This window comes from Shinella sp. WSC3-e (assembly GCF_945994535.1).
GTDB lineage: Bacteria > Pseudomonadota > Alphaproteobacteria > Rhizobiales > Rhizobiaceae > Shinella > Shinella yambaruensis.
This window is the reverse complement of sequence record NZ_OZ000534.1, coordinates 279,044-334,606: the sequence shown is the minus strand read 5'-3', so window position 1 is coordinate 334,606 and position 55,563 is coordinate 279,044. Positions and strand designations below refer to the sequence as shown.

At 65.0% G+C, this 55,563-nt stretch carries 54 protein-coding genes and 1 pseudogene (2 of these 55 only partly in view); 35 read left to right on the top strand and 20 right to left on the bottom strand.

The annotated features are described in order from the left end of the window. Positions 1 to 948: the 3' portion of an acetoin dehydrogenase dihydrolipoyllysine-residue acetyltransferase subunit gene (locus AABF56_RS32255; RefSeq protein WP_272809552.1), read on the top strand. Its footprint begins 351 nt before the window's first position; only the last 948 of its 1,299 coding nucleotides appear in the window; its start codon lies off the left edge, out of view; its stop codon occupies positions 946 to 948. A gap of 3 nt (positions 949 to 951) precedes the next feature. Here AABF56_RS32255 and AABF56_RS32250 read toward each other — a convergent pair whose 3' ends face one another. The 3 genes from AABF56_RS32250 to AABF56_RS32240 are packed head-to-tail and all read right to left on the bottom strand — an operon-like array spanning position 952 to position 4,017. Next, on the bottom strand, positions 952 to 1,596 hold the full coding sequence (locus AABF56_RS32250) for a class II aldolase/adducin family protein (protein WP_336314420.1): 645 nt from the start codon (positions 1,594 to 1,596) through the stop codon (positions 952 to 954). Continuing rightward, entirely contained in the window at positions 1,596 to 2,819 is a 1,224-nt protein-coding gene (locus tag AABF56_RS32245; protein ID WP_338341940.1) for a four-carbon acid sugar kinase family protein, read from the bottom strand. The genes AABF56_RS32250 and AABF56_RS32245 overlap by 1 nt, the downstream gene beginning before the upstream one ends. A gap of 58 nt (positions 2,820 to 2,877) precedes the next feature. Next, entirely contained in the window at positions 2,878 to 4,017 is a 1,140-nt protein-coding gene (locus AABF56_RS32240; protein WP_272809555.1) for an acyl-CoA dehydrogenase family protein, read from the bottom strand. 147 nt (positions 4,018 to 4,164) lie between these two features. On the opposite strand from AABF56_RS32240, the gene AABF56_RS32235 reads away from it, so the two are divergent. From AABF56_RS32235 to repC, 8 genes are all read left to right on the top strand, one after another. After that, complete coding sequence (locus AABF56_RS32235) at positions 4,165 to 6,339, top strand: dehydrogenase E1 component subunit alpha/beta (RefSeq protein WP_272809556.1); 2,175 nt, start codon at positions 4,165 to 4,167, stop codon at positions 6,337 to 6,339. A 45-nt stretch (positions 6,340 to 6,384) separates the two neighbouring features. Beyond that, positions 6,385 to 7,983, top strand: a complete 1,599-nt coding sequence (locus AABF56_RS32230; RefSeq protein ID WP_272809557.1) for an ABC transporter substrate-binding protein — start codon at positions 6,385 to 6,387, stop codon at positions 7,981 to 7,983. A gap of 52 nt (positions 7,984 to 8,035) precedes the next feature. Continuing rightward, on the top strand, positions 8,036 to 9,280 hold the full coding sequence (locus tag AABF56_RS32225) for an aminotransferase class III-fold pyridoxal phosphate-dependent enzyme (RefSeq protein ID WP_272809558.1): 1,245 nt from the start codon (positions 8,036 to 8,038) through the stop codon (positions 9,278 to 9,280). 84 nt (positions 9,281 to 9,364) lie between these two features. Next, positions 9,365 to 10,342 (top strand): aminotransferase class IV, encoded by a 978-nt coding sequence (locus AABF56_RS32220; RefSeq protein WP_272809559.1) that lies wholly within the window; start codon positions 9,365 to 9,367, stop codon positions 10,340 to 10,342. Between the two features lie 219 nt (positions 10,343 to 10,561). Beyond that, a complete protein-coding gene (locus tag AABF56_RS32215) occupies positions 10,562 to 11,815 on the top strand; it encodes an ATP-binding protein (protein WP_272809560.1) in 1,254 nt (417 codons plus the stop codon). Positions 11,816 to 11,997: 182 nt separating this feature from the next. Next, positions 11,998 to 13,260 carry a plasmid partitioning protein RepA gene (gene repA / locus AABF56_RS32210; protein WP_263194979.1) on the top strand — a complete coding sequence of 421 codons (1,263 nt, stop codon included), beginning with the start codon at positions 11,998 to 12,000 and terminating at the stop codon, positions 13,258 to 13,260. After that, a complete protein-coding gene (gene repB / locus AABF56_RS32205; RefSeq protein ID WP_272809452.1) occupies positions 13,257 to 14,276 on the top strand; it encodes a plasmid partitioning protein RepB in 1,020 nt (339 codons plus the stop codon). Before repA ends, repB begins: the two co-directional genes overlap by 4 nt. A gap of 200 nt (positions 14,277 to 14,476) precedes the next feature. Next, positions 14,477 to 15,691, top strand: a complete 1,215-nt coding sequence (gene repC, locus AABF56_RS32200) for a plasmid replication protein RepC (protein ID WP_272809453.1) — start codon at positions 14,477 to 14,479, stop codon at positions 15,689 to 15,691. A 155-nt stretch (positions 15,692 to 15,846) separates the two neighbouring features. On the opposite strand, the gene AABF56_RS32195 is transcribed toward repC, so the two are convergent. The 4 genes from AABF56_RS32195 to AABF56_RS32180 form a co-directional block, all read right to left on the bottom strand. Next, the gene (locus tag AABF56_RS32195; RefSeq protein ID WP_272809454.1) at positions 15,847 to 16,164 is read right to left on the bottom strand and encodes a hypothetical protein; all 318 of its coding nucleotides are present in this window, start codon (positions 16,162 to 16,164) and stop codon (positions 15,847 to 15,849) included. A gap of 326 nt (positions 16,165 to 16,490) precedes the next feature. Then, on the bottom strand, positions 16,491 to 17,603 hold the full coding sequence (locus AABF56_RS32190; RefSeq protein WP_272809455.1) for a tyrosine-type recombinase/integrase: 1,113 nt from the start codon (positions 17,601 to 17,603) through the stop codon (positions 16,491 to 16,493). 169 nt (positions 17,604 to 17,772) lie between these two features. Then, entirely contained in the window at positions 17,773 to 18,555 is a 783-nt protein-coding gene (locus AABF56_RS32185; protein WP_272809456.1) for a pyrroline-5-carboxylate reductase, read from the bottom strand. Between the two features lie 2 nt (positions 18,556 to 18,557). Further along, positions 18,558 to 19,277, bottom strand: a complete 720-nt coding sequence (locus tag AABF56_RS32180; protein ID WP_272809457.1) for a GntR family transcriptional regulator — start codon at positions 19,275 to 19,277, stop codon at positions 18,558 to 18,560. A 234-nt stretch (positions 19,278 to 19,511) separates the two neighbouring features. Here AABF56_RS32180 and AABF56_RS32175 point away from each other — a divergent pair. The 16 genes and pseudogenes from AABF56_RS32175 to AABF56_RS32100 all read left to right on the top strand — a co-directional run. Further along, positions 19,512 to 19,786: pseudogene (locus AABF56_RS32175) on the top strand (amino acid ABC transporter permease); the annotation flags it as partial. A gap of 33 nt (positions 19,787 to 19,819) precedes the next feature. Beyond that, positions 19,820 to 20,698, top strand: a complete 879-nt coding sequence (dapA, locus tag AABF56_RS32170) for a 4-hydroxy-tetrahydrodipicolinate synthase (protein WP_272809459.1) — start codon at positions 19,820 to 19,822, stop codon at positions 20,696 to 20,698. Positions 20,699 to 20,761: 63 nt separating this feature from the next. Continuing rightward, positions 20,762 to 21,994: an NAD(P)/FAD-dependent oxidoreductase gene (locus AABF56_RS32165; RefSeq protein WP_272809460.1), complete on the top strand. Its 1,233-nt coding sequence runs from the start codon at positions 20,762 to 20,764 to the stop codon at positions 21,992 to 21,994. 36 nt (positions 21,995 to 22,030) lie between these two features. Further along, the gene (locus AABF56_RS32160) at positions 22,031 to 23,500 is read left to right on the top strand and encodes an aldehyde dehydrogenase family protein (protein WP_272809461.1); all 1,470 of its coding nucleotides are present in this window, start codon (positions 22,031 to 22,033) and stop codon (positions 23,498 to 23,500) included. Continuing rightward, positions 23,485 to 24,528: a proline racemase family protein gene (locus tag AABF56_RS32155; RefSeq protein ID WP_443021332.1), complete on the top strand. Its 1,044-nt coding sequence runs from the start codon at positions 23,485 to 23,487 to the stop codon at positions 24,526 to 24,528. The genes AABF56_RS32160 and AABF56_RS32155 overlap by 16 nt, the downstream gene beginning before the upstream one ends. Next, complete coding sequence (locus AABF56_RS32150) at positions 24,525 to 25,277, top strand: SDR family NAD(P)-dependent oxidoreductase (protein ID WP_272809462.1); 753 nt, start codon at positions 24,525 to 24,527, stop codon at positions 25,275 to 25,277. Before AABF56_RS32155 ends, AABF56_RS32150 begins: the two co-directional genes overlap by 4 nt. A gap of 5 nt (positions 25,278 to 25,282) precedes the next feature. Further along, entirely contained in the window at positions 25,283 to 26,035 is a 753-nt protein-coding gene (locus tag AABF56_RS32145) for an SDR family NAD(P)-dependent oxidoreductase (protein WP_272809463.1), read from the top strand. Positions 26,036 to 26,309: 274 nt separating this feature from the next. Then, on the top strand, positions 26,310 to 27,269 hold the full coding sequence (locus tag AABF56_RS32140) for an ABC transporter substrate-binding protein (protein ID WP_272809464.1): 960 nt from the start codon (positions 26,310 to 26,312) through the stop codon (positions 27,267 to 27,269). A 46-nt stretch (positions 27,270 to 27,315) separates the two neighbouring features. After that, complete coding sequence (locus AABF56_RS32135) at positions 27,316 to 28,299, top strand: ABC transporter permease (RefSeq protein WP_272809465.1); 984 nt, start codon at positions 27,316 to 27,318, stop codon at positions 28,297 to 28,299. Beyond that, on the top strand, positions 28,299 to 29,057 hold the full coding sequence (locus AABF56_RS32130) for an ATP-binding cassette domain-containing protein (protein ID WP_272809466.1): 759 nt from the start codon (positions 28,299 to 28,301) through the stop codon (positions 29,055 to 29,057). Before AABF56_RS32135 ends, AABF56_RS32130 begins: the two co-directional genes overlap by 1 nt. 13 nt (positions 29,058 to 29,070) lie before the next feature. Further along, a complete protein-coding gene (locus AABF56_RS32125) occupies positions 29,071 to 29,730 on the top strand; it encodes an orotidine 5'-phosphate decarboxylase / HUMPS family protein (protein WP_272809467.1) in 660 nt (219 codons plus the stop codon). Continuing rightward, the gene (locus tag AABF56_RS32120) at positions 29,715 to 30,221 is read left to right on the top strand and encodes an SIS domain-containing protein (protein WP_244770470.1); all 507 of its coding nucleotides are present in this window, start codon (positions 29,715 to 29,717) and stop codon (positions 30,219 to 30,221) included. Before AABF56_RS32125 ends, AABF56_RS32120 begins: the two co-directional genes overlap by 16 nt. Before the next feature lie 7 nt (positions 30,222 to 30,228). Beyond that, positions 30,229 to 31,110 (top strand): PfkB family carbohydrate kinase, encoded by an 882-nt coding sequence (locus AABF56_RS32115; protein ID WP_272809468.1) that lies wholly within the window; start codon positions 30,229 to 30,231, stop codon positions 31,108 to 31,110. A 121-nt stretch (positions 31,111 to 31,231) separates the two neighbouring features. Beyond that, positions 31,232 to 32,266, top strand: a complete 1,035-nt coding sequence (locus tag AABF56_RS32110) for a LacI family DNA-binding transcriptional regulator (protein ID WP_272809469.1) — start codon at positions 31,232 to 31,234, stop codon at positions 32,264 to 32,266. 214 nt (positions 32,267 to 32,480) lie between these two features. Further along, positions 32,481 to 32,681: a hypothetical protein gene (locus AABF56_RS32105; RefSeq protein WP_272809470.1), complete on the top strand. Its 201-nt coding sequence runs from the start codon at positions 32,481 to 32,483 to the stop codon at positions 32,679 to 32,681. Positions 32,682 to 32,739: 58 nt separating this feature from the next. Further along, entirely contained in the window at positions 32,740 to 33,033 is a 294-nt protein-coding gene (locus AABF56_RS32100; protein WP_272809471.1) for a hypothetical protein, read from the top strand. 72 nt (positions 33,034 to 33,105) lie between these two features. Here AABF56_RS32100 and AABF56_RS32095 read toward each other — a convergent pair whose 3' ends face one another. The 9 genes from AABF56_RS32095 to bglB form a co-directional block, all read right to left on the bottom strand. Then, positions 33,106 to 33,996 carry an alpha/beta hydrolase family protein gene (locus AABF56_RS32095; RefSeq protein ID WP_272809472.1) on the bottom strand — a complete coding sequence of 297 codons (891 nt, stop codon included), beginning with the start codon at positions 33,994 to 33,996 and terminating at the stop codon, positions 33,106 to 33,108. Positions 33,997 to 34,008: 12 nt separating this feature from the next. Then, positions 34,009 to 34,767 (bottom strand): 2-dehydro-3-deoxy-D-gluconate 5-dehydrogenase KduD, encoded by a 759-nt coding sequence (gene kduD, locus AABF56_RS32090; protein WP_272809473.1) that lies wholly within the window; start codon positions 34,765 to 34,767, stop codon positions 34,009 to 34,011. Further along, positions 34,751 to 35,827, bottom strand: coding sequence for an ABC transporter ATP-binding protein (locus AABF56_RS32085; RefSeq protein WP_272809474.1), 1,077 nt, complete (start codon positions 35,825 to 35,827; stop codon positions 34,751 to 34,753). Before AABF56_RS32085 ends, kduD begins: the two co-directional genes overlap by 17 nt. A gap of 9 nt (positions 35,828 to 35,836) precedes the next feature. Then, positions 35,837 to 36,889 carry a carbohydrate ABC transporter permease gene (locus AABF56_RS32080; protein ID WP_272809475.1) on the bottom strand — a complete coding sequence of 351 codons (1,053 nt, stop codon included), beginning with the start codon at positions 36,887 to 36,889 and terminating at the stop codon, positions 35,837 to 35,839. Then, positions 36,886 to 37,839: a carbohydrate ABC transporter permease gene (locus tag AABF56_RS32075; RefSeq protein WP_443021351.1), complete on the bottom strand. Its 954-nt coding sequence runs from the start codon at positions 37,837 to 37,839 to the stop codon at positions 36,886 to 36,888. Before AABF56_RS32075 ends, AABF56_RS32080 begins: the two co-directional genes overlap by 4 nt. A 274-nt stretch (positions 37,840 to 38,113) precedes the next feature. Next, positions 38,114 to 39,382, bottom strand: a complete 1,269-nt coding sequence (locus tag AABF56_RS32070) for an ABC transporter substrate-binding protein (protein WP_272809477.1) — start codon at positions 39,380 to 39,382, stop codon at positions 38,114 to 38,116. A gap of 77 nt (positions 39,383 to 39,459) precedes the next feature. Further along, a complete protein-coding gene (locus tag AABF56_RS32065) occupies positions 39,460 to 41,943 on the bottom strand; it encodes a hypothetical protein (protein WP_272809478.1) in 2,484 nt (827 codons plus the stop codon). Beyond that, positions 41,940 to 42,776, bottom strand: coding sequence for a 5-dehydro-4-deoxy-D-glucuronate isomerase (gene kduI, locus AABF56_RS32060; RefSeq protein WP_272809479.1), 837 nt, complete (start codon positions 42,774 to 42,776; stop codon positions 41,940 to 41,942). The genes AABF56_RS32065 and kduI overlap by 4 nt, the downstream gene beginning before the upstream one ends. After that, positions 42,773 to 43,873 carry a beta-galactosidase BglB gene (bglB, locus tag AABF56_RS32055; protein WP_272809480.1) on the bottom strand — a complete coding sequence of 367 codons (1,101 nt, stop codon included), beginning with the start codon at positions 43,871 to 43,873 and terminating at the stop codon, positions 42,773 to 42,775. The genes kduI and bglB overlap by 4 nt, the downstream gene beginning before the upstream one ends. 110 nt (positions 43,874 to 43,983) lie before the next feature. Here bglB and AABF56_RS32050 point away from each other — a divergent pair, with 110 nt between their 5' ends. The 3 genes from AABF56_RS32050 to AABF56_RS32040 all read left to right on the top strand — a co-directional run bounded on the left by AABF56_RS32050 (position 43,984) and on the right by AABF56_RS32040 (position 47,265). Beyond that, positions 43,984 to 45,030: a LacI family DNA-binding transcriptional regulator gene (locus tag AABF56_RS32050; RefSeq protein ID WP_272809481.1), complete on the top strand. Its 1,047-nt coding sequence runs from the start codon at positions 43,984 to 43,986 to the stop codon at positions 45,028 to 45,030. 117 nt (positions 45,031 to 45,147) lie between these two features. After that, positions 45,148 to 46,383 carry a cysteine desulfurase-like protein gene (locus AABF56_RS32045; RefSeq protein ID WP_272809482.1) on the top strand — a complete coding sequence of 412 codons (1,236 nt, stop codon included), beginning with the start codon at positions 45,148 to 45,150 and terminating at the stop codon, positions 46,381 to 46,383. A gap of 60 nt (positions 46,384 to 46,443) precedes the next feature. After that, entirely contained in the window at positions 46,444 to 47,265 is an 822-nt protein-coding gene (locus AABF56_RS32040; RefSeq protein ID WP_244770485.1) for a helix-turn-helix transcriptional regulator, read from the top strand. Between the two features lie 36 nt (positions 47,266 to 47,301). Here AABF56_RS32040 and AABF56_RS32035 read toward each other — a convergent pair whose 3' ends face one another. Then, positions 47,302 to 48,414, bottom strand: coding sequence for an aminotransferase class I/II-fold pyridoxal phosphate-dependent enzyme (locus AABF56_RS32035; protein ID WP_272809483.1), 1,113 nt, complete (start codon positions 48,412 to 48,414; stop codon positions 47,302 to 47,304). Positions 48,415 to 48,600: 186 nt separating this feature from the next. Here AABF56_RS32035 and AABF56_RS32030 point away from each other — a divergent pair, with 186 nt between their 5' ends. From AABF56_RS32030 to AABF56_RS32010, 5 genes are all read left to right on the top strand, one after another. Continuing rightward, on the top strand, positions 48,601 to 49,413 hold the full coding sequence (locus AABF56_RS32030) for a transporter substrate-binding domain-containing protein (protein WP_272809484.1): 813 nt from the start codon (positions 48,601 to 48,603) through the stop codon (positions 49,411 to 49,413). A gap of 66 nt (positions 49,414 to 49,479) precedes the next feature. Then, positions 49,480 to 50,175 carry an ABC transporter permease gene (locus AABF56_RS32025; protein WP_244770488.1) on the top strand — a complete coding sequence of 232 codons (696 nt, stop codon included), beginning with the start codon at positions 49,480 to 49,482 and terminating at the stop codon, positions 50,173 to 50,175. Continuing rightward, positions 50,172 to 50,864, top strand: coding sequence for an ABC transporter permease (locus tag AABF56_RS32020; RefSeq protein ID WP_133035080.1), 693 nt, complete (start codon positions 50,172 to 50,174; stop codon positions 50,862 to 50,864). The genes AABF56_RS32025 and AABF56_RS32020 overlap by 4 nt, the downstream gene beginning before the upstream one ends. Further along, on the top strand, positions 50,864 to 51,601 hold the full coding sequence (locus tag AABF56_RS32015; protein WP_272809485.1) for an amino acid ABC transporter ATP-binding protein: 738 nt from the start codon (positions 50,864 to 50,866) through the stop codon (positions 51,599 to 51,601). Before AABF56_RS32020 ends, AABF56_RS32015 begins: the two co-directional genes overlap by 1 nt. Positions 51,602 to 51,609: 8 nt before the next feature. Beyond that, positions 51,610 to 52,392 (top strand): inositol monophosphatase family protein, encoded by a 783-nt coding sequence (locus AABF56_RS32010; protein WP_272809486.1) that lies wholly within the window; start codon positions 51,610 to 51,612, stop codon positions 52,390 to 52,392. A gap of 143 nt (positions 52,393 to 52,535) precedes the next feature. Here the strand turns inward: AABF56_RS32010 and AABF56_RS32005 are convergent, their stop codons facing one another. Then, on the bottom strand, positions 52,536 to 52,841 hold the full coding sequence (locus AABF56_RS32005; protein WP_244770491.1) for a hypothetical protein: 306 nt from the start codon (positions 52,839 to 52,841) through the stop codon (positions 52,536 to 52,538). A gap of 146 nt (positions 52,842 to 52,987) precedes the next feature. Here AABF56_RS32005 and AABF56_RS32000 point away from each other — a divergent pair, with 146 nt between their 5' ends. Next, positions 52,988 to 53,518 (top strand): dihydrofolate reductase family protein, encoded by a 531-nt coding sequence (locus AABF56_RS32000; protein WP_272809487.1) that lies wholly within the window; start codon positions 52,988 to 52,990, stop codon positions 53,516 to 53,518. A gap of 59 nt (positions 53,519 to 53,577) precedes the next feature. Here the strand turns inward: AABF56_RS32000 and AABF56_RS31995 are convergent, their stop codons facing one another. Continuing rightward, the gene (locus AABF56_RS31995; RefSeq protein WP_272809488.1) at positions 53,578 to 54,645 is read right to left on the bottom strand and encodes a linear amide C-N hydrolase; all 1,068 of its coding nucleotides are present in this window, start codon (positions 54,643 to 54,645) and stop codon (positions 53,578 to 53,580) included. Positions 54,646 to 54,721: 76 nt separating this feature from the next. Then, the gene (locus AABF56_RS31990; protein ID WP_272809489.1) at positions 54,722 to 55,162 is read right to left on the bottom strand and encodes a hypothetical protein; all 441 of its coding nucleotides are present in this window, start codon (positions 55,160 to 55,162) and stop codon (positions 54,722 to 54,724) included. Between AABF56_RS31990 and AABF56_RS31985 the strand changes: the two genes are divergently transcribed. After that, positions 55,148 to 55,563: the 5' portion of a metal-dependent hydrolase family protein gene (locus tag AABF56_RS31985; RefSeq protein ID WP_272809490.1), read on the top strand. The gene runs 673 nt beyond the window's last position; only the first 416 of its 1,089 coding nucleotides appear in the window; it begins with the start codon at positions 55,148 to 55,150; the stop codon falls past the right edge of the window. The genes AABF56_RS31990 and AABF56_RS31985 overlap by 15 nt on opposite strands.

Genomic DNA, 55,563 nt, shown 5'->3' with positions numbered 1-55,563 from the left:
ACTCCCCTCGCCCGCCGCATCGCTCGCGAGCATGGCATCGCGCTGGACGGCCTCACCGGCACCGGCCCGGGCGGGCGGATCCAGAAGACCGACGTCGTTGCGAGGATCGGCGACGCCGGCCAGGCCCGCCGGCCCGCAACAGTCGAAAACCCTGCCGTGCTGCCTGCGGCGCGAAAGGAAAGCAGCCCCGCAACGCTGAATGCGGTCTGGCTGCGCAAGGGCGAAGGCCTGCCCGTCGTGCTCCTCCATGGTTTCAGCGCGGACCTCAACAACTGGCGCGGCATGCTCGCTGCCACGCGCGCGGACTGGCCGGCGCTGGCCATCGACCTTCCCGCGCACGGGCGCTCGTCGCATGCGGTTCCCGAAGACCTCGACCGGATGGCCGGAAGCATCGAGGCGACCGTTGCCGCGGAACATGATGGTCCGCTCGTTCTGGCCGGCCATTCCTTCGGCGGTGCGCTGGCGGCGCGGCTGGCAAGCCGCAGGCAGCTGGATATCCGCGGCCTCTGCCTCGTCTCCCCTGCGGGCCTCGGGCCCCAGATCAACGGTGCCTTTGTCGAGGGCGTGCTGCGCGCACGGCAGCGGGAGAGCCTGAAACCCTGGCTCGATCTCCTGATCCATGATGCCGCTGTCATCTCGCCGGCTTTCCTGCAGGCGGTGGTGCAGCAGCGCGACGATACGGGCCTGACGGCGGCGATGCGTGCCTTTGCCGAGCGGTTCTTCCCGGATGGAACGCAGGCGATCTCCATCCGTGACGACCTTGCCCGCCTGTCCCAGCCGGTGCGGATCGTCTTCGGCCGGCAGGATCGCATCCTGCCGTTCAGTGCCACGGCCGGCCTGCCCGGCAATGTCGGGCTGCATGCCCTCGACGCTTGCGGGCACATGCCGCATCTCGAATATCCGGCGCTGGTGATGAGGATCCTCGGCGAGGTGTGTCGCAGCGGCTGACGGTCAGCGTTTCGCCTGCTGGCCGTAGGTGCCGTAGCGGGCGCGCACATCGGCAAGTTCCGCTTGCGTCAGAAGAACGGGCTCGCCGATCGAACGGGCGAGCACGTATTGCCGCGCCAGCGTTTCCAGCTTCTCCGCGCCCGCCAGCGCTGTCCCGATATCAGGCCCGATGGTGACCGCGCCGTGATTGGCCATCAGGCAGGCGGAATGGGTCGTGCCCATGGCGGCGACCACCGTTTCCGCAAGCGCGATACTCCCGAAACAGGCATAGTCCGCGCAAGGGATCTCGCTGCCGCCGAAGCCGGCGACCATGTAGTGGAACAGCGGGATCGGCCAGCGCAGCGCGGCAAGGGCGACGCAGTGGTCGGGGTGGGTATGGACGACGGCGCCGGCATTCGTCGTGGCGTAGAGCCGGGCGTGAATGGCCCATTCCGAGGACGGCCGCCAGCCGCCGATCCAGGCGCCGTCGAGATCCATCGCGACGATCTGCTCGGGCGCGAGGGCGTCGGGGGCGATGCCCGTCGGCGTGATCAGCATGCCCTCGCCGTGCCGCAGGCTGAAATTGCCGACCGTTCCGCTGTTGAGGCCGAGCGCCACCGATCGCCGGCTCGCCTCGACCAGGGCCATCCTCGCCGCCGTTTCATCCATCATCGTCCACTACTCCATTGGTTCATCGCTTCGACGGCGCTCAGCAGGATGTCGTCGGCGCCCAGCTTGCCGGGTTTGAGATATAGCGAAAGGGGTGTTGGCCCGCAGGATATGCAGAAGCCGGTTCCGAGCGGGCCTTCCGGCAGGGCCCGAGCGGCCGCGATGCCGAGCGCATCGACAACCGCGCCCGACGTCTCGCCGCCCGCAACGATAAATCGTCGAACCCCGCGATCGCGCAATCCCTTCGCGATGGCCCCGAGGATGCGCTCCGCGCGGCGGGCCGCCTCCACCCGGCCGAAGGCGGCCTGCACGGCGGCGACACCTTCCGGTCCGGTCGCCGTCGAAATGGCGAGGGGGGCTGCGCCGATCCGCCCGGAGGCCCAGCCGAGCGCGGCGGAAACCAGCCCCTCCTCCCCGGCCGGATCGAGCAAATCCAGCGTCAATAAGGGATAATTGGCCGAAAAAGCCGCGAGCTGAGCCAGGACGACCGGCCCGACGCTTCCGGCAATGACGGCCGTGGGGCCGTCGACCTGCTGCGGTGAGGGCACCGGATCCGGTTGCATGGCGTGGCCGAGGCGGGTCGCGTAGGCGATGATCAGGGGATCGCTGGCGACGACGACGCGGTTCATCGCCGCCGCGACCTCGGCGGCGGTCTCGACGTCGCCGTCGTCGGTGGTGTCCAGGAAGACGTGGCCTGCTCCTTCGGCCGCAAAGGCCTCGATGGCGACGCGTGCCGCATCGGCACCGCTGCGAAGGGCGGCGTGATTCAGGAGCGCGATCCGGTGCGGCGTCTGCCGCCCCACGAAACGGACGAGATCGGGATCGGACATCGGGGTCAGCGGGTCGAAACGCTTGATCGATTCGGAAACGAGGCGGCCGCGATAGAACATGTAGCCCTGGTGGACCGTGGTGCCGAAGCGGGGAAAGCCGGCGCTCATCAGCACCGGCCGCACCCCAGCGCGATCGGCGAGGTAGTCGGCGGCCGGGCCGATATTGCCGTCTTCGGTGGAATCGAACGTGGCGCAGGCCTTGTAGGCGATCCGTCTGCAGCCGGCCTGCAGGAAGGCGTCGGTGAAACGGCCGAGCTCGGCAAGCGCCTCTGCGACCGGCACCGTGCGTGTCCGGGTGCCGGCCATCACCACGGCCGCGGGCGGGATCTCCGCCTCGGGGCGGAAGAGCACGGGACAGTGGATACCGACGCCCTCCAGATAGCCGGCGACCATGAGGGCGCCGGTAAAGTCATCCGCGACGATTCCAAGGGCTCGCTGCATCGGTCCGGCCTCAGGCGTTCAGCATTTCGCGGGCGATGATGAGCTGCTGGATCTGCGATGTGCCCTCGTAGAGCCGGAACAGCCGGACATCGCGGTAGAAATGCTCCACCGGATAGTCCTGCATGTAGCCGGCGCCGCCATGGATCTGCACCGCGCGGTCGGCGACACGGCCGACCATCTCCGAGCAGAACAGTTTCGCGCTCGCCGCCTGCTGGATGACACGATCGCCCGCATCGAACCGCCGCGCGGCCTCCAGAACCATGGCGCGTCCGGCAAAGGCCTCGGTCGAGCTGTCGGCGAGCATGGCCTGGATGAGCTGGTGCTCCGCGATCGGCTTGCCGAACTGCACTCGCTCGCGCGCGAAGCGCACGGCCTCGTCGCACAGCCGCTCCGCGGCGCCGACGCAGACCGCCGAAATATGCAGGCGGCCGCGGTTGAGCACCTTCATCGCGGTCTTGAAGCCGACGCCCTCCACGCCGCCGATGACGCTGTCGGCCGGGATGCAGCAATCGTCGAAGATGACGTCCGAGGTGCGGGTGCCGCGCTGCCCCATCTTCCTGTCGATCGGACCAAGGCTGAGGCCGGGGCTGTCCTTCGGCACCAGGAAGGCGGTCACGCCCGCAGGCCCCGGACCGCCGGTGCGCGCCATGACGGTGAAGACGTCGGCCACCGGGGCATTGGTGATGTAGCGTTTCGTGCCGTTGAGGATGTAGTGGTCGCCGTCTCTCCGCGCCGTGGTCTTCACGGCGCCCGCATCCGAGCCGACGTCCGGCTCGGTCAGGGCGAAGGAGCCGATGATTTCGCCCGTCGCCATGCGTGGCAGCCAGTATTGCTTCTGCGCCTCGGTGCCATCGGCGATGATGCCCTGCGAGCCGATGCCGTTGTTCGTGCCGATGACGGAGCGAAAGGCGGGAGAGGCATAACCGAGCTCGAAGGCGACGCGCACCTCCTCCTCCATTGTCAGGCCAAGCCCGCCATGCTCTTCCGGAATGGACATGCCGAAGAGGCCGAGCGCGCGCATTTCCGCAATGATTTCCGGAGGAATGGCGTTGTCTTCCTCTACGCGTGCCTCCGCAGGCAGAAGGCGCTCGCGCACGAACCGGTGCACCATCTCAACCAGGGCGTTCAACACTTCGGCGTCCCGGATCATCGCTTTTCTTCCTCTTTGGCAACTCACGAAAATTTCTGTTGCATCCAAAGGCTGGCACAGCTTAGTGTGCCATTCAACAGAAATCGGAATTTATTTCCATAAACGAGAACTGAGCCCGGTGCGGCTCCCTGCGAACCGAGGATACGAATGGCACGCCAGATACCGCTCGCCCCTTCCGCCCCCTGGTTCCGGCTGGAGCTGGACGAAGCGGACTGGAGCGAGGAACAGGCACGAGACCTCGTCCACTGGTACGGCCAGATGCTGCTCATCCGCCGGTTCGAGGAAAAGCTGCTGGATCTCGAGAAGGCGGGCCTGATCCACGGCCCGGCCCATGCCAGCATCGGCCAGGAGGCGGGCGCGGTCGGCGCCATGGCGGCGCTCGGCACCGGGGACAAGATCAACGGCACGCACCGCGCGCACCACCAGGTGCTGCTGAAGCTGCTCAATCCCTCGATTCCAGAAGGCTTCGACATCCGCAAGGATGCCTTCACGCCCGGCATGGACGAGGCGATCTACCGTTTCATGGCCGAGATCATGGGCCTGACCCCCGGCTATTGCGGCGGCCGGGGCGGCTCCATGCACATGCGTTTTGCCGGCGCCGGCGTCGTCGGCACCTCGGCGATCGTCGGCGGCAACCCGCCCCATGCGGCGGGTTATGCGCTCGCCGACAAGATGCTCGGCCGCGACCACATCTCCGTCGCCTTCTTCGGCGACGGCGCGGCCCAGAACGGCGCGAGCTACGAGGCGATGAACATCGCCGCCGCGCAAGGCCTGCCGGTGATCTTCTTCATCGAGAACAACCTCTACGGCGTCTCCACGCATATTGCCGACGTGACGCGCGAGACGCGGCTGTCGTCCCGCGGCGCGATGCTCGGCATCGCCGCGATCGAATGCGACGGCATGGATGTCGTCGCCGTGCATCGGGCCATGGTGGAGGCTCGCCGCATCATCCGCGAGACGGGCGGTCCCGTCGTGATCGAGGCCCTCTGCTACCGCCATTTCCATCAATCCGGATCCCGCAGCGGCAGCGATTTCGGCTATCGCACGAAAGAAGAGGAAGCCGCATGGCGTGAGCGCGACCCCATCGCGCTCGCCGAGGCGCGCCTGGCGGCGCTCGGCCTGCTCTCCCCGGAAGAGTTCGCGCAGATCGATGCACTGGTGACGGACCGGGTCGCGGCAGCGGCCGGAAAGCTGACCGAACCGGTCCCCGGCGGCAACACATTGCGTATTCCCGACAGCCTCTGGCCGGATCCGACGACGCGCGACCATGGCATTCTGGGCGACCTTTCCGAGCTCGCCGACAAGCGCTTCCTCGACCACGACGACATGCGCCCCGATGCCGTCGAGAAGGTGAAGTTCGTCACCGCGGCCTCCGAGACGCTGGCCGCCGCGATGGCGCGCGATCCGCGCATCATCGTCATGGGCGAGGATGCCCACCAGATGCGCGGCGGCGTCAGTGGCTTCACCAAGGGCGCGCTGGAGCGCTGGCCCGAGCGCGTCCTGCCCATGTCGATCGCCGAGAACGGGTTCACGGGCGTCGCCCTCGGCGCGGCGCTCAATGGCTTGCGGCCGGTGGTCGAGATCATGTTCGGCGATTTCTGTTTCACCGCGGCCGACCAGATCGCCAACGGCGTCGGCAAGGTGCGCCACATGTTCGGCGACGGCTTTCCCGTTCCGATCGTCATGCGCGTGCGCATCTCGCCCCATACAGGCTACGGCTCGCAGCATTCCAGCGATCCGTCGGCGCTCTTCGGCCTGTTTCCCGGCTGGCGCATCGTCACGCCGTCGAACGCCTTCGACTATATCGGCCTGATGAATTCGGCGCTTGCCTGCGACGACCCCGTCGTCGTCTTCGAGCATACCGAACTCTACCAGAAGGAATTCGAGGTGCCGGCAGGAGACCGGGACTTCTTCATTCCCTTCGGCTCGGCGCGCATCGTGCGGCCCGGAAGCGCCTGCACGGTCCTGGCGACCTCCGTCATGGTCCAGAACGCGATCAGGGCGGCGGAGGAGACGGGCATCAACGCCGAGGTCATCGACCTGCGCAACATCGACCATCACGGCATCGACTGGCAGTTCATCGGCCAATCGATCGACAAGACCGGCCGGGTCGTCATTGCCGAGCAGACCGCGCGTAGCCTGTCGATGGGCGGCACCTGGGCCGCCGAGATCCAGGAACGCTTCTTCGACTGTCTCGACCACGAAATCCTGCGCGTGACCGGCGGGCTTGCCGCCCCCACGGTCTCGGCCGCCCTCAATCGTGCAGCGCTTGCGACGGTTGCCGACGTGCGGGACGCCTTGCTTCGAATTGCGGAAAAATAGTGGAACAGGGCATCCGCAGCCCGTCAAACTGGAGGTATCCAACCGATGAAACGACTTCTTCCATCGAAATCCAGACTGGCCTTTCTTTCGCTCGCCCTGTCCGCCACGATGCTGGGCGGGGCCATCCAGCCGGCATCGGCCGAAGAGCGTGCGCTGGTGATCGCCCGTGACATGGACGTCAACTCGCTCGATCCGGCCCGCGCCTGGTGCGACACCTGCCAGATCTACAACACCTCGGTCTATGAGCAGCTCGTGACGCTCGACAAGGACAACAAGGTGCAGCCGCTGATCGCCTCGAGCTGGGAGATCAACCCGGAGCAGACCGAGCTGACCTTCAAGCTCGACCCGGCGGCAAAGTTCTCCGACGGTTCGCCGGTGGAGGCGAAGGATGTGAAATGGTCGTTCGAGCGGCTGAAGAATATCAAGGGCAACGGCGCCTTCATCGCCGACCCCATCAGTTCGATCGACATTCCCGACGCGCAGACGGTCGTCATCAAGCTCTCCGCGCCGAATTCGGAATTCCTCAACCAGGCGTCCGCGGGCTTCCTCGGCATCATCAACAGCGATGTCGCTGCCGCCAACGGCGCGCTGTCGGATGCGACGGCCGTCGACAAGGACACGTCGGAGAACTGGTTCCTGAGCAATTCCGCCGGCAGCGGGCCCTTCGTCCTCGAATCCTACGAGCCGAATGCGGAGCTGCGCCTGAAGCGCAACGAAAACTACTGGCGCAAGGCCCCGACGATCCCGCAGGTCGTCTTCCGCCAGGTCAAGGATGCCGTGGCGCAGGCGCAGATGCTGCAGTCCGGCGCTGCCGACATCGCCATGCAGATCGACGCGGAGACCGCCAAGACGCTCGAAGGCAGCAATGTGGTGGTGGACAAGGTGCCGTCCTACAATTTCGTCTATATCGCGCTGTCGCCGGGCGCCAAGGCCAACACCGTCAAATTGACGCCGGAGGTGCGTGAAGCCATCTCGATCGCCATCGACCGGACATCGCTGATCGACTTCACCGTCGGCGGCGCCGGTCGCGCGATCGCGACGCCGATCCCGCTCGGCTTCCCGGGCGGCGACAACCACGAGATTCCCGCCTACGATCCGGACCGTGCCAAGGAACTGTTGACGGCGGCCGGCGTCGGCGACGGCTTCACGCTCAAGTCGATCTATCCGGACATGAACGTCTATGGCGTCGACTTCTCGCTGATGATGCAGAAGATCCAGCAGGATCTGGCCAAAGTGGGCATCACGGTCGAGCTCTCGCCGGTTCCCTTCGCCAACTGGCGCGAAGCGGCCAACGGCGACCACATTCCGCTGACCGCCGTCTTCTTCGCGCCCGACTTCTTCGGCACCTCGCAATATGTCGACGTCTTCGGCCTGTCGGAGGGCTCCGTCTGGGCCAAGCGCGCGGGAGGCGAAACCGATCCCTCGATCATCAGCACGGAAACCGGCAAGCTGCGCGAACAGGCGCTCGCCGCGCCGGCGGAAGAAGCCGAGAAGCTCTGGTTCGAGGCCGGCGAGCTGATGGCCAAGGCCCGGATCATCATCCCGATGGTCAGCCCGGACCTCATCCTGGCGCACAGCCCGGACCTCAAGGGTGTTCGCTACAGTGCCTGCTGCAACCTGCCGCTGGCTGAAATCACGAACTGACCGAGCCATCGGGAGAGGCGGTACGCCTCTCCCGCCAAGGAGGACACGCAAGATGACAGCGAAACTGCTGAACAGCCGCGACACGGAACTCGTCGAGCGCGCCCGGCGCGTCGTGCCGAACGGCATGTGGGGCCACATGGCGACCCGGGCGATCGCGCCGGGCTATCCGCAATTCTTCTCCCGCTCGGACGGTTGCCGCGTCTGGGATGCGGACGGCAACGAATATATCGACTTCATGTGCGCCTGGGGGCCGAACGTGCTCGGCTATCGCCACCCTGAGGTGGACGCCGCCGCCCTCGCCCGGATCGATGCAGGCGACGTCGGCAACGGGCCGACCGAAAGCATGGTGGAGCTTGCCGAACTGCTCGTCGATACGCTCGATCACGCCGAATGGACGCTCTTCCAGAAGAACGGCACGGATGCGACGACGGCCTGTGTCACCATCGCACGCGCGGCCACCGCACGCCGCAAGATTCTCGTCGCCCGTGGCGCCTATCACGGCGCCGTTCCGTGGTGCTCGCCGTCGCTGCTCGGCGTGACGGCGGAGGATCGTGCCCATATCATCGTCTTCGACTATAACGATGCCGCCAGCCTCGATGCCGCGGTCGATGCCGCTGGCGACGATCTTGCGGGCATCCTGCTGACCGCCTTCCAGCATGATGTCGGCAAGGACCAGCACCTGCCGCAGGCCACCTTCCTTGCCCATGCGCGCAAGATCTGCGACCGCACGGGCGCAGCCCTCATTCTCGACGACGTGCGCGCGGGCTTCCGCCTCGACGTCCGGGGAAGCTGGGCGCGCTACGGCGTCAAGCCCGACCTTGCGGCCTATTCGAAGGCCATCGCCAATGGCTGGCCGCTTGCTGCCGTGGCGGGCACGGAACGCTTCCGGGACGGCGCCGGCAAGGTCTTCGTCACAGGTTCCTTCTGGTATGGCTCGGCCGCCATGGCGGCCGCGGTCAAGACCGTCCGGATCCTCCGCGACAGCGATGCTCTTGCGCATACGGAAGCCATGGGCGAGCGTTTCCGGGAAGGCCTTACGACGATCTCCGCTCGGCACGGCTTCAGGCTGCGGCAGACGGGGCCGGCGCAGATGCCGATGGTGCTCTTCGACGGCGACCAGGAGCTGAAGATCGCCAACGCCTTCTGCCTGGCGGCCCTTCAGCGCGGCATCTACCTGCATCCCAAGCACAACATGTTCCTGTGCGCCGCCCATACGCCCGAGGATATCGACCGGGCGCTCGAGGCCGCGGACGGTGCCTTCGGCGATATCGTCTCGGCGGGCATCCTCGCCGCCTGACGATCGCCGTTCTACACCCTGCGCGCCGTCTTGCTGGCGGCGCGCAACGGCGTGTCACCACAGTCCTTTTTGGAGGCAGGCATCATGTCCTATACGGACCATATCTTTGTAGACTATCGCCGGCGCGTGAAAGAGCTCGAAGCCAGCGACAATCCGTTCGCCAGGGGGATCGCCTATATTGCGGGAGAATATGTACCGCTGCACGAGGCGCGCATCCCGATCCTCGACCAGGGTTTCCTGCATTCGGACTTGACCTATGACGTGCCGGCCGTCTGGAACGGCCGGTTCTTCCGGCTGGAGGACCATCTCGACCGCTTCGAGAAGAGCTGTGCCCAGCTGCGCCTCAAGAGCCCGCTGCCGCGGCAGGAAATCCGCGACCGGCTCGTCGAGATGACGGTCAAGAGCGGCATCCGCGACGCCTATGTCATGATGATCGTGACCCGCGGCCTTCGCTTCGTGCGCCAGTATGCGCCCGAGGAATGCGACAATGTCTGCTATCTCATGGTCATGCCCTATCTCTGGGTCATGGACGAGGCGACGCAGAAGACCGGCGGCAGCGCCGTCATCACCCGCACCGTGCGCCGCGTGCCGCCGGGCGCCATCGACCCGACCGTGAAGAACCTGCAATGGGGCGATTTCACCCGCGGCCTGATGGAGGCGCGCGATCGCGGCGCGATGTATCCGATCCTGACCGATGGCGACGCCAATCTTACGGAAGGCTCCGGCTTCAACGTCATCCTGATCAAGGACGGCAAGCTCTACACGCCGAGAAAGGGCGTGCTGGAGGGCGTGACGCGCAAGTCCGTGCTCGCCGTCGCCGAAAAGCTCGGTTATCCCTACACGATCGACGATGTGCCGGTGGAGCTTGCCTACCAGTGCGACGAGATCCTCTTCGTGACGACCGCCGGCGGCGTCATGCCGATCACCACGCTCGACGGCCAGCCGGTCGGCGACGGCCAGGTCGGCCCCATCAGCAAGGCCCTGTGGAAGGGCTACTGGGACGCCCATGCCGACCCGGAGCTGAGCTTTGCGGTCGAGGAATACGGCGCATCGGCCCGCTGATTCAGCGTGCTCGGGCGCAGCTCCCCGGGAAAGCGTGCTTGGTCATGATGCGGCAGGGCGCACCTCGGCAAACACCATGACCGGCACCACTTGCGGCCACGGATAGGCTGCATACGGATCCATGCTCCAGCGCGCGCAGTGGAGTTTGGACGCTCATAAAATTAAAAATGGACGGTTTCACACTTTAAATTGGACGGAGCCTGCGTTAAGAGTGGCCGCATGAGTTCGCCTCCCCTGCCCCGCCACCATATTGAACGCAAGGTTCGTCGGAACGTCGAAACCGCCTTGGCCGACACGCGCGTCGTCCTGATCGCCGGCCCGCGCCAGGCCGGCAAGACGACACTTGCACGAATGTTCTCCGGCGAGGACCGGCCATTCCTTACATTGGACGACGCCGGCACCCTCAATGCCGCGAAAGCCGATCCGATCGGCTTCATACGCGGCATCAGACGGGCTGTCATCGACGAGGTGCAGCGCGCACCCGACCTGATGCTGGCAATCAAGGAGAGTGTCGACCGGGACGAAGAGCCCGGGCGGTTCTTGCTGACAGGTTCGGCCAATCTGGCGACGATGCCGGCCATTGCCGACTCTCTGGCCGGACGCATGGCCGTCATCTCTCTTTTTCCGTTTGCCCAGTCCGAAATCCTCTCGACCCCCGGCCGGTTGCTGGACCGTCTCTTCGACGGCGAGGAGCCGGCGGCCGGCGGCGCGGCCGTCTTTGGTGACGGCTTGGTGGACATGGTCTTGAAGGGCGGCTTTCCGGAAGTCTTGCGCCGCTCGACCATGGCGCGTCGCGCCGCGTGGCTCGAGGACTATGTGGCCCTCATTCTGGATCGGGACGTCCGCGACATCGCGAACATCGATCAACTCGACCGTCTGCCGCGCCTTTTGAACGTGCTCGCCGAGCACGCGGGGCAATTGGTCAACCACAGCAGCTTCGGTGCGGCGCTCGGCCTGTCGAGCGTCACGGCCCAGAAATATGTCGCGATCCTTGAGCGGCTGTTCCTCATCAGGACCCTTTCGCCCTGGTCGAACAACCGCCTCAGCCGCCTGATCAAAACGCCGAAGCTGCATTTCGTCGATACCGGATTGCTTGCGACATTGCGGGAAGACGAAACGGAGCGGTTGACCCAGGACAGAACGCGGTTCGGCCCGTTACTCGAAAGCTTTGTCGTCTCCGAGATTCTGAAGCTTGCTTCCTGGTCTGAGCGACGTCTTGCATTCTCGCACTATCGGACCAAGGACCAGGACGAGGTCGATGTGATCATCGAGGATCGTCGGGGTCGCATCATCGGAATCGAGGTGAAGGCCTCCGCGACCGTGAAACCGGATGATTTCCGGGGATTGCGCCAGCTTCAGGACGCTGTCGGTGACCGGTTTGTCCGCGGGCTGGTCCTGCACGATCACGATCGCATCACACCTTTCGGAGAGAAATTGCAGGCCGCGCCGATCTCGGTCCTCTGGACGATGTAGGCCTGTGCCGCTCGGAACCCCAGTTTTGCACCGGTATTCGCTATCGAAACTGGCCGTGGATATGTGGGCGAAGCCCATGAAAAACAGGCATTCTTAAAGGTGCCCGGCTGGTCCCGTTAACCTTTTGTTAACCCTAAACTTCTGGACGGTCCGGGAGAATCGTGTTCTATCTTTGGCGGGCAATGGCCGGCAAACCGGCTGAAGGCCGCCAAGAGGAACACATGGCGATAGCAGATCGAGCAGAACCAATTTTTGGCGCCAAGGAAGATGCCGGCGGCAAGATCATGCGTCATGCCGGGCTTCTGTCGGCACAATTGCAGCAACTCAGAACGCGCATGTACCCTCCGAAGTCGGAGAAGACCCTTCGATCGTTTTTGACAAACGAAGTGTCGAAGCTCACATCCATACCCGATTCCACCCTGAAGCTCATGTCCACCGAAGGGCGCGGACCGGTCCCGAGCAGGCTCGAGAACAACCACCGCGTCTATACCCTGGCTCAGATCAATGAGCTTCGCGAGCTGTTCGCGCGGCAGAAGCCCGCGGAAGCGCTGCGGTTTCTTCCTCGCCGCCGCCCTGGAGAGCATCTCCAGGTCATCGCGATCGCGAATTTCAAGGGTGGCAGTGCGAAAACGACGACCTGCGTCCACCTTTCCCACTATCTGGCGCTCAAGGGTTATCGCGTTCTCGCGCTGGACCTGGATCCGCAGGCGTCCTTGTCCGCGATGTTCGGTTCCCAGCCCGAGGTGGATGTCGGTTCGAACGAGACGATCTATGCTGCCTTGCGCTATGACGATGCCGAGCGGCGCCCGATCCGCGAGGTCATTCGCAAGACATATTTCGAAGGGATCGACCTTGTTCCAGGCAATCTGGAGGTCATGGAATACGAGCATGAAACGCCCCGTGTCCTGGCAAACAAGTCGGGTTCGGGTGCGATTTTCTTCGAGAGGCTGAAGCTCGCCCTTGCGGAGGTCGATGCAGACTATGATGTCGTCATCCTGGACACGCCGCCGTCGCTCGGCTTTCTGACCTTGAGTGCCATTTACGCGGCGACCAGCATGATCATCACCGTGCACCCGGCCATGCTGGACGTCGCATCGATGAGCCAGTTCCTCCTGATGATGGGCGACCTCATCAGCGTCTTGAATGAAAGCGGCGCTCAGCTGGATCAGGATTTCATCCGCTACCTGGTCACCCGCCATGATCCGAATGACGCACCGCAGTCGCAGGTCGTCGCGATGCTGCGCCATATGTTCGGCACCGATGTGCTCCTGCCGACAGCCATCGAGAGCACGGCGGTCGAAGCGGCCGGCCTGGCAAAACGTTCGCTATACGAGCTCGAAATGGGCCAGATCGGGCGAGACACCCACAAGCGGGCGCGGGAAGCGGTCGATGCCGTCAACGAGGCGATTGTGCGCCTTATCAATGACAGCTGGGGGCGGACATGAGCAAGTCATCCCGCAAATCGATCGTGGCCAGTTTCGGCCTGCTTTCGGCAGAGCTGGAGAACAAGCTCGCAGACGACGGGCAGCCGGCGCCTGCGGCTTCGACGCAACGCGTCGGTGCCGGCGTCATCGGCGCGGCTCACAGGGCGATCGACGATATCCGCTCGGAACGGGACCGACTGAAGGCCCTTGTGGAGTCGGGCGGAGGGGCCGTTCGGGATCTGGATGCCGCGCTGATCGACCCCTCCCCCTACCCTGACAGGTTGCCGGACGATGACGCGGCGAACTTCGAGGCGTTCAAGCGCTCGATCGAGAGCGAGGGGCAGCAGGTTCCCATTCAGGTCCGCAAGCACCCTTCTGCCGCCGGCCGCTATCAGATCGTCTACGGGCATCGGCGCTGGCTTGCCGCCAGGCAGCTCGGCAAACCCGTTCGCGCCATCGAAGTGGAGATCTCGGATCTCGATCTGGTTCTCGCGCAAGGCATCGAGAATGCCAGCCGCCAGGACCTGACATGGATCGAGCGCGCGCTTTTTGCTTCACGCATGGATGATGCGGGCATAAAGGCGCGGCACATCTATGCAGCGCTTTCGATCGAAGACGCCGAACTTGCGAGGATGCGGAGCGTCTGCCGCGCGCTGCCGGCCGACATCATCGCGGCGATCGGGCGGGCGCCGAAAATCGGCCGGCCGCGCTGGCTCGACCTCGCGAAGACCGTGGCGGGTGACGGGCAGGCTCTCGACACCATTCGGGCAGCTCTTTCGAGCGAGGCCGACGCCCCCCAGACATCCGACCAGAAATTCCAGCGGGCGCTGGACGCGGTGAAACCGGCTGCCCCGGGAAAAACCACCGGGGCGACTGCAATCGCGGATGCGAGCGGCAGAAAGCTGGGCGCGGTGACCGCTTCCGCGAGGGAGGTCCGGATTTCTGCGGAGGGCGCTTTCGGAACCGCGTTCCTGAAATTCGTGCAGGCCGAGTTGCCAAGCCTTGCCGAGCGATTTGCTCGTCTGCGGGACGAGTGACAACCCTGACAGCTGTCAGGGTTCCAGATAACGAGAAAGGAAGCACAGCAAAAGAAAAAGGCCCCCAAAACGTTGCCGTCGTGGAAGCCCCTCTCTGATTTAGCACCTCGAGAATCGCATTTCCACGAATCGTAGTCAAGAGTCTTTGGCGCCATTTTGGGCGAGCGGCTTTCTTTTGCCTTTTGCAAGGGTGAAGGAAGATGCAGAGTGGATATGTGACGACGCCTTTCGGGCGGCGGCCGATGACCCTTGCGCTGGTGCGCCGGCAATTGGCGACGGCCGAGATCAGGCCGGGCAAAACTGCGGACAAATGGAAGATCTTCCGGGATGCCTCGGAGGCGAGGGAATTGCTGGGCCTGCAAGACAGAAGCCTGGCCGTGCTGGATGCGCTCCTGAGCTTCTATCCGGAGAACGAATTGCGCCAGGAGGCGCAACTCATCGTCTTCCCGTCGAATGCGCAGCTGGCGCTGCGGGCGCACGGCATCGCAGGGGCGACCCTCAGGCGGCATCTCGGTCTGCTCGTCGACGCCGGTTTGATCGTGCGGAAGGATAGCGCGAACGGCAAGCGCTATGCCCGCAAGGACAAGGCCGGAGACATCGAGACCGCGTTCGGCTTCGATATCTCGCCGCTCCTGTCACGCGCCGAAGAGTTGGCCATGCTGGCGCAGCAGGTTGTTTCGGACCGCCTGGCTTTTCGCCGCATTAAGGAGAACCTGACGATCTGCCGGCGTGATGTGCGCAAGCTGATCTCCGCCGCGATGGAGGAGGGGGCTCCAGGCGATTGGAATACGGTGGAGGAGACCTATGCCGGCATTCTCGCGCGGCTGCCCCGCGCACCGACCAAGGGCGAGGTTGGGGCAGCTCTGGACGAAATGGAGCTCTTGCGCGGCGAGATCGTCAACATCCTGGAAAGACAGGAGAATGAGAAGAATAAAAGCACCAATGCTGCTCATGATGAGCGCCATATACAGAATTCAAAATCCGAATCCACATATGAACTTGAACCTAGCTCTAAAAAAGAGCTGGGGGCGATGCCGGGAAATGATCATGCAGCGCCGAGGGTGCCGATCCGCAATTTCCCGCTTGGTATGGTTCTGCGGGCATGCCCTGACATCGGCCTGTACGGGCCCAGCGGCAAAATCGATGGTTGGCGAGACCTGATGTCGGCTGCCGTGGTGGTGCGGTCGATGTTGGGCATCAGTCCTTCGGCCTACCAGGAGGCTTGTGAGGTGATGGGCGCGGAAAACGCGGCCGTGGCGGTTGCTTGCATCCTCGAGCGGGCAGGACACATCAATTCTCCGGGGGGATATCTTCGAGATCTGACGCGCCGGGCGGAACGGGGCGAGTTTTCGCTGGGGCCGGCGCTTATGGCCTTGCTTCGGGGGCAGAGCGCAAACGACAGAAGCGTTGGATAACAAGGAGGGTGGAAAAACCCTGACAGCTGTCAGGGTTTTGAGATGCGATCTGCGATGTCTACGCCGGCTTCATTGCGGCTTGGCGGGCGGAAATGCCAGCCTCCGGGACGACCGCGGCATCTGATGGCAAGGAACCAAAAAAACTCTTGGCGAGCCTATTTCTGATGGCGTAGGTTGCCGAGTTCCACGTCAAGGCGATTGTATGCGGCCTGCACCATATCGATATCGTTGAGGTGGCTGGCGACGGCCAATTCGATCATCACATTGGCGACCGCAGCGTCAACCCTCGGGCGCGGGGTATCGTGATGGGCGTAGAGAAGCGCATCCAACGTCGCATCGTTGCCGCCAAGGACGAAGTAGAGGTCCAGCGCGCTCTTGAGAAATGGGATGCACCGATCAGACGGCGACTGGGAAGCCAGGTCACCTTCCTCCTGCGCCGCCAGCGTGACCGCCTTGTTCTGCAGTTCGCTCATCTTGATGTCCTGTTGCCGCCGCGTTCCGTATCGGATTCCCGAGAATCTATCCTGACGAACCTCACCCGGACCTTGTGCGCCGGTTTGGTAATGTTGACGGGCGTAGCTGTGCCGCCTGTCTCTTTCTCCGCTCTGGTGGAGCAGCAAAGGGGACGCGATTTCATCGCCGCCCAGTACGAGCCGGTCATCCTCACCCTTCACGTCGCAGCTGCTGCTGCGGGATCGCTTCGTGCTCAAAACCCGTCAGAACAAACGCGCCATGACCACCCCATCCTAACGGGAGTCACAGCGCACTCCAGAGCGGAAGCTTTTTGGGGGCAGGTGACCTAAAGCCCGGCGGCCTTAGTGAGGTTGACGCGGAAGCGGTCTCGGCGGCGCTGGTAGCGGCGGGTCATCTCGGCCGAGGCGTGGCCGAGATGCTTCTGGACATGGCGCTCGTCGACCTCGGCCGAGGAGGCGAGCCCGGCGCGCAGCGAGTGGCCGGCGAAGGCCTGCATCCGCTCGGCCTCCGGCAGGTCACCGCGCACCCCGGCGCAAAGCGCCGCCTTCTTGACGAGGCGCGCCACCTCCTGGTCGTTGAGCCGGTCCGGACCGACGGCCTTGCCCCGGCCCGTCACGCGGCGGAAGAGGGGGCCGCGGGCGATCTTGGCAAAGCGGATCCAGGTTTCCAGCGCGGCGACGGGACAGGTGGCATCGGAGGAACCTCGGCCGATCTCGACCTCGCGCCAGCCCGTCTTGCCGCGCAGCGTCACCAGCGCGCCCTTGTCGAAGATCTCGATCCAGCCGCGTCCGTCCTCGCTCTGGTCGCGGCCAAGGTCGAGGCCGACGATCTCCGAACGGCGCAGGCCCCCGGCAAAGCCGACGAGCAGCATGGCCCGGTCGCGCAGGCCCCGCAGCGTGCCGCGGTCGAGCGTCTCCAGCATGGCGATGAGGTCCTCGGGAAGCAGGGCCTCCTTCTGGCGCGGCGGGGCGGCATGGCGGTTGCGGATGCCGGCCATGACCGTGGCGATGGCGCGGTCCTTGCGGTCGAGGGGCTGGCCGCGCTGCGCGCAGTTCCAGCCGATCGCGGCAAGGCGCCGCTCGATGGTGGAGACGGTCTTCGGCTTGCCGCCGCGCTCTGCCGTGCCGGAGGCGCAGGCGGTGATGTAGAGGCCGACGACCTGCGGGTCGGCAGGGAAGGGGGAAACGTTCTGCCGGCGGCACCAGGCGGAAAAGTGCTTCCAGTCGGAGGCGTAGGCCTTTCGCGTGTTGGCGGCGCTGGCGGCCTCGACATAGGATCGGGCGCGTTCGGTGAGGTCCCGCAGGTGGGCCGGCAGGGCAGGGGAGGCGGACGGCGCGGCAACGGCGGTGGCCATGCCGTCGACGGCCGGTGCGCTGTGCGGCGGTGCAGAGGTCTGCGGAGGATGAAGGTCGCTATTGCGGTCGTCGATTCGGCTCATTGCTTCATAATGAATATAACGAGCGATAAGGCAACGTTATCCGGCACAACGACGATAGGACGGATTGTGCGGTTTATCTGATCGGGAATGCAAAAACCGCACGCTTGGAGCAGTTTCGCCACTGTCGCTCTCTAAGTACGAACTTGCGCAAAAGCCCCCTCGTACATACTCACCTTGTTATCCGGTTGAGCACTCGATCCAGCGCCAGCCTCAAAGCATCCGAGCCGCCCTTGCCGTCGAAGTCCTGAAAAACCTGCTCGTTCAGGCCGCCCTTGGTGGCAAATTCGCGACTCATCTCGATGAACGTGACGTCTTTGCCGGCAAGAAGCGCGGTTTCGGAAAGGCCGGCGAAGAGCGGGGCGAGATAGGCGCGGCCCTTCTCTTCCGGCAGGCCGTTTTCCGCGAGCCATTCCGTCGTGCGGTGCATGAGGCCGAAATAGGTCGCCATAAGGGCGCTCGCGGCGGCAAGCAGGTCATATTCCGCTTTGCTCTCGCATTCGACCGCATTGCCAAGCACGCCGAAGATGGCCGCCGTATCCGCATCCGGCGGGTAGACGGCGGTGACGCCCTTGCGCCGCGCGACGAAGGGCAGGGGGATCGCCTGCGACAGGCGGACATCCGCGCCGATCCAATCGAGGAGGGCGGGACGGCTCGTCGCGGCGATGACGCTGATCACACTCTGGCCGTCTCGGAACGTGAGGGGGCGGATGACCTCTTCCGCAATCTGCGGGCGGATCGCCAGCACGACGGTGTCGCAGCCGTCGACGATCGCTTGGTTGTGAGCGGAGACGAGCATCTGCGGGAAGTCGGCGGCGAGCGCCGCGGAAATGTCCGCGCTGCGTTGAGACACCATGACATGCGGCACGGCGGCGGGTTTTGCGAGCAGGCCGCGCACCATGACGTCGGTGATCGCGCCGGTTCCGATGAAGCCGATCTTTTGGGGCAGGGACATGGCTATTCTGCCGCGGCAAGAGAACCGAAGGACACCTCGGTCGTATAGTTTTCACGCAGGAACGCGATGAAATTGTCCTGGAACTGCCGGGTATGGGCGTGGGCCAACTCGTCGGCCAGCTCGACATTCTTGGTGCGGATCGCCTCCAGCATCAGCTCGTGCTCGTCCGTCAGCAGATAACCGTCGCCGGTGCGTTCCAGATATTCGAAGTGCAGGTGCAGCATGCGCTGGCCCTGGTTGAGGAGCCGTTCGTAGAAAGAAGCGAGATAGGCGTTCTTTCCGGCATAGGCGACGGCCATGTGGAACTGCTTGTTGGCCTCCGACATCTTCAGGTGCTGGCCGGTCTTCACCGCCGCCTCGAACTCCTTCTGGCGTTTGGCGATGATCTTCAGGTCCGCTTCCGTGCGCAGCGCCGCCGCAAGGCGCGTGTTCATGCGCTGGGCGACATCCAGAGCCTCGACATATTTCGGAAAGCTCGCCACCTCGATCGGCGCGACGATGGTGCTGCGGTTGGAGAGCGTCACCACCAGCTCTTCGCCGGCGAGCCGGATCAACGCTTCGCGGATCGGCGAGCGGGACATGTCGAAACGTTCGGCAAGTGTCGTCTCGTCGAGCAGCTGGCCGGGCGGCAGGATGAGCGCCAGGATTTCGGTACGCAGCGTGTCGTACACGCTCTTCGAGCCCATGCCACGCACGCGTTTCGCTTCAATTTCCTCAGACACTTAACGTTCCTTTCCGCATTTCGTGCCCATTGGGCCAGAAAATCAGCGTCGCAGCAATCGTAAAATATCCGCTTGACTTTGTCGACACGGAGGCGACATAGTTCATAAAGTCGACATCAAGACGACAGGGAAGGGCTGTGGAAAACCGGCCGAAGCCGACGGGAACCGCGCTTTCAGCGTTCAAGATTGGGGAAATGCACATGCCTCGAATGTGATGATGTCCACTCTGCGGGCGATGCCAGCATGGCGCCGGGGCTTTCTGCCTTCGCGTGCACGACGAGCGCCGTTCTTCCGCAGGCCGTGCTGCGCGCGGCACCGACGCTCTTGTCCAATTGCGTCGGCCTCTTCAAGGAAAGCGCGCTCTCGGCGGTCAGACCATTTCCAACACCACGGCCCGCACCATCGAGGTGCTGACCACCGTCGCCCTTGTCTGCTTCGCCATCGCCTTCCCGCTGACGCGCGCCGTCACGGTCATTGAACAATGCATCCTCAAGCGGCTGGCCGCCTGACGCGCCCACCCCGATCCTCGAATGGAGACTCTCATGAAACTCTCAGGCGTCATGCCCGCCCTCGTCACCCCCTTCGATGCCAATGGCCGTGTCGATTTCAAGGCCTTCGAAAAGCTGTTCGCGCATCTGCGCGAGGCCGGAGTGACCGGCTGGGTGCCGAACGGCTCGACCGGTGAATATTTCAGCCAGTCGACGGAGGAACGCCGCGATGTTCTCCAGTTCGTCAAGGACTTCGCCAGGTCGGGCGAAACCCTGATCGCCGGCACCAATGCACCAGCCACGCGCGAGGTCATCGAGCAGACCGCCATGGCAAGGGACATCGGCTACGACACGGTCCTGCTCGCGCCGCCCTTCTACACCCGCCCGACCCAGGCCGAGCTCATCAGGCACTACGAGACCGTGCTCGCTGCCGTCGACGTCAATCTCGTGCTTTACAGCTATCCTGCCAAGGACGGATCGGACATCAGCTTCGAACTGATGGATCACTTCGCCGACAATGCGCGCGTCATCGGCATCAAGGAGAGTTCGGGCGTGCTGCAACGCGCGATCGATATCGCCAGCCGCTACGAGGGCAGGATCCAGCTCGTCTCTGGTTCTGACGACATCGCGCTCGACTTCATGTTCTGGGGCGCGGAGAGCTGGATATGCGGTCCGGCAAACTGCATGGCCAAGGCCTGCTGCGATCTCGACCGGGTCTACAGGTCGGGGGATCTCGGCAAGGCTCGTGAGATGATGAAGACCCTTTACCGGGCGATGAACATCCTCGAATCCGGCAAGTTCGTCCAGAAGATCAAGTACGGCTGCGAATTGCAGGGCCTGCCGGTCGGCGAATGCCGCGCGCCTCTCGGCCCGCTGACGGACGAGGAAAAGGCCGAGTTCCGTGCGGCCATGCAGCCGATCCTGGCCTGGTAAGCCGGCGCGGCCAGGCGGATGGACCGTCCGGCCAACGTGGAGCCTGACGGAGCGAGGATACGCATGACCACCGTGGTTGTCGGCGCAGGGATCATCGGCACGGCCATCGCCTACGAACTGCAAAAGCGCGGCCGGCCGGTCGTTCTCCTCGACAGGGACGAGGTCGGGCGCGGCGCGTCCTACGGCAACATGGCCTCGATTGCCGTGACCGAGTTCATGCCGGCCTCGCGCCCCTCGATCTGGCGGCAGATTCCGGGCTGGATGCTCGATCCGGAGGGGCCGGTGCGTATTCGCCCTGGCTATTTGCCGAAGCTCCTTCCCTGGTTCTTGCGTTTCGTCGCCGCCTCGCGGCCGGGCAAGCTGCGACGTCTCGAAGCCGAGGGTGCGGTTCTGTGCAGGCGCGTCTATGACGACCTCTTGCCCCTGCTGCGGGAAACGGGACTGGAAGGCGAGTTGACGGAAGAGGGCTGCCTTTCACTCTACAGCGACGAGGCGGAGTTCCGTGCCGACCGCGAGCATATCGAAATCCTGGAGCGCTTCGGCTTCCCGCACCGGCGGCTGACGGGCGCGGAGGCGCGTGAACTGGAACCGGAACTGTCGGGCAGCATCGGCATCGCCGTGCTCTTCCCCCAGAACCGCAGCCTGCGCGACCCGTTTCGTCTGGTGAACAGACTTGCGCAGCGCTTCGCCGCGCTCGGTGGTGAAATCCGGCGCGGCGCGGTGGCGGGCTTCGAGCGGTCCGGCCGCATCGCCGCCGTGCGGCTTGCGGACGGCGGTCGCATCGTCGCCGATGAGGTTGTGATCTCGGCAGGCGCCTATAGCGGTCTGCTCTCGAAAATGCTGGGAGAACCGATGCCGCTGGAGACCGAGCGCGGCTATCATACGCAGATCATGTCGCCGGGTATTTCCATGCGCCATTCGATCATCTGGCCGGCCCGGGCGTTCATGGTCACGCCGACGGTGGGCGGCATCCGTGTCGGCGGGACGGTGGAAATGGCGGGCCTTGATGCCGCGCCCGACTACCGCCGCTCGAAGGTGACCGTGCGCCGGGCGCAGTCGGCGTTGCCGAACCTGCGCTGCGAGAAATTTTCCGAATGGATGGGCCATCGCCCCGCCTTTCCCGATACTGTGCCGGTCATGTCGGCTTCGGCAAGGACGCCGGGCGTCTTCTATGCCACCGGCCACGGCCATCTGGGCGTCACCTATGCTGCGACGACCGCGCGCCTGATGGGCGACTTCATCACCGGTGCAACGCCGCCCGTCGACATGCATCCCTATCGGGTCGACCGCTTCTGACGGCGGCCGATCAAACTTATCCCATGTGAGGACACCATGCAGAACAAGCTTTTCATCGATGGCCAATGGGTCGCTCCGGCCGACGGAACCATGCTCCCGGTGATCGACCCGGCAACCGAAGAGGTCTTCCACCACATCGCCGCCGCCGGCGCGGCGGAGGCCGAGGCGGCCGTGAAGGCGGCCCGCGAGGCCTTCGACAACGGACCCTGGCCGCGCCTTTCCGGCAAGGAACGCGCAAAATACCTCCGCGCCATGGCGCAGGGCATCCGTGACCGGCTGCCGGAACTGGCGCGCATGGAGACCCGCGACAACGGCAAGCCGCTTGCCGAATCCGAATGGGACCTGGCGGATGCCGCCGGCTGCTTCGATTTCTATGCCGATCTTGCCGAGGAGCTGGATGGCGAGGTGGAAGAGGTGAAGCTGGCGGATGCGCGCTTCGTCTCCAAGGCCGTGCGCGAGCCGCTCGGCGTCGCCGTCGCCATCGTCCCCTGGAATTACCCGCTGCTCATGGCCTCGTGGAAGGTCGCGCCGGCGCTTGCGGCCGGCTGCACGGTGATCCTGAAACCCGCCGAAACCACCTCGCTGACGGCGCTGGAGCTCGGCGTCATCGCCGAGGCCGCCGGCCTTCCGAAGGGTGTTCTGAACATCCTTTCCGGCAAGGGTTCGGTCGTCGGCCAGGCGCTGGTCGAGCATCCCGCCGTCGACAAGCTCGCCTTTACCGGCTCGGGGCCGGTCGGCGCGCGCATCATGGCCGCCGGCGCGAAGGACATCAAGCGCGTCAGCCTGGAACTCGGCGGCAAGTCGCCTTTCGTCGTCTTCGCCGACAGCGATATCGAGAAGGCCGTCGAATGGATCATGTTCGGCATCTTCTGGAACCAGGGCCAGGTCTGCTCGGCCACGTCGCGGGTTCTGGTTGAGGCCCCGCTCTATCCCAAGCTGCTGGAACGGCTGGTGGAGGAAGCGGGGAAGATCACGATCGGCAACGGCCTCGACGCCGGCACGCTCCTTGGCCCGCTCGTCAACAAGGGCCAGTACGAGGATGTGCTTCGCCATATCGACCGCGCCGTCGAACAAGGGGCGACCGTCGCCTGTGGCGGCCGGCATGACGGTTTCGACAAGGGCTTCTGGGTTGCCCCGACGATCCTCACCGGCATGGCGCTCGACAGCGATGCCTGGGTGGAGGAGATCTTCGGCCCGGTCGTCTGCATCCGCCCCTTCGAGACGGAGGACGAGGCGGTCCGCCTTGCCAACGATTCGCGCTTCGGCCTCGCCGCCGCGGTCATGTCGGCGGACGATGAACGCTGCGAGCGCGTCGCGGCCGCCTTCCGCGCCGGCATCGTCTGGATCAACTGCTCGCAGCCGACCTTCACCGAGGCGCCCTGGGGCGGCTACAAGCAGTCCGGCATCGGCCGCGAACTCGGCCGCTGGGGCCTCGACAACTATCTGGAGACCAAGCAGATCACCCGCCTCGTCAGCGACGAGCCTTGGGGATGGTACCTGAAGTGACCTTCGACAAGGCGCTCGATATCCTGCTCGTCCATTGCCAGGGCGAAAGCGGCAATGTGCTCGTCGATGGTGCGCCCGATATTCCGGGCGCGACCATCCTCGACAAGATGAACCACCTCAATGAGGTGGACCCGTCGCTGCGTCTCTTCCTGACGCGCGAGCCACGGGCGCAGGTCGTCCACACGACGAACCTGCTCCTGCCGCCGGCCCGGTCGGATGCCGATGCCGCCTTCATCGTGCTGCAGCCGGACCGCGCCCATCCGATGTCGGGTTCCAACTGCATCTGCGTGGTGACGGCGCTGCTGGAAACCGGCCGTGTCGCGATGACGGAGCCGGAAACGGTCGTCCGGCTGGATACGGCAGCCGGGTTGATCGTCGCCCGTGCACGATGCGAGAACGGCCGCTGCCTGTCGGTCAGCCTCGACAATGTACCGGCCTTCGTCCAGCAGCTCGATATCGTGATCGATACGCCGAAATGGGGCCGGATCACCGGCGACATTGCCTTCGGCGGCGTCTTCTATGCCCAGATCGACGTGGGTCGGGTGGGATTGCGCATCGTGCCGGAGGCGGCCCGGGCTCTGGCCGAAGCGGGTACGGAGATCAAGGCGCTGCTGGCCAGACAGGTGGCGGTGAACCACCCGGAGATTCCCGGCCTCACCGAGATCGCCTATGTGATGTTCCGCGACTACCAGCCCGACGGCTCCGTCGTCACCTGCACGACGCTGAAGCCGGGCCGGGTGGATCGCTCCCCCTGCGGCACGGGCTCCTCGGCCAACCTCGCGATCCTGCACGCGCGGGGACAGGCCAAAACCGGCGACAAGCGGGTTTCGCGCAGCATCATCGGCGGAACCTTCACGGCGGAAATCCTGGGTGAGACGACGGTCGCCGGTCGTGTCGCGGTGCTGCCGCGCATCACCGGCCAGGGCTACGTCTTCGGCCGCCAGCAGCTGCGGCTCGATGCGCAGGATCCTTTTGCCCGGGGATTTGCCATGTCGGACACCTGGGGTCCGCAAGTGGGGGAATTATGAAGCTCTCCGGGCAATCCATCCTCGTGACCGGCGCGACGGGTGCCATCGGGCAGGCCATCTGCCATGCCCTCGTGGCGGGCGGAGCCAATGTCGTCGTGCACTATGGCCGCAACCGCGACGCTGCAGAGGCACTCGTGAAGAGGCTCGATGGCAGGGGCTCGTGCGTGTCAGCCGATCTGTCGGATCCGGCCGGACCGCAGGCCTTGTGGGATCGGGCCCTGGCCGTTGCCGGCCGGCTGACGGGCCTGGTCAACAATGCGGGCATCCGCTCAGAGGTCGCGATCGATGCGCCCATGGAGGAATGGCAGCGCGTCTGGGCGCGCGAGATGCGGGTCAACTTCCTGTCGGCCGTCGATCTGTCGAAGCTTGCCATTCAGCATTTTCGTGCGCATGGCGGCGGTCGGATCGTCAACATGGCGAGCCGGGCCGGCCAGCGCGGCTACACCTCCGGCGCCATGGCCTATGGCGCCTCGAAGGCCGCCCTGATCAACCTTACCAAGTCCATCGCGCAGAGCCATGGGCATGAAGGCGTTACCGCGGTCGCGCTGGCGCCCGGCTGGGTGCGCACCGAAATGGCCGAAGCCTATATCGCCGAGCACGGCGAAGCCGCGGCTCTGGCCAGCATTCCGATCGCCCGGATGGCCGCGCCGGAGGAGATCGGCGAGATCACCGCCTTTGCCTTCCGTCCCTCACAGGCCTCGCTCAACGGCGCCGTGCTGGATGTGAACGGCGGCAGCTATATGAGGTAAGTCCCATGCGCTTCAGGAACAGGATTGTCATCGTCACCGGCGCCGCCGGCGGGATCGGAGCTGCGATCAGCGCCCGCTTCGCCGCCGAGGGGGCCACGGTCATCGTCACAGACATGAACGGCGAAGGCGCGGAAGCGACCGTCGCTGAGATCGCGGCCAAAGGTGGCAGCGCGCGTGCGCTGGCCAGTGATATCTCGACGGCCGAAGGCTGCGGGGCGATCGTCGAGAATGTCATCGCCAGGGAAGGGCGCATTGATGTGCTCTGCAACAATGCCGGTATCAACCAGCGCGGCAATCTCTTGTCGCTGACGCCGGAGGACTGGCGGGTGAGCTTCGCGGTCAATGTCGATGCGATGTTCCACCTGTGCCAGGCGGCGCTGCCGCACATGATCGCGGCCGGCGGCGGCGCCATCGTCAACACGGCTTCCCAATGGGGGCTTCATCCGGCGCCGAACCACATCGCCTACAATGTGACGAAGGCGGCGGTGGCGAGCTTCACGCAGAACCTTGCCCGCGACTATGCGCCGGACAGGATCCGCGTCAATGCCGTCTGCCCTGGTGAAATTCACACACCCATGCTGGAGGCGGGCGTGAAGCGCTCCGGGCGTACCATCGCTGATCTCGACAGGCTTGTGCCGTTCGGCCGCATCGGCAAGCCCGAGGAAGTCGCCGCTCTCGTCGCCTTTCTGGCATCCGATGAGGCGGCCTTCATGTGCGGCTCGCTGGTGGAGATTACGGGCGCGCAAGCGGTAGCCTGACCGGAAGCGGACCGAAGACCTTCGCCGCTGAGACCGATCGGATCGGCGGCTCATCCCTTCAAGACCGTGTATGTGCGAGTTGACGATGGCGCGGATATGCCCGGTATCCTCAGCTCCATCCCTCTCCAAAGAGGCTTGGGACAGGAATCTCGGCGGCCCTTCCATAGTGAAGGCTATTCCGACTTCATGAGATCGATCTCTTTTTCGGTTGACAGGCCGATAAAGCATGATATCTCTCGATGAGATCGATCTCATTTTCACGGAGGAGAGAAAAATGAGCCGCATCCGTCGCATGGTGATTGCTGCAGCCGTATCCGTGCTTGCCATTGGCGTGCACGCCGCAAATGCACAGGATAAGCTGAAGATCGCCTTCATTCCCGGCATTGCTTCCGACCCGTTCTTCCTGGCGATGGAGAAGGGCGCCCGCGCGGCGGCCGACAAGCTCGGCGTCGAACTCGTCTGGCAGGGTAGCGCTTCGGAATACTCGCCGCAGTCTCAGATGCCGTTTGTCGATGCGGCGCTTGCTGACGACATCGATGCGCTCATCCTCGTGCCGACCGATCCGGACTCGCTGCAGCCGGCCGTCGTGCGGGCGGAAGCCGCGGGCATTCCCGTCATCACCGTCGACACGACGGTCTCCGACCAGGCCTATCTGACCGCGCATATCACCGGCGACAATGTCGACGGCGGGCGGCAGGCGGCCAAGACGCTGGCGGAGCAGATCGGCGGCGAGGGCAAGGTCTTCATCATGTCGGGTTCGCCGGGTGCGACGACCAACACGTTGCGCGAACAGGGCTTCCGTGAGGAGTTGGCCTCGAATTTCCCAAAGATCGAGATCGTCGGCCGCGAATATGCCAACAGCCAGCCGGCCAATGCGACCTCCGCCGTCAACACCGTGCTGCTGAACCATCCCGATCTCGCCGGCATCTTCGCGATCGACGGCACGAGCGGTACGGGTACGATCGCCGCACTGCGCAACAACAATGCCGTCGGCAAGGTCAAGCTCGTCGGCTACGACGCCTACAAGGCGCAGGTCGACGCGTTGCAGGAGGGTGTCTTTACCGCGCTCGTCGCCCAGCAGCCTGCCAAGGAAGCCGAGCTGGCCCTCGAATATGCCAAGGCGAAAGTCACCGGCGCGGGGGCCGACAAGATCGAGAAGTCCGTGGTCATTCCGAATGTGGTCATGACCAAGGAGAACTTCGCGGAGACCGGCGCCTCCATGTACTCGGAGTAAGCCGGCGGCTTTCCCCACGTCCCGCGCGGAGATCTACGAAATGGACATGCAAGGAAAGTTGGCCCGCCTGAAGGCGACCGGCCTGCGGCAGGATGTCGTTCTGTTGCTGCTGTTCTGCGTGATGGTGCTTGCGTTCTCGCTTGCCAATCCCCGGTTCTTCTCGATCCGGGCCATGGCGAACATCCTTCAGGATTTTTCGCCCGTCGTCCTGATGGCGATCGGCCAGACCTTCGTCATCGCATCGAGGGGCATCGATCTTTCCGTGGGCTCCGTTCTCGGGCTGGCGGGCGTCTCCATGGCGCTCGTCATCCGCGCGGCGAACGAGGCGGGCCTCGATCCGTGGCTGGCGATCTCGCTGGGGCTGGCGGTCGCGGTAGGCGTCGGCGTCGTGGTCGGGTTGATCAACGGGATCCTGATCACCTATTGCCGGCTCGTGCCCTTCGTCGCGACGCTGGCGACGATGGGCGCGGCGGCCGGCATGAGCCTCGTCCTCACCGGCGGCACGCAGATCGCCGGTGCGCCGAAGGAGGTCATCCTCCTTGGCAACGCCACCTATCTCGGCGCGCTGACCGTGCCCGTCATCGCCGTTTTCGTCATCATCGCGGTCTCCTGGGCCTTCCTGTCCCGGGCGCGGTTCGGCCGCTGGACCTATGCGATCGGCTCCAATCCCTTCGCAGCCCGCGGCGCCGGGATCGATGTCGAGCGGCATCTCATCAAGCTCTATCTGCTGTCCGGTGTCCTGGCGGCGCTTGCCGGCGCGTTCGTCTACTTTCGGCTCGGATCCGGTTCGCCGCTCTCCGGGCGGGGCGGCGAGTTGAATGCCATCGCGGCGGCGGTGATCGGCGGCGTCAGCCTGCTCGGTGGTACCGGCAAGCTGACGGGCGTCGTCATCGGCGCGCTGATCACGACGGCGGTGCTGAGCGGTCTCATCCTGATCGGTGTCCAGCCCAACTGGCAGCAGATCGTCGTGGCAGCGCTCATCGCGCTCGCCGTCGGAATCCAGGGACTTGGCGCCAGGGGAGGCCGCTGATGGAAAACGCTTCCGTTCTCTACGAAGTCCGCGGCGTCGGAAAGCGCTACGGCGGCGTCGTGGCCCTCGTCAATGTCGACTTCACCCTGCGTGCCGGCGAAGTGGTCGGTCTTGTCGGCGACAACGGCGCGGGCAAGTCGACCCTGGTCAAGGTGCTTTCCGGGGCGCACGAGCCGGACAGCGGCGAGATCTACCTCGACGGCCAGCGCCGGGTCTGGAAATCGCCGCACGACGCGCTGGAAGCAGGGGTGGAGACGCTCTACCAGGATTCCGGCATCGCGCCGGACCTCACGGTGGCGGCGAATGTCTTCCTCGGCCGCGAGATCGTGCGAAAGGGCTTTCTCGGCAAACTTGGTTTCCTCGACGAAAAGGCCATGCGCCGCGATGCCCATGCCGAACTCGAGCGTGTCGGCATTGCCGTGCCGGCGAGCGATCGCCCGGTCGCGCGTCTTTCCGGCGGCCAGCGCCAGGCCGTCGCGATCGGCCGGGCCGTGGCCTGGGCGAACAAGGTCATCATCCTCGACGAGCCGACCAACCATCTGGGCGCGCGCCAGGCGGGAGAAGTGCTGGAGATCATCCGCCATGCCCGCGCGAAGGGCTTCGGCGTCATCTTCATCTCCCACACGCTGCCGCATGTGCTCGAGGTGACGGACCGCATCGTCGTGCTGCGCCTCGGCCGGGTGGTCGCGGACGCTCCCTCCTCCTCGTTCACGCCAGACAGCCTGCTGAAGGCGATCACCGGTCTTGGCCAATCCTGAAGGGAACAGCTCAATGCTGCTGCAAGTCGCGCTCGACAAGCCCGAGCATCTCGCAATCCTGCCCGCCCTCACGGGCGTCGCCGACATCATCGAGGTTGGCACCCCGCTTCTCAAGCGCTTCGGCATCGCCGCCATCACGACCGTGCGCGAGATCTGCCCCGGCGTGCCCGTTCTCGCCGATACCAAGACGGTCGACGGCGGTTCGTTCGAGGCGAACATGGTGTTCAGCGCCGGCGCGTCCTTCATGACCGTCCTGTCCTGCGCCTCCTCGGCGACGCATGAGACAGTCGGCAAGTGTGCCACCGCCTTCGGTGCGTCCGTCATCGTCGACACGATCACGGAATCCGGCAAGCCTGTGCTGCTGCCGCCCGATTTCGTTCTGCCGGACGGTTTTGCCTATGTCGCCGTTCATTCGCCGACGGACGCCCGCCTCGCCGGCGACAGCTCGACCGGCCATATCGACGCCGTTGCCGCCATGCACGCGCGCGGCTTCCGCGTCTCGCTCGCCGGAGGGATAGGACCGGCGACGCTGGAATCGGTCATCGCCGTGAAGCCCGAGATTCTCGTCGTCGGCAGCGCCATCACGGAAACGGAAACCCCTGGAAAGGTAGCATCATGGATCAAGGAACGGCTCCCGGAACAAGGCCTTGGCTGGCCGTGGGACAAGAAATAGGCGAACTGCTCGAACGCATCGACCCGCAGGCCTTCGCCGCCGTCGCCGATGCCTTCCGCGAGGAAGGACGCCGGTGGTTCTTCTCCGGCCAGGGGCGCTCGGGGCTTGCCGCCCAGATGGCGGCGATGCGGTTCATGCATCTCGGCAGGCCCGTGCATTTCGTCGGCGAGGTGACGGCACCTTCCGTGCGCAACGGCGACGGCCTGCTGATCATCTCGGGCTCAGGCGAGACGCCTGTCAGCCTCAGCTACGCGAAGATCGCCAAGGCCGAGGGGGCCAGGGTGATAACGCTGACGCACAAGCCCAAGGGGACGCTCGCCGGCATCGCCGACGTCGTCCTGCCGGTTCCCGTGAGCGAGACGAAGCAGTTCGGGGGGAGCCTCTTCGAGCAGGCGTGCCTGCTGCTTCTCGATGCGGTGGTCATGCAACTCGCGTCCGGCATGGCAGACGCCCACGGGACGATGGCCTATCGGCACACCAATCTGCAGTGAGCCTCGCATGCACGTTGTCGTAACCATCGGCGATTGCATCGTCGACGAAGTCCGGGCCGAGGGGCGGGAGCCCGAGCGGTTCGCCGGCGGGGCGGGGCTCAACCTCGCCGCCGGCATCGCACGCCTCGGCCTGACCTCGACGCTTGTCACGCGTGTCGGCCAGGATCGGGACGGATACTATCTCCTGCGTTATGCGCGGGAGCGTGGAATCCGCATCGTCAACACGCCGACGGTGGATCCGACGGGTGTCGTGAGCTCGACCCGGTCGAATGGCGAGCCGAGCTATGCCTTCGCGCCGGCCATGTACCGCCGCCGGATCGCGTTCGGGGTGGAGGCACTGCATGCGCTGTCGAATGCCGCCGCCGCAGTCGTCAACTCGTATCCGCTGGACAACCCCGCATATGCCGACGATCTGGTGCAGGCCCTTTCCGTCGTGCCGGGCCTGCGGATCGCCGATCCCAATCCCCGTCCGCGCTTGATTTCCTCTCTATCCGCCTATCGCCAGGGCTTCGAGACGGTTCTCCGCGTCGCGAACCTCGTGAAGCTCAGCGATGAGGATGTGCAGCTTCTCTATGGAACGGACTGGCCGTCGGTGGGTGAACATCTCTTCGGCATGGGGGTCGAAACCATCCTGTTCTCCCATGGCGCAAACGGAGCGACATTGGTCGACCGGTCGGGCCTTCGTGTCGAGGTTCCGATCGCGAGCAGGCCGGAACCGATCATCGATACGATGGGAGCGGGGGATGCGACGTTGGCAAGCCTCGTTGCGTCCATCCTGCGAGGCGGCCGGCCGGCCGGCGAGGAGGCCTGGCGGGTGTATCTTGCCGACGCGATGATGGTTGCAGCCGCGACGTGCCGGCGGGCGGGCGCCGAGCTGGTCCTTCCATAAATTGTGCGCGTCCTCCGGCCCCGGTTTTCCATGTCGGGGCCAATCCATTATGTGATATCGACAGCCGGTCGAGAAATCGGGACGTGAGATGACGCAGGCACCGAGTGAGAAGGCAGCGAGATTGATCGACGTAGCGCAACGCGCCAAGGTGTCCCGCGCCACGGCCGCCCGCGCCCTCGGCGGCTACGGCCTTGTCACGCAGGCGACCCGCGAACGCGTCATGGCGGCGGCGGCCGAGCTGAACTACCGGGTGAACGAGCTCGCCCGGTCGATGCGATCCGGCCGCTCCCTGACGATCGGCGTCGTCGTTGCCGATATCTCGAACTCGTTCTTCACCAGTGCGATCCGCTCCATCATCGAAACGGCCTCCAAGGCTGGCTACCAGATACTCGTCCTCAACACGGACGACGACCTCGAGCGTGAGCGTGATGCCGTCAGGGTGCTGATCGAGAAGCGTGTCGATGGGCTGATTGTCGTGCCGGCCTCGCAGAACGAGACCGAGCATCTGATCGTTCAAAGCGAGCCGGAAGTACCGGTCGTGCTGCTCGACCGGCGCGTCGATTCGCATGAAATAGACTTCGTCACCACGGACGATCGTGCGGCCGCGGGCGCGGCGGTCCGGCATTTCGCTGCTGCGGGTCACAAGCGGATCGGTTTGCTGGTGGCCACGGCCAGTGTCGAAAAGCACAGCCTGACCATGCCCGCCCATGTGGTCGGCACGGTTCTGGATCGCGTGGAAGGGGCGAGGGCGGCACTTGCCGGGCTGGGATTTGTGACGAAGCCCGAATGGAGCCGCTACTGCCACAGCAGCGTGGAGACCGCACACGAAGCAATGGCCGAGATCCTTTCAGGCCCCGAACCACCGACGGCCATTCTCGCCACGAACGAGGAAATGGCCCTGGGTGCGCTGGGAGCGGCCCAAGAACTCGGATTCCAGGTCCCCGAGGATCTCTCGATCATCGCTTTTGACGATGCCCCATGGGCCGTCGTGTTCCGGCCGCCGCTGTCCGTCGTAAGACGACCGGTCGCCAAGCTCGGCGCGACTGCGGTGGAACTGTTGCTCAAGAAGATCGAGGACGGCTCGTATCGGAATTCTCAGGTCCTGGAGGCAGAGCTCGTCGTTCGGCGCTCGGTGGCCGCGCCACCGGGTCGGTAGGCGCGAAGACTTCGAGCATTTCGTTGCCGGCAAGCGCTTGAGCGCGGGCTGCTCAGATTTAGCCCTTCTGGACGGTAGGCTTGCTGTGTTTAAGCAGCAGGCAAGGCGCGGCTGACGGAGATGGTTGTTTTCGCGCGGTGCCTGGCCCATTCTACAGTCGTCGCGGCAGTAACATGGCCGGCCGGCGGCCGAGGATCGAGGAGGCGATAACGCGATGGGCATCCTGCTCCAAGGCACTGTGGCAGTTGTTTTCTCGATGCTGCTGTTGTTCCTGCTCCTGCTGATCTGGCCGCGCCGCGCGGGCCTTCGCAGGATGTTGGGCGGCGGCAGTGCCGGCGGGTCGAATGCAGGCGCCTTTGGTGCCTCCCCGGATGGTTGCAGCGGCCACGACAGCGGCGGAGGGGACGGGTGCTGAAGCGGGTTCTTCCGCCAGGCCCGTGCGGCTGCCGATGCCCAATCGGACAGAAAGCCCGATGAGACAGCTTTACCATGTCGGTACCTGCACGCTCTGCAGCCAGGGGCGGCTCTGGCTTCAGAAGAACCTGACGACGTCGGCGATCTATGCGCATTGCGAGGAGTGCGAGCAGGGATACCTCTCTCCGGAGGATATCAAAATCGCAGACGGCGGTTTCCTGACCCTGATTGAAGATTATGAAACCGACGATCCAACCGGCGAGGATGTCGAGAATTCGGTATGGGCCAGGGTGGTGACATTTGTGCAGTCCAGCGGCACGGGCGCGGCAACACCGAAAGACCCCTCACGATAAGTCCGCAATACGCACTTGTCCCGCTTCCAGGAAAGCATAGGCCCTAAGTTGGACCTGTTTGCCTTCTGCACATCAAAGATGTTCCTTGAAGAAATCCAGCACCGCCGTGCGCATGCGCGCTGTTTCGCGGTGACCGATGCCTGTCTCCGTGAGAAGCGCGAGCCGTCCGCGGACGGCGGCGCGGGAATAGGCGGCGGCGGTCTCGCGGAAGGCACGCTCGACGGCAAGCGGCGGGGTCAACCGGTCTTCCGAGCCGATGCAGATGAGTTGGGCGCGCGGCGCGATGCGTCCGGCGATCTCACCGGTCGAGGTTTCGGCAAGAAGGCCCGGCATGGTGAGGTAGTGGCCATGCAGGTCATGTACGCCGGTTTCCACCAGCGTCGCGAAATCGGCGTAGCAGCACAGATGCGCCACCGCGGCGACGCGCGTGTCGAGGGCGGCGAGGAAATAGGCGAGCGTCGCGCCCATGGAAAGGCCCGTCATGCCGATACGGGCAGGATCGACATCCGGCCGTGCGGCAAGCCAGGTGAGGGCGGCTGCCTGCTCCCCCAGCATCTGGCCGAACAGTGTCCGCCCCTGCCAGAGCGCCGCCTTGGCTGCCGCGCTTTCCGTCAAGCCTGTGCGTTCGCCAAAAGTCGGCATGTCGATGCAAAGCGTCACGTAACCCTCGCCTGCCAGCACCGGCCCCGGCGGGTCCAGCAGAGCAGGGCGGCCCTCCGTGAGTTCGCTGGCGCCCACCTCGTAGCGGTTGCCGTGGGCATGGGCATAGAGGATGGCGGGACGCGCCCCTTCGCTTGAGAGCGGCCGCGCCAGCAGCCCCCGCACGGCGGTTCCGTCGGACAGACGGAAGCGCAGGTGCTCGATAGCATGGTCCTCGTGCGTCTCGACACGGCTTTCCTCCAGCCGTAGCTCGGTTTCGGCAAAGCCGATGAGAGACCGGAGCCGTTCGGAGGAGATCGGCATGATGAGGTACCCCTACCGGACGAGCCAGCCGCCGTCGACGGGCAGCACCGTGCCCGTGACATAGCCGGAGGCGGGCGAGGCGAAGAACAGGACGGCCGTGTCAAGATCGCCGGGACTGCCCCAGCGGCCCATGGGAATGCGGGCGGAGATCTGGGCGCTGCGGTCCGGGTCGCCCCGCAGCGCTTCGGTATTGTCGGTCGCCATGTAGCCGGGGGCAATGGCATTGACGGTGATGCCATGCGGGGCGAGTTCATTCGCCATCGCCTTGGTGAGGCCGGCAATGCCATGCTTGGAGGCCGTATAGGCCGGCACGCGGATGCCGCCCTGGAAGCTCAGCATGGAGGCGATATTGACGATGCGGCCAGACCGCTTCGTCGCCACCATGTGGTGGGCCGCGGCCTGCGACAGCCGGAAGGCGGCCTTGAGGTTGACGTCGATGACGCTGTCCCAGTCGTCCTCTGCATAGTCGAGCAGATCGGCGCGACGGATGATGCCGGCATTGTTGACGAGAATGTCGATACCGCTGGCCGTCGCGACGGTCTCGGCGATGACGGCGCCGGCATCGAACGGTTTCGAGAGATCGACCGTCATGGCATGGAAGCGGCGGCCGGCCGCGGCCACCCGCTCAGCCGTCTCCGGCATGGCGGAGGAGCCGAGTGCGACGATATCCGCGCCGGCCCTTGCGAGCGCCAGCGCCATGGCCTGGCCAAGACCGGTGCGCGCGCCGGTGACGAGCGCGACCTTGCCCGTGAGGTCAAACAAGGTGTTCAAGGCGCAGCCCCTTTTCGTCAAAGAGATGGATGGGCGCGGCGGCCAGCGAGAGATCGATGCTTTCGCCCGGCGCAAGGTCGTGTTGCCCCGGCGCGACCACAAGGATCTTCTGCCCCGAAAGATCGGCATGCAGCACCGTCTCGGCGCCGAGCGCCTCGATGAGGGTCAGCTTTGCCGAAAGACTGCTTTCGCTGCGGCCGAGCGTGATGTGGTGCGGGCGCACGCCGAGCGTCACGCGCGCGCCGGCCATGCCGGTCGAAGGCAGTTCCAGCTTCTGGCCGCCGGCCAGTGCCACGACGCTCCGGTCCGGTCCGGCCGCCTCGACCGTGCCTTCGAGAAAGTTCATGTGCGGCGAGCCGATGAAACCGGCGACGAAACGGTTGGCGGGGCGGTTGTAGAGGTCGAGTGGTGTGCCGACCTGTTCGATGCGTCCGGCGCGCAGCACGACGATGCGGTCCGCCAGCGTCATCGCCTCGACCTGGTCGTGGGTCACGTAGATCATCGTGGCGGCAAGCCGGGCGTGGAGGGCCGCAAGCTCCGCACGGGTGGAGCCGCGCAGCTCCGCGTCGAGGTTCGACAGCGGCTCGTCGAGCAGGAACGCGACGGGCCGGCGCACGATGGCCCGGCCGATGGCGACGCGCTGGCGCTGGCCGCCCGAGAGCTGGCCCGGCCGGCGGTCGAGATAGGCCTCGATCTCCAGCATGCGCGCGGCTTCCCCGATGCGGGCGGCGATCTCGTCCTTCGGCATGCGGGTGTTTTCGAGGCCGAAGGCGAGGTTCTGGCGCACGCTCATATGCGGATAGAGCGCATAGGACTGGAAGACCATGGCAAGGCCGCGGTCGGCGGCCGGCACGGTGTTGACCACCTTGCCGTCGATGGCAAGGTCGCCGCTGGTCGGCCGGTCGAGCCCGGCGATCATGCGCAGCAGCGTGGACTTGCCGCAACCCGACGGGCCGACGAAGACGACGAACTCGCCGTCCTCGATCTCCAGGTTGACGTCGTGGATGACGTCGACGGCGCCGAACGATTTCTTCACATTGGTGAGCTTGATATGGCCCATGGAGCCCCCCTATTTCAGTCCGGTGCCGGCGATGCCGGTGGTGATGAAGCGCTGCAGGAAGATGAAGACCAGCACGACCGGGATCATGGTCACGACGGTCATGGCGAGGATGAAGTGCCATTGCACGTTCAGTTCGCCGGAATAGATGCTGAGGCCGACCTGCAGCGTGTAGAGCTCCTTGCGCGAGAGCACGATGAGCGGCCACAGGAAGTCGTTCCAGCGCCAGACGACGGAGAAGATCGCCAGCACCGCCAGCGCCGGCGCCGTCAGCGGCAGGATGATGCGCCAGTAGATCTGCCATTCGGAGGCCTTGTCCATGCGCGCGGCGTCGACCAGCTCGTCCGGAATGGTGAGCATGTACTGGCGCAGGATGAAGACGCCGGTGGGCGTCGCCACCGTCGGCAGGATCACGCCCCAGAGGTTGTTGAAGAGGCCGAGCGCCGAGACGATGGAATAGAGCGGCACCATGATGACCGAGAGCGGCACCATCAGCGTGGCGAGGATCAGCAGCATCGCCAGCGTGCGGCCGCGGAACTCGTATTTGCTGAGCGCGAAGGCGGCCATGGAGTTGACGACGAGCGTGATCAGCGTCGCCGTCACCGTTACGAAGACGGAGTTCCAGAGGTAGCGCACGAAATCGAAATGGGTGAAGGGCTCGGTGTAGTTGTCCGTCGCGAAGGACATTTCCCTGACCGGCGTGCGCTTGGCGATGTTGACCTTGACGATCTCGCCGGGATCCTTCGGGTCCACCATCTGGCTGACCACGCCGATGCGGCGCACTTCCGCCAGCACCGCCGTCGAGCCGTCCTCCAGCGTCGCCTCGTAGAGGTCGAGCGGCTTGTCGTAACCCTCGACCGTCACCTTCTGCGTGACATAGGGCAGGATGGTGGGCGGGAACTCGGCAAGCGCGGCAGGCGACTTGAAGGACGAGCCGACCAGCCAGACGGCCGGACCGAACATGACGAGGAGGCCGCCGATAAGCCAGGCCCAGGTGACGATATCGGTCCAGTGCCAGCCCTTGCCACCCCTTCGGCGCGTGAGGAAGCGTACGATCCCGCTCATTTGCGGCCTCCCTTCTTTTCGGAGCGGCCGAGGCCGAGCTGAAGCAATGTGAGCACGACGAGCACGGCACCCATGAGGATGGAGGCCGCCGCGGCAAGGCCCGGATTGCGCAGCTGCGCGGCAAAGCCCGTCTCATAAATATATTGCGTGAGATAGAGCGTGCTGGTGCCCGGCCCGCCGCCGGTCAGGACATAGACTTCATCGAAGATCTGCACGGCACGGATGAGGACGAGCACGACGACGACGAGCAGGTTGGGCATCAGGAGCGGCAGCGTGATGCGCCAGAAGGCCCGCGCCGGACGGGTGCCGTCCATTTCGGCGGCCTCGTAGAGGTCCTTCGGGATCGCTTGCAGGCCGGCGAGCAGGATGAGGGTGTAGAAGCCCATATGCGCCCAGATCGACACGCCGATGGTGGCGGCGAAGGCCCAGTTGCGGTCGTTGAGCCAGACATGGGGGTCGAAGCCGAGCCCGTAGAGACCGAAATTCAGAAGGCCCTGACGCTGCAGGATCCACTTCCAGATGAGGCCGACGACGACGGGCGACAGCAGCACGGGGAAGAAGAAGACCGCCCGCCAGAAGCTGCGCGCCGCAAGGTTACGGTTGAGGATGAGGGCCGTCACGAGCGAGACGAGGATCATCAGCGTAACCTGGAGCACGACGAACCAGGCGGTGTTCTTCACCGCGGTCCAGAACGTGTCCTCCGCGCGGCTGCCCGGATCGAGATAGCTGCGGCAGTCGAAGAGCCGCGCATATTGCCCGGCCCCGACGAAGGTGCGGTCGGGCAGGAAGAGTGCCGTGCCTCCGGTCATCGAATAGGCGAAGTTGATGAAGAAGGGCAGCAGCACGAAAATACCGAAGATCAGCATGTTCGGCATCAGGAAGAAGGCCGCCATGCCGCCGATGCCGGTCGCCCGCTGCAGCCAGCGCAACGGCGCATCGAGAATGCCCATGAGGAAATGTATCGGCGCTATGACAAGCGCGCCCAGGCTGGATTTGCCGGAATTGTGCGTTCTCATTCTGTCCCTCCCATGCCGGCGAGATCGCCCGGCGGTGGTAAGGCCAGGCGCCATCTGCGGCGAGCGGCGGGGGAGGCGCCCCGCCGCAGATGGCGGCCCATGCCGCCGGCATCGCGTATCCGCGCCTGTCCTGCCGGCGGCGCTCCGTTCCGGTCCCCAAGCATTCCCGCATTTCCTCGAATCGCGAAAAGGCTCTAACGCTTTTGCCCTAGAGGCCGGAATCCTTCACCTTGGCGGCGATATCCGCGTCGATGCGGGTGAAGGCTTCCTCCACCGGCATTTCGCCGGCCGCCGCCTGGCTGATGCGCGTGACCATGGCGCCGTAGAACGTATCGGACCAGAACCAGCCCGGCAGCTTCTGCGCGAGATCGGAGAGCGAGCCCGTGGCGGCGACGAAGGCATTGAGTGCCTCCTTGGCCTGCGCGTCGTCAGTCTTGAAGTCGAGACCCTTGGCGAGCAGTCCCTTGTGCGCGGGCAGGAACAGCGTGCGCTCGGAGAATTCCTTCACGATGTCCTCGCGGGCGAGGTAGTCCATGACCTTGGCCACTTCCGTCGGGTTCTTGGTGTATTTGATGGCCACCAGGCCCGCGCCGCCCGGCATGCCGGTGCAGTTGACAGGTCCGCAGGGGCTGCCCGTCGCCACCCAATCGAAGTTCGAGCCGATCTTCGTGGAGAAGTTCGGCACCTGCCAGGAGCCGGAATAGTAGTAGACGAGCTGGCCGTTGATGAAGTCGTCGGCGGCCGCGCGGTAGGTGGAACCGGCCGCGGAGACCCAGACGTCCTTGCTCATCGTGCCGTCCTCGATCCAGCCGATGAATTTCTTCAGGAAGTCCTTGGTGCCCTGGTCGAGGGGAGCCGGCTTGCCGTCGGCGCCGATATAGTTCGCGCCATAGGAAAGGACCGGGCCGGTCAGGCGGTGGCCGGAGCGGTCGAGCGCCATGGCAAAGGGCACCTGCTGGTTCTCGGCGACCGCTTTTGCGGCCTTTGCCCAGTCGTCCCAGGTGGCATCCTTGCCGGGAATGGCAACGCCTGCCTGCTCGAACAGCGTCTTGTTGGCAAAGCCGCCGGCGAGCGTGATCTGCGTCATGAAGCCGGAAATCTGGTTGGAGCCGTCAGGGCGCATCCAGTCTGCCTGCGCACCGAAATTCTCGTCCCAGTAGGCGGCGTCCGCGACGAGCGGGCGCAAGTCCAGCCAGTGCTGGCTCTGCGCCTTGAGGTTGGTGACGCGGGCGATGTCGGGGCCGTCGCCGGCTTCGAGCTGCACCGGGAGCTGCTCGCGCACGACGCTGTATGAGACGTTGTCGAGAATGACGTTGATCCCCGGATTCTCCTTCATGAAACGGTCGACGAGATCCTTCAGGACCTCGCCTTCGACGCCGTCGGAATACCACATGATGCGCACGTCGCCGGCCAGCGCCGACGTGGATGCCAGAAGCCCTGCGGCGAGCGCCGCCAGAATGGTCTTGGTCTTCGTCATGGTCGTTCTCCTCCTAGAGACGGGCCTCCCGCCCGCCATGTTCCAAACCGCCTGCCTCATGCAGGCGGGCATGCCGGCTATGCTGCCGATAGCATTGTCGTCGTGCCGGCGACGGGGAATGTCCCGGGCACGATGGTGCGGCCTTCCGCCTCCGTGGAACCGTCCGCGCGGAACCGTACGGCGCCATACTGGGGATCATCGATGACGAACGTGCCGTCGGCGTCCTCGTGTACCGCAAGGGCGGAGAACCATCCTTCGACGGAGGCGAGGTCGGAGGCCTCGCAGACGCGTATGATCCACCTTGTCTTGCGGCCGCGCTGGCGCAGCTCCACATTGGCCGAAGGCCCTTCCTTGACGCTCTCGAAGGGTGCGCTGCCCTTGAGGAACAGAGCACCGGCGCCGCTGCGGGCAAGCGCGATGTTGCCGGCAATGCGGCTCTCGTCGAACTCGGCGACCGGGAACCAGGCGTGGCTGAAGTCGGCCTGTTCGTCGACCGTGGTGAAATCCAGCACGGCAAGCCCGCGATACTGGTGGGTGCGGGGAACGGCGCCGCAGCCGCCCCAATAGGACGGACGGCCGTAGCCGAACTGGATCGTCTCGCCGGGATGGTTGATCCAGACGGCCGCTTCCGGGCGTTTGCCGAGGCGCAGGTGCAATACCGTTTCCTGGTAACCCCATTCGTTCCAGCGGTAGTGCGCGGCCGAGCCCATGGCGAAGGCGCGTCCCTTGTAGTGATAGAGCGCGGCGAAGCGGTTCTCGCCCTGCGAGAAGCACCATTCCTGGTGCGCTTCGGCCTGATGGTTGGCGATCGCGGAGAACTCCTCGGGCACGACGAGGCCGTGGTCGCGCAGGCAGACGGCGAGCTGCGGCAGCGCATGGACGCGCCGTCCATACCAGCCGCGGCGCCAGAGCAGGCGCGCGACGGCGGAGAGCTCCAGCGAGCGGCCGGCGCAGAGCGTATGCTCGTAGGAACGCCCCTGCGCGGCGGTGACCATGCCGTGATGGGCCGAGCGTGCGATGATCTCGCAGAGCCGGACGATGCCCTTCCTGGCGCGCTCGGCAATGTCGGCATCGGGGGCGAGGGCGGCAAGCGCCGTCAGGCCCTTGAGATCGATCGGGAAATAGGGGGCGGAGTTGAACTCCGCCATCTCCCAGGCCTCGAAATGGTCGAGCCAGGCACGCACCCGGGCTGCGCCGACGGCCCGCTGCTCGGCCCCCTTGCGGCCGGAGCGAACGAAGGTCGCTTCGGCATGCAGGTCGCCGGCGAGATAGGCCGACGTGTGGAAGAGCAGCGCGTGGTTTTCGGAGAAGTACCACTGCACGTCATTGCCCGGCTCGTCCATCCAGTAGCGGAAGCCGAGGATGGCGGCGTCGATGCGTTTGCGGGTCGCTTCGCCGATATCGCCACCCCAGGCGATACGCGACCAGATGAGCGGCACCAGCGAGAAGTCGGCGCAGTCGTGGCAATCCTCGATGGAGGGCAGGATCTCCTCGATCATCGTATCGGTATCCACCCCGCCGCGTCCGCTCGCGAGCCGCGCGAAGGCGCGTACCGTATCCCGCTCGGAAAATTCCGAGATTTCATCGAGGGTTTCCGTGATGCGGGCGGCAAGCGAGGCAGGCGCCTCGCCCTGGCGCTTCGCATGGCAGATCTCCACGCCGATCGAGCGGGCCGCGACGAAGCCGTCCGCGTCGAGCGTCACGCGGAAATGCCGGAAATCGGCGGGCAGGGCGCTTGAGGAGCCTACGAGCAGGCGGGTTTCACCGGCCCGCAGCGTGAAGCCGTAGTCGAAGCGCTCGGTGGACATGAAATCGCCCTCGACCGCGACGTCGACCTTGACGTCCATCGGCAGCGGTGCGGCGAAGATCAGCGTCATGTCGCCGTCGAAATAGGCCGGCCGGTCGAAATGCATGCCGTCGAGGGCGGCTTCCACCGCATCTGCCGCTTCGCCGGGGCAGGGTACCGGCACGGCGACGGCTGCCTCCGGGCCGGAGAGGTAGTCGAGCTGGATGAAATAGCGGGCATCGCGCTCGGCGAGATCGTCGAAGAACAGGGTGATCTCGTTGAGGCCGGCCTTCAGCGGCAGGTCGAACTCGGCCTTGGCTTCGAGATTGCGGCTGTAGGGCGCCATCCAGCCGGCTTCCGCGCCGTTGAGGAGGAGCACTGCGCCGCCGCAGGTCCCGAGGCGCACCCTTGCCGTGCCGGCGGCAGCCGCCCCGATGAAGGTCCGCGCCCAGGTGGCAAGGCGTGTCGGGCGGAACCAGAAGCCGGAAAGATCGAGCCGTGGCGAGCCGAAGGGCAGCCACCAGCGCGCGGCATGGAACGTGCCGCGCACATCCGGCCGCGCATTGCGATAACGCTCGGCGAAGATGGTGCGGCAGGGATATTCGTGCGGAATGAAGTTCTTGTGCTTCGTCAGGAAGAAGAAGGGATCCATCTCGCCCTTCATCGGCTGGTCCGGCACGTCGAAGCGCTCCCCGGCTGTCATGCCGAGCTGCCAGTAGCGGATGGCGTCGCCCGCCGCGAGAGGCTTCTTCATATGGAAGGTCGTATCGGTCATTTCAGGTCAGCCACGGGTACGGGAGAAACGTCGTTGTATTCCTGGTTCTCGCCGGTCATGCCCCAGACGAAGGCATAGGGGCCGGTCCCCGCGCCCATGTGGACCGACCAGGCGGGCGAGAGCACCGCATCGCCATTGGCGACGACGAGATGGCGGGTTTCCTCGGGCCGGCCCATCACATGCAGCACGCGGTCTTCCGGGGCGAGGCCGAAGTAGCAGTAGGCCTCCATGCGGCGCTCGTGCAGGTGGGGCGGCATGGTGTTCCAGACGCTGCCCTCGGCAAGGTCGGTGATGCCCATGAGGAGCAGGCAGGAGGGCGAGACCTCCGGATGGATGTACATCGCGAGCCGGCGCTTGTTGGCGCGGCGCATATCGCCGAGATCGAGGGCCTTGGCTTCCTTGCGGGTGATCAGCCGGTGTGGGAAACCGGCGCCGGCAGGCACGGAGTTCATGTAGAAGCGGGCCGGTGCGTCCGCCGAAAGGCTGGAGGCGGTGATCTCTTTCGCACCCCGGCCGACATAGAGCACGTCGCGGTTCTCCAGCGTGAAGCGCTGGCCGTCCACCTCGATCGTGCCCGTGCCGCCGAGGTTTGCGATGCCCATTTCGCGGGCGGACAGCAGGTGAGCCGTGCCGATATCCTCGCCGGAGCCGAAGGTGAGGCTCGATCTGACCGGCATCGCGCCGCCAAGGATGAGACGATCGACATGGGTATAGGTGAAGTTGACCCGGTCGGCGGCAAAGAGGTCCGTCATCAGGAACGCGTCGCGCAGGCGCTGCGTGTCGTAGCCCTTCACGTCATCCGGCGCCGCGCCGTAGAGTACCTTCATCGTCATGCTGCCTGTCCTTCTCTGTCGACATGTTCCAGCGCCTCGGCAAGGCAGAGGATCGCCAATGCCTGGCCGTAGCCGGTCGGCTGGATCGGGATGTCCTTGTAAAACTGGAGATCGTGGCCCATGCGCGTGCCGTAGGAGACGTTCAGCACCGTGCCGCTTTCATCGATATTGCGCATCACCGCTTCGAGCGCCTTCATGCCCGCCGCGCGCCAGGCCGGCGTTCCGAGGCCGAGGCGATAGCCCTTGAGCAGGCCGTAGCCGATGCCGGCGGTTGCCGAGATTTCCTCGTAGGAGGAGGCGTCGTCCAGCAGCGTGCGCCAGGCGCCGGACGGCGTCTGGAGGGCGAGAAGGGCATCGACCTGCGCGACCAGCACGCCCTCGAGGAATTGCCGCACCGGGCGGTCGAGTTCGGCGAGGTCGAAAAGGTCGAGCACGCCGGCGGTGATCCAGGCATTGCCGCGCGCCCAGCGGGCACGCGCGAAATTGTGCCGGCCGTCGAAGGTCCAGCCGTGGAACCAGAGGCCGGTCTGGGGGTCGGCAAGGTAGCGCGCATGCACGAGGAACTGGCGTGAGGCTTCGTCGACAAGCTCGCGCCGGCCGCTGGCCTGCCCGTAAGAGGCCAGGAACAGCGCGACCATATAGAGCGTGTCGTCCCACAATTCGTGGTCGTTGATCTTGTCCGAGACGTGGTGCTCGAAGCCGCCTTCCGGCGTGCGGCCCATGTCCGACAGGACGCGGTTCGCCCAGGCGTCGAGCACGGGTTGCCAGCGAGGATCGCGTGTCTTCGCCCAGAGCAGGGAGAGCCCGAGCATGGGCGCGGTCGTGTTGACGTTGAGCCCTGGCAGGCCGGCGGCGATCTGGGTGGAATACCAGTCCTCCACCAGCGTGCGCAGGTCTTCGCGGCCCGTCAGCAGCCAGAGCCGCACGAGACCATAGAGGCCGACGCCCTGGGGCCATTCCCAGCTGTCGAAACTGATGTAGTCACCGGCCGTGCCGTCGAGGTTCGGTTCATGAAAACGGCCGCTGTGCCTGAGGCCGGTCATGCCGGCGACAAGGCGATCGAGTCCGGTGCTGATGTCATGGCCGGTCAGGCCCATGGCGCTCCTCCCTGCGGTCACCGATGGACGATTTAGGGTGGATAATGCATGGTGATTTTTCTTGCGCAATCTGAAAATTTTTCTCATGACTGGTGCGAGAGAGGTGGCCGATGACTGTCAAACCCCTGCCCGGAAAACGCGGAAAGAAGAGCAAGAAGGTTCGGCTGGAGGATATTGCCGCGCGCTGCGGCGTCTCGCTCAGCACCGTTTCGCGGGCTTTGGCGGGGGAGAAGGGCGTGCGGCCGGAAATCCGCCGGCAAGTGCTGGAAGCGGCGAAGACGGCGAATTATGTCGTGCCGACGGCCGTTGCCGGACAGAAGGTCATCCTTGCCGCTTCCAGCGCCGCGATGATCGACTATGTGCGCAACCAGTTCACGCTCTACGTGCTGGACGGGCTGAAAGAACGGGCGCAGGCGCTCGGCCTCGAGATCATCACGCGACCGATCGCCGACAAGAGCGAGGAGCTGTCGCTGCTCAAGGAGGCGAAGGATGATCCGGAGATCCTCGGCCTGCTCTTCCTCACCGTCGACGACGAGGCGCTGCTGGCGGCAACGCGCGGCTTCGAAAAGCCCGTCGTGCTGCTCAATGGCGACGATCCCTTCATGCGGCTTTCGAGCGTGACGCCGTGCAACCGGTCGAGCGCGCGGCTTGCCGCCGATCACCTGATCGGTCTTGGCCACGAACGCATCCTCTTCTTCATGCGGCCCGGCCGCCGCACCATCGAGCGGCGCTACGAGGGTTGGCGCGATGCGCTGCTTCATCACGGCCTTCCCGCCGATCCCGATCTCGTCGTGCCGGTCGACGACTGGCTGCCGGAGCTGGCGACGCAGGCCATCGTCTCGCGCATCCGGGCGCGCGGGCTGGATTTCACCGCGGTGCTCGCCGCCGGCGACAGCCTTGCCGTCGGCGCCATGATGGGCGTGCAGCAGGCGGGCTATGGCGTGCCGAAGGACGTCTCCGTCATGGGCATGGACGACCTGCCGCAGGCCGCCTTCCTCAATCCGCCGCTGACGACCATGCATATTCCCATGCGCGAAATCGGCTCGGCGGCGCTCGATCTCCTGCGCGACAGCCTCGGCGGCCTGCCGTTCCCGCCGCGCCGGCTGGAGCTTGCCTGTCATCTGGTCGAGCGTTCGTCGACAGGGCCGGCCGCTTGAGCTTCCGGGCTTGTCATGCGCAAGGCGGAGGGGGGCCTCATCTCCTAGGAGGATGGCGAGGCATGGCGGAAAGCGGCACACAGGGGCGATAACAGCGTTCTGCAAAGGGTGCCGCCCATGACTGCCTATCCGATCGACCTGATCCGCGCCTCCTTCCCCGCTCTGGAGAATTCCCGCACCGCCTATCTCGACAACCCGGCGGGAACGCTTGTTCCAAGAACGGTCATCGCGGCCGTGGCGGATGCGATGGCGACGGCGTCGGCCAATCTCGGCGGACGGTTCGCCGCCTCCCAGCGGGCGGATGCCGTCTGGCGCGCGGCGCACGAGGCGGCGGCGGAGTTCGTCAACGCCGCTTCCTGGCAGGAGATGGTGATCGGCCCGAACATGACGACGCTGGCCTTCCAGATGGGCCGGGTCATCGGCAAGACCTTCTCGCCGGGCGACGAGATCATCGTCACCCGCATGGACCACGAGGGCAACGTCTCGCCCTGGCTTTCCATGGCCGAGGAATACGGCCTGGTGGTCAAGTGGCTGCCGTTCAACACGGAAAGCTGGCGCATCGAGCCTGAAGACCTTGCTGCTCTTCTCACGTCGCGCACGAGGTTCCTCGCGCTCAACTATGCCTCCAACATGACCGGCAGCATCAACGACGTCGCCGCGCTGACGGCGATGGCGCGGGCGACGGGTGCGCTCGTCTGGATCGACGCGGTGCAGCTTGCGCCGCATCGCCTGCCGGACGTGCAGGCGACCGGCTGCGATTTCCTCGTCTGCTCGTCCTACAAGTTCTTCGGCCCGCATCTCGGCGTGCTGTGGGGACGCGGCGACCTGCTGCGGGCGCTGCCGCCGCACCGCGTGCGCTGCCAGAGCGACGACATTCCGGATCGCTTCTGCACCGGCACGCCGCAGACCGAGCTTCTGGCAGGCCTGACGGCGACGATCGACTATCTCGCCTCGGCCGGGGAGGCGACCGGCAGCACGGGCACGCGGCGCGAGAAGATGGCGGACGCCTACCAGGCCTTCGATGCCTATGAAGCAGGCCTCACGCGGCGGCTGATCGGCGGCCTGACGGCGCTGCCGGGCATCCGGCTGATCGGCATCACCAACCCCAATCTCTTTGCCCATCGCGTGCCGACGATCTCCTTCACGCATGAGCGCGTCTCCACCCATCGCTTCGCCGATGCCCTGGCCGCCGAGGACGTCAATGTCTGGTCCGGGCACAATTACGCGCTGGAGCCGGCGCGCCATCTCGGCCTTTCCGAGGAGGAAGGGGTGGTCCGCATCGGCATCGCCCATTACAACTCCGTCGAGGAGATCGAGCGCACGCTTGCGGCAATCGACAAGCTTGTCGCTTAAGCCGGGGTGTCGTAAGGCGTATAAGTAATCGTTTTCCTTGGGAATCTTGCAGATGGCCCCATGACAGAAACCGCCGCCGCCAGTTGGATCGCGCCCTTTGCGCATGCGCTCGATCGCTACGACCAGCCCGATAGCGTGCCGGCGCTTCTGGCGGCGATCGGTTCGGTCGCCCGGTTCCATCTGGCCCTGTCGGTCGTGCACCGCAAGAACGGTGGCCCGAGCTATGTCTTCGACACGTTCTCGGGGCCGCGGGCCAAGCGCGCGGTGCAGCTCTTCATCGCCGGCACCTATCTGCTCAATCCCTTCTACAATGCCTATCTCGCGGGCCTTCCCGCCGGGGTTTACCTGATGCGCGATCTCGCGCCCGACGATTATCTCGGTTCGGATCTCTATCGCGGTCTCGACATCCGTCGCCACGAGGACGAGGAACTGGGCTACCGTACGCACGGCTGGCCTGAGGGCATGGAGGAACTGCTGATAGCCATAGAGCTGCCGAACGGGGACATGGCGGAGATCAGCCTGTCGCGCATCCGCAGCGAGGGCGGCTTCGACGCGGCGTCCATCGCCCGGCTGCGCGAGGCGCATCCGATGATCGCCGCAATCTTCCGGCGGCTCTGGACACATCTTTCACGCAACGAGAACGCACCGCAGGCGCGTCCGATCGATCACCTCTTCAGCGATTTCGGCCGCGATCTCCTAAGCCCGCGGGAACGGGAAGTGGCCCTCCTCATCCTGAAAGGCCATTCCAGCGAGTCGATCAGCTATCATCTGGGCATTTCGATCGCGACGGTGAAGACCCACCGCCAGAAGCTTTACGCGAAGCTCAATCTGTCCACGCAGCAGGAACTGTTTTCGACGTTTCTGCGCAGCCTCAATCTTTGAGGCGGGGCGAATGGGCACGCCCCCCGCCTTTTTCTTTCAACCCTTCAGGCTGTCGCGGATCGCGGCGGAGATGGCGGCGAGGCCCTTGTGCAGCTCGTCCTCGGTGGGCCAGACATAGCCGATGCGGAAATGCCGGTCGTCCTGCTCGAACCAGCTGCCGCGGCCGACATAGGCCTGGTGGCGGCTGTAGAGGCTTTCATGGAAGCCGGCGAGATCGACATTGGCCGAGGGCACGATGCGCGGGAAACAGACGCAGCCGCCTGACGGCTCGACCCATTCGACGAGCGGTTCTGAGGCAATCCAGTCCTTGACGATGGCAAAGGCGCTGGCGATGCGGGCATTGTTGTAGGCGAGCCATTCGTCACGCTGGCTGAGCGCGACATAGGCGATGTATTCATCCACCGTGCTGCCGGAAATGCCGATCTGCTCGCGTGCGGCGAGGAAGGTTTCCATGAGGTCGGCATCGCGCGTGATCAGCCAGCCGATGCGGATGCCGGGAATGCCGTAGGTCTTGGAGAGCGAGGAGACACTGATCACCCGGTCCGACAGGCTTGCGGCAACCGGCAGCATCGGCCCCGAGGTCATCTCGCGATAGGTCTCGTCGAAGAGGAGGCGCGTGCCCTTGCGCTCGACCAGCGCCACCAGCGCCCTCATCTCGTCCTCGGAGATCATCACGCCGGTCGGATTGTGCGGATAGGTGACGGAGACATATCTGGTCTCGGGCCGGATCGCCGCCTCGATCGCCTCGAGGTCGAGGCGATAGCCGGCCTCGAAGGTGAGGTCGACGATGCTCATGTCCGCGCCGATGGTGCGTGGCGTTTCGAGGTTCGTCGCATAGTTCGGGCGCACCACGACGATGTGGTCGCCTGCCTCGATCATCGAGGTCGCGATGATGAAGAGCGCGCCCGCTGCGCCGGCAGTCACGAGCACGTCGTCGGCCGCAAGGCCTTCCCCCGTGCCGGCGATCAGGCCGCGCAGGTCCGGCGCGCCGCGGTGATCGCCATAGCACAGGAGAATGTCGTCCAGCTTCAGTTTCAGCTCGCCGAGGCGCCGGTCGGCGACGGAGCTTTCCGAGAGGTTGTAGCGGATCGTGTCGTAGCCGAGCTGTTCGGGCGATTCCAGCTCGATGGGCATGCGGACATATTTCATGGGGCTCTCCTCTGGCCTGCATGTGACAGGGCTAGATCAACCGCGCGTCACATTCCATCCTCCCCGAGGGTGATGACGGCCATCATCCCCTAGGTGGATTTCCTCGCCCTTCCGCCCGGCGCATCGTTCCCCATCGGCGGAGTGAGGACCGTCGCAAGGACTGACCTAACAAAGAAGGGGAATGCCATGAAATTCATGACCGGTCTGTTGTCTGCCGCAATCGTCGGCCTGGCGGTTGCCATGCCTGCCCAAGCCGAAACGCTGCGCGTCGGCATGGAATGCACCTACGCGCCCTTCAACTACCGCACGCCCGAGGGCGAGATGGCCGGCTACGACGTTGACGTCGCCAAGGGCATCGCCGAGCGCATCGGTGTCGATCTCGACTATGTCTGCCAGGAATGGGACGGCATGATCCCGTCGCTGCTTGCCAACAAGTTCGACCTCATCGTCGCCTCCATGTCGATCACCGAGGAACGCAAGCAGAAGATCGACTTCTCGATCCCCTACCGCGTTTCAGTCGGCCGCATCCTCGGTTCGAAGGAAGCGGGCCTCAAGCTGTTCGACGAGGCCGGCAAGCCGATCCCGGATGCCTTCAACGGCTTGCGCTTCGGTGTGGAGCGCGCCTCGACCTATGCGAAATGGGTGGAAGCCAAGCTGCCGGGCGCCGAGATCTCCCTTTATGATGGCGCCCAGCCGATGCTGCTCGACCTGCAGAACGGCCGCATCGACATCGCCATCACCAACCCGATGAAGGCCTATCTCGACTTCCTCAGCAAGGAGAACGGCGCCGGCTTCGAATTCGTCTCGCCGCCGATCGACGAGGTCGAGTATTTCGGCCCGGGCGTCGGCGTCGGCCTGCGCAAGGGCAATGACGAGCTGCTCGTCAAGATCGACAAGGCGCTGGACGAGATGATCAAGGACGGCTCTCTCGAAAAGTACAGCCTGAAATACTTCCCCTTCTCCATCCATCCGTCGAACTGGAAGGGTGTCGGCCAGTAAGCATGACCTCCGGGCGTCGCGCCAGGCGCGGCGTCCGATCTCGCATGAAGATTACGGAGGTATAGCATGTCGGTTCTCGACGGCTGGTGGGACGACTTCTTCTTCGGCCTGATGACGGTGTTGCAGGTCTTTTTCGTGGCCCTGGTGATTGCCGTCGCCTGCGGGCTGCTCGGCGCCTCGGCCAAGCTTTCCAAAAGCCGCATCCTGCGTGCGATCGCCCAGGCCTATACGGTGGTGTTCCGCGGCGCGCCCGAGCTCCTGGTGCTGCTGCTCTTCTATTTCGGCATGGCCATCACGCTCACCTCGATCGTGCAGGCCTTCGATCCCTCGGTGAAATTCATCGATCTTCCGCCGTTCTGGGCCGGCTCCATCGCGATCGGCCTGATCGTCGGGGCCTATATGACCGAGACCTTCCGCGGCGCCTTCCTCGGCGTCGACCGCGGGCAGATCGAGGCCGCGCGGGCGCTCAGCCTCAAGCGCCACCAGATCTTCCGCTATGTGCGCCTGCCGCAGATGTGGCGGCTTGCCTTGCCGAACTTCGGCAATCACATGCTCTCCATCATGAAGGATACGGCGCTCGTCTCCATCATCGGGCTGGAAGAAATCCTTTTCGTCGCCAAGATGGCGAACTCGCTCATCCACCGTCCCTTCCTGCTCTACATGACCGTCGCCCTGATCTACCTCGCGATGACGACGGTGATCACCTTTGCCGTCGGCTGGCTGGAGCAGCGTGCCAATCGTCACCTGAGAGGTGCCCGATGAGCTTCGACCTCTCGCTTATCGCCGTCAGTCTTCCGAAGATCCTGCAAGGCCTCGGGCTGACGCTCAACCTGCTCGCCGTCTCGACCCTGTTCGGGCTGATCCTGGCCGTCGGCATCCTGCTGATGCGGCTGTCGCGCCGGGCCTGGCTGGTCTGGCCGGCCAAGGCCTATATCTACTTCTTCCGCGGCACGCCGCTGCTCGTGCAGCTCTTCGTCATCTATCACGGCCTGCCGCAGTTCGGCTTCATCAGGCAGAGCGTGCTCTGGCCGCTCCTGCGCGAGCCCTACTGGTGCTCGGTCATCGCGCTGTCGCTCAACACGGCGGCCTATGTCTCGGAAATCCTGCGCGGCGGCGTGCTCGGGGTCGACAAGGGCCTCATCGAGGCGGGCAAGGCGCTCGGCCTCAGCAAGTTCCAGCGCACGAGCCGCATCACTGCCCCCCTCGCCGTCAGGCTGGCGCTTCCGGCCTACAGCAACGAGATCGTCTCGATGCTGAAGTCCACCGCGCTCGCCTCCACCGTCACACTGATGGAAATGACGGGCGTCGCCCGCACCATCGTGGCCGACACCTTCGCCCCATACGAGATCTTCATCGCCGCGACGATCATCTACCTCGTGCTCGTCTGGATCATCCAGACCGGCTTCACGCTGGTCGAGACCTACGCGAACCGCCATGTGAGAAAGACCTGATGGCCGATATCATTGTCCTCGAAAAGATGAACAAGTTCTATGGCACCTATCACGCGCTGAAGGATGTCGATCTCACGATCGCCAAGGGCGAGAAGGTCGTGGTCTGCGGCCCCTCGGGCTCCGGTAAGTCCACTATGATCCGCTGCATCAATCGGCTGGAAGAGCATGACAGCGGCCGCATCGTCGTGGGTGGAGAAGAGCTGACCGACGACGAGAAGAAGATCGATCTCGTCCGCCGCGAGGTCGGCATGGTGTTCCAGAGCTTCAACCTTTTCCCGCACATGACCGTGCTGGAGAACCTGACGCTCGCGCCGCGGCTGGTGCGCAAGATGGCGACGGGGGAGGCCGAGGCGATCGCCATGAAATACCTCACCCGCGTGCGCATCCCCGACCAGGCGAACAAATATCCCTCCCAGCTTTCGGGCGGCCAGCAGCAGCGCGTCGCCATCGCCCGGGCGCTGTGCATGAACCCGGAGGTGATGCTCTTCGACGAACCCACCTCCGCGCTCGATCCGGAGATGATCTCCGAAGTGCTCGACGTGATGACCGACCTCGCCCGCGAGGGCATGACGATGGTCTGCGTGACGCACGAGATGGGTTTTGCCCGCTCGGTCGCCGACCGCATCGTCTTCATGGACCAGGGCGAGATCGTCGAGGTCTCCACCCCCGCCGAATTCTTCGCAGCCCCGAAATCCGAGCGTGCCCGCACCTTCCTCGGCCAGATCCTCGCCCATTGAGAAGCGCCATGACCGATCATACCGAAACCTTCCTCACCTTTGCCCAGGCGATCGCCGACAGCTCCCGCGCCCTGCTTCTGGCGGCGGCCGAAGAAGCGCCCCGCGTCGATCTCAAGCAGGATGCGAGCTTCGTCACCGCAACCGACCGGGCCGTGGAAGCACGTCTGCGCGAACAGATTCGCGCGGCCTTTCCCGATCACGGCATCATGGGGGAGGAGTATGGCAGCGAGCGGCTCGACGCCGAATTCGTCTGGGTGCTCGACCCGATCGACGGCACGGCGGCCTGGGTCGCCGGCATTCCTGTCTATGGCACGCTGATCTCGCTGGCGCGCGGCGGCAAGCCCCTGCTCGGCGTCATCGATCTCCCGGCCACGGCCGAGCGCCTCACCGGCATTTCCGGGCAAGGCGCGTGGCATAACGGCAAGCCGATCCGCTGCCGCAAAGGCACGGCCCTCGCCGACGCCTACATGACCTCATCGAATCCCCGTTTCATTCCCGAAGCCGACCGCGCACCTTTCGCGCGTCTCGATGGAGCCGTGCAGTTCACCCAGTACGGCGGCAGCTGCTACAGCTATGCCTGCCTTGCCCGCGGCCGCACGGACCTTGCCGTCGATGCCGGGTTCGACGCCTATGACCTCTTTGCCCCCACCGCGATCATCGAAGGCGCCGGCGGCGTCGTCACCGACTGGCAGGGCGGCCCGCTCGATCTCGGCTGGCGGGGCTGCGTCATCGCGGCCGGCGACCGGGCGCTCCATGAAAGCGCGCTCGAAGCGCTCGCCGTAAGGGAATAAGCACCGTTTTTCACGCCGGCCTGCCCGGGCCTCACGCTGGACCATCCGCTTCCGGCGGGCCGCACCGGTCTGATGAATCGCCGGAAGTGATGACGGGGTATGTCCCTTCCAATGGAGCTTTGCCATACGGCGGAGCGGGGTCGTTAAATCCCCGACCCGTCAAGCTGCTGGGCGTCGTCGCCTTCCCAGGGGGAGGGCACAGAGGCACGGCTGAGATTGGCCGAGGGCATAGGCATCCAGCACTTCAGCTCCGGCTCGGCATATTCAATGATGCGGCCGGGGGAGGAATCCGACGCGCGCCAGCCTTCCGCGCCGAACTGATCGCCATTCGACCAGTAGGCGACGTCAACTTCCGCCGGCCCCTGTTCGGAGGGGCGGACTGTGACGAGGATCCGGCTCCCGTCCTTCGGCGCACCTGCCATATGGCGCCACCGGTCTGGCTCGTCCATCGTTTTCCTCCTGCCTTGCCACGGATCGAAGTGTCGCCTTGCCATCGAAAGCGGTCAACCCCATTCTTGCGCGCCCCAAAAACCAGTTGCAATATGAAATCAGTCAAACTAGCTTGGATCGGCTTTTCAAGGAAACGGAGGCGGATATGGCCAAGCTCGTGTTCGGAATGAACCAGTCCCTGGACGGCTATGTCGACCATATGGCGTTCGGGCCGGACCGCACGCTCTTCCGCCACTTCATCGAGGAGGCTCGGGGGCAGGCGGGCAGCGTATACGGCCGCCGAATGTATGAGATCATGCGTTACTGGGACGAAGATCATCCCGAATGGGATGCAGAGGAACAGGCCTTCGCGGCGGCATGGCGGAACCAGACGAAATGGGTCGTCTCGCGCTCGTTGGTGTCTGTCGGCCCCAATGCCATCCTTGTTCAGGGCGATCTCGAGGACGCGATCCGCGCGTTGAAGGCTGAGCACGACGGGGAGATCGAAGTTGCCGGCCCGGACCTGGCGCAAAGCCTTACCGAACTCGGCCTGATCGACGAATATCGAATCTACCTGCACCCCGTCGTGCTTGGTCACGGCAAGCCGTATTTCGCCGGACCCCGGCCGCCGCTCCGCCTTCTGACCCATGAGCGGATAGGTGAGGACGTGATCAAGCTGACCTATGTTCCTGCCTGATCGGTCCCGACTGCCGGCGCTTTAATCCCTCTGCGGTTGTCGGCTCGGCCATGTTCTGATCACCTCGGCCCAAGGAACGTAAATGGTTGGCTGTCCTTGAACTGATCGTTGACCATTCCGGAATGGATATGGCTCTGGTTCGGACCGAGGTCGAGTTTCCTTACCGTTCCCGTTTCTTTCGACAGATCCAGCTTCGTGAGGTCGACCCAGAATACGTTCGGCGTCACGGCGGATTCGAAGAAGTAGAGTCTGCGCTTGTGGTCGACGACCGTCCGCCAGCGTGTCGAGGAAATATTGGGCTGGTCGGGCGTGGTGATGCCGTAGGGGACGGAGACGTTGCGGATCACGCTGAAAACGCTTGCGATCGCCTCGACGGCGTCTTCGCTTTTCGGGATGGCGTTCACATAGAACGAGGCACGCGCGAACCTGTCCGACGCGCGGTTCGTGCCGGGCAACATGACGGTCCCGCCGATCTGCTTCCAATATGCGTTGAGGGCCAGTTGCTGGTCGAAGACCGGCGAGTTTGTCATCACCTGATAATCGCGGCTGTGATGGATGACCTGCCTGCCGTCGATATATTCGATGATCGCGCTGTCGCCGCTGCCATCCGAAAGCGAGAGATGCAGCGTTGCCAGCCGCTCTTCTCCCGGCACAGTGTCGGTGACGATGGTGAAGGGGTTCTTCTCCAGCGTGGCGACAGCCTCCTCGACGGTCGCGAAATTGTCGAGGACATATTGTGCCCAGGCGGCAAGCGACAGGGCGGGCGACGTGCCGTCATAGGCCGGATAGTCGGATTCGACGAGCCACAGCACATTGGCCACGAGGCCCGCCTCGTTCATTCCGTCGGTCGTGGAAATATCGTAGCCCGAAGCGATGACGCTGCCATATTTTGAGGTCCACTGGACGGAATTCGGCCCGGCCTGCCCGGTGCGCTCCATGCCGCGCGGGAATATCCAGAGATTTGTTCCGACATCGGTTTTCCAGTCCATGGAGCGTGCCGTGATGACCTGGCCGCCGGCACCATGGTAGACGAAACGCGTGCAGGCCTGCGCGGCCGATGTCGTCAGCATGGCGGTGGAAAGCAGGATGGCGGCGCAGGTGGCCGAAAGCGACGTCCGCAAGCGCATCGGTTGTCCTCCGTTCCGCGATCGGGAATGCAACCTATACTAGGAGATCGTGCTTGTTGGAGGAAGTCAAATCGGCTTAACTGGTCGGCAGGCATTTGACCGGCCACATACCGGGAAGGTGGGAGGGGATATCTTGGCGTTTCGTTTCGGAGACAAGTATCGCCACCTTGTCCATGGTGGTGCATGCGCCTGTCATGGCCAGCAGGCCGGGCAACTTTTCGCGCGCATAAACGAAGGCCTGTCGCGCCGTTCCGTCCTGAAGGGCATCGCGGCCAGCCTTGCAGCCCCGGCGCTTGGTGCGGTGAGCCCCGCTTTCGCGCAGGCGCCCGCAAGGCCCGTACGGCTGCAAAACGTCAATATTTTCGATGGAAAGAGCAGTACGCTCCTGCAAGGGCGGGACGTGCTTGTCGAAGGCAATCGCATCAAGGCGCTGGTCCCGGTCGCGGATGCCGTTTCCGATGTGCAGGTGATCGATTGCGGCGGGCGCACATTGATGCCCGGCATGATCGACGCCCACTGGCATTCCATCCTCGCCGGCATCTCCCAGGTCGCTGCCATGACAGCGGATATCCCCTATGTGCATCTCGTTGCCGCGCAGGAAGCCGAGCGCACCGTGCTGCGCGGTTTCACGACGGTCCGGGATGTCGGGGGACCTGCCTTTGCCTTGAAGCGGGCCATTGACGAAGGCCGCATCGCCGGCCCTCGCATCTATCCCGCCGGCGCCATGATCTCGCAGACGTCCGGTCACGGCGATTTCCGCATGCGGACGGACCTGCCCCGTACGGCGCAAAGCGATCTCAGCGTGGCCGAGCGGGCGGGCATATCGGCCATCGCCGATGGCGAAGCCGAAGTGCTGCGCCGGGTGCGCGAGCAGCTCATGCTCGGCGCCAGCCAGATCAAGATCATGGGCGGTGGCGG

What these genes read in the sequence shown, in the direction of transcription:
- AABF56_RS32250 (WP_336314420.1), bottom strand. Translation starts at nt 1,596, where the DNA reads ATGGATGAAACGGCGGCGAGGATGGCCCTGGTCGAGGCGAGCCGGCGA.
- AABF56_RS32245 (WP_338341940.1), bottom strand. Translation starts at nt 2,819, where the DNA reads ATGGTCGCCGGCTATCTGGAGGGCGTCGGTATCCACTGTCCCGTGCTC.
- AABF56_RS32240 (WP_272809555.1), bottom strand. Translation starts at nt 4,017, where the DNA reads ATGATCCGGGACGCCGAAGTGTTGAACGCCCTGGTTGAGATGGTGCAC.
- AABF56_RS32235 (WP_272809556.1), top strand. Translation starts at nt 4,165, where the DNA reads ATGGCACGCCAGATACCGCTCGCCCCTTCCGCCCCCTGGTTCCGGCTG.
- AABF56_RS32230 (WP_272809557.1), top strand. Translation starts at nt 6,385, where the DNA reads ATGAAACGACTTCTTCCATCGAAATCCAGACTGGCCTTTCTTTCGCTC.
- AABF56_RS32225 (WP_272809558.1), top strand. Translation starts at nt 8,036, where the DNA reads ATGACAGCGAAACTGCTGAACAGCCGCGACACGGAACTCGTCGAGCGC.
- AABF56_RS32220 (WP_272809559.1), top strand. Translation starts at nt 9,365, where the DNA reads ATGTCCTATACGGACCATATCTTTGTAGACTATCGCCGGCGCGTGAAA.
- AABF56_RS32215 (WP_272809560.1), top strand. Translation starts at nt 10,562, where the DNA reads ATGAGTTCGCCTCCCCTGCCCCGCCACCATATTGAACGCAAGGTTCGT.
- repA (WP_263194979.1), top strand. Translation starts at nt 11,998, where the DNA reads ATGGCCGGCAAACCGGCTGAAGGCCGCCAAGAGGAACACATGGCGATA.
- repB (WP_272809452.1), top strand. Translation starts at nt 13,257, where the DNA reads ATGAGCAAGTCATCCCGCAAATCGATCGTGGCCAGTTTCGGCCTGCTT.
- repC (WP_272809453.1), top strand. Translation starts at nt 14,477, where the DNA reads ATGCAGAGTGGATATGTGACGACGCCTTTCGGGCGGCGGCCGATGACC.
- AABF56_RS32195 (WP_272809454.1), bottom strand. Translation starts at nt 16,164, where the DNA reads ATGAGCGAACTGCAGAACAAGGCGGTCACGCTGGCGGCGCAGGAGGAA.
- AABF56_RS32190 (WP_272809455.1), bottom strand. Translation starts at nt 17,603, where the DNA reads ATGAGCCGAATCGACGACCGCAATAGCGACCTTCATCCTCCGCAGACC.
- AABF56_RS32185 (WP_272809456.1), bottom strand. Translation starts at nt 18,555, where the DNA reads ATGTCCCTGCCCCAAAAGATCGGCTTCATCGGAACCGGCGCGATCACC.
- dapA (WP_272809459.1), top strand. Translation starts at nt 19,820, where the DNA reads ATGAAACTCTCAGGCGTCATGCCCGCCCTCGTCACCCCCTTCGATGCC.
- AABF56_RS32165 (WP_272809460.1), top strand. Translation starts at nt 20,762, where the DNA reads ATGACCACCGTGGTTGTCGGCGCAGGGATCATCGGCACGGCCATCGCC.
- AABF56_RS32160 (WP_272809461.1), top strand. Translation starts at nt 22,031, where the DNA reads ATGCAGAACAAGCTTTTCATCGATGGCCAATGGGTCGCTCCGGCCGAC.
- AABF56_RS32155 (WP_443021332.1), top strand. Translation starts at nt 23,485, where the DNA reads ATGGTACCTGAAGTGACCTTCGACAAGGCGCTCGATATCCTGCTCGTC.
- AABF56_RS32150 (WP_272809462.1), top strand. Translation starts at nt 24,525, where the DNA reads ATGAAGCTCTCCGGGCAATCCATCCTCGTGACCGGCGCGACGGGTGCC.
- AABF56_RS32145 (WP_272809463.1), top strand. Translation starts at nt 25,283, where the DNA reads ATGCGCTTCAGGAACAGGATTGTCATCGTCACCGGCGCCGCCGGCGGG.
- AABF56_RS32140 (WP_272809464.1), top strand. Translation starts at nt 26,310, where the DNA reads ATGAGCCGCATCCGTCGCATGGTGATTGCTGCAGCCGTATCCGTGCTT.
- AABF56_RS32135 (WP_272809465.1), top strand. Translation starts at nt 27,316, where the DNA reads ATGCAAGGAAAGTTGGCCCGCCTGAAGGCGACCGGCCTGCGGCAGGAT.
- AABF56_RS32130 (WP_272809466.1), top strand. Translation starts at nt 28,299, where the DNA reads ATGGAAAACGCTTCCGTTCTCTACGAAGTCCGCGGCGTCGGAAAGCGC.
- AABF56_RS32125 (WP_272809467.1), top strand. Translation starts at nt 29,071, where the DNA reads ATGCTGCTGCAAGTCGCGCTCGACAAGCCCGAGCATCTCGCAATCCTG.
- AABF56_RS32115 (WP_272809468.1), top strand. Translation starts at nt 30,229, where the DNA reads ATGCACGTTGTCGTAACCATCGGCGATTGCATCGTCGACGAAGTCCGG.
- AABF56_RS32105 (WP_272809470.1), top strand. Translation starts at nt 32,481, where the DNA reads ATGGGCATCCTGCTCCAAGGCACTGTGGCAGTTGTTTTCTCGATGCTG.
- AABF56_RS32100 (WP_272809471.1), top strand. Translation starts at nt 32,740, where the DNA reads ATGAGACAGCTTTACCATGTCGGTACCTGCACGCTCTGCAGCCAGGGG.
- AABF56_RS32095 (WP_272809472.1), bottom strand. Translation starts at nt 33,996, where the DNA reads ATGCCGATCTCCTCCGAACGGCTCCGGTCTCTCATCGGCTTTGCCGAA.
- AABF56_RS32085 (WP_272809474.1), bottom strand. Translation starts at nt 35,827, where the DNA reads ATGGGCCATATCAAGCTCACCAATGTGAAGAAATCGTTCGGCGCCGTC.
- AABF56_RS32080 (WP_272809475.1), bottom strand. Translation starts at nt 36,889, where the DNA reads ATGAGCGGGATCGTACGCTTCCTCACGCGCCGAAGGGGTGGCAAGGGC.
- AABF56_RS32075 (WP_443021351.1), bottom strand. Translation starts at nt 37,839, where the DNA reads ATGGGCATTCTCGATGCGCCGTTGCGCTGGCTGCAGCGGGCGACCGGC.
- AABF56_RS32070 (WP_272809477.1), bottom strand. Translation starts at nt 39,382, where the DNA reads ATGACGAAGACCAAGACCATTCTGGCGGCGCTCGCCGCAGGGCTTCTG.
- AABF56_RS32065 (WP_272809478.1), bottom strand. Translation starts at nt 41,943, where the DNA reads ATGACCGATACGACCTTCCATATGAAGAAGCCTCTCGCGGCGGGCGAC.
- kduI (WP_272809479.1), bottom strand. Translation starts at nt 42,776, where the DNA reads ATGACGATGAAGGTACTCTACGGCGCGGCGCCGGATGACGTGAAGGGC.
- bglB (WP_272809480.1), bottom strand. Translation starts at nt 43,873, where the DNA reads ATGGGCCTGACCGGCCATGACATCAGCACCGGACTCGATCGCCTTGTC.
- AABF56_RS32050 (WP_272809481.1), top strand. Translation starts at nt 43,984, where the DNA reads ATGACTGTCAAACCCCTGCCCGGAAAACGCGGAAAGAAGAGCAAGAAG.
- AABF56_RS32045 (WP_272809482.1), top strand. Translation starts at nt 45,148, where the DNA reads ATGACTGCCTATCCGATCGACCTGATCCGCGCCTCCTTCCCCGCTCTG.
- AABF56_RS32040 (WP_244770485.1), top strand. Translation starts at nt 46,444, where the DNA reads ATGACAGAAACCGCCGCCGCCAGTTGGATCGCGCCCTTTGCGCATGCG.
- AABF56_RS32035 (WP_272809483.1), bottom strand. Translation starts at nt 48,414, where the DNA reads ATGAAATATGTCCGCATGCCCATCGAGCTGGAATCGCCCGAACAGCTC.
- AABF56_RS32030 (WP_272809484.1), top strand. Translation starts at nt 48,601, where the DNA reads ATGAAATTCATGACCGGTCTGTTGTCTGCCGCAATCGTCGGCCTGGCG.
- AABF56_RS32025 (WP_244770488.1), top strand. Translation starts at nt 49,480, where the DNA reads ATGTCGGTTCTCGACGGCTGGTGGGACGACTTCTTCTTCGGCCTGATG.
- AABF56_RS32020 (WP_133035080.1), top strand. Translation starts at nt 50,172, where the DNA reads ATGAGCTTCGACCTCTCGCTTATCGCCGTCAGTCTTCCGAAGATCCTG.
- AABF56_RS32015 (WP_272809485.1), top strand. Translation starts at nt 50,864, where the DNA reads ATGGCCGATATCATTGTCCTCGAAAAGATGAACAAGTTCTATGGCACC.
- AABF56_RS32010 (WP_272809486.1), top strand. Translation starts at nt 51,610, where the DNA reads ATGACCGATCATACCGAAACCTTCCTCACCTTTGCCCAGGCGATCGCC.
- AABF56_RS32005 (WP_244770491.1), bottom strand. Translation starts at nt 52,841, where the DNA reads ATGGACGAGCCAGACCGGTGGCGCCATATGGCAGGTGCGCCGAAGGAC.
- AABF56_RS32000 (WP_272809487.1), top strand. Translation starts at nt 52,988, where the DNA reads ATGGCCAAGCTCGTGTTCGGAATGAACCAGTCCCTGGACGGCTATGTC.
- AABF56_RS31995 (WP_272809488.1), bottom strand. Translation starts at nt 54,645, where the DNA reads ATGCGCTTGCGGACGTCGCTTTCGGCCACCTGCGCCGCCATCCTGCTT.